Below are 57,671 nucleotides of genomic sequence, written 5' to 3' on the forward strand. Positions count from 1 at the left end.
CCGCGGACGTACATCGCCTGGCCGGCGTGCTGGATGTCGTCGTCGAGGACGCTGACGAGGCGCACGCCCAGCGACACCGGCGGGTCCCAGGCCTCGTCGACGATCCGGTCGAGGGAGCCGGCGTCGAGACCGGCGACGAACCGGACGCTCTGCTCGTGCACGGCGTCGTAGTAGCCGGTGAGCAGGTCCGGTTCGTCGACCCGGAGCGCTTCGACGTCGGCCGGACGGTGGCCGTAGCCGGTGTCGCCCGCCGGGAACGGGAGGCCGAACCGCGAAAGCCAGTCCTGGCCGGTCCACACCTGCTCGGTCCCGGCCACGTCGGCGACGTGGTCGTCCTGGACCCGGGTCAGGTGCCACACCAGCCAGGCGATCGAGTTGGCCCCGTCGGCCGGCCGGGTCCCGAGCTGCTCGGCGGTGAGTCCGTCCACCGCCGCGTGCACTGTGCCCTGGACCCGGCCGAACCCGTCGACGAGCAGATCGGCCACGTTCATTCGGCTGCCTCCCGTTGCTGACACCGTTCCCCGGCGTGCTACCCGATCATGCCCGCCGGCAAACGGCGTCCGCTAGCGCGGCAGCAGCTGGTCGAAGAACGAGCGGTAGCGGCGCAGCGCGATCCGCAGCTCCTCGGTGGCCGGTTCGCCCTGCTGCCACTGGGATTCGAGCTCGCTCTTGTGCTCGGCGAAGGTGGTGGCCAGTGCGCTGATCACCCCGGCGACCAGCTCGTCGGCCTGCCGGACCGCCTGCTTCGGGTCGTCGACGAAGCCGACCTGGACGTTCTGCCAACGGTCGCGGAACCCGGAGACCTTCTCCTCGTCGATCAACGCCTGCGTTTCCACGTCCTCGTCCGACCGGGCGGGCGTTTCCACGTCCCCGCCCGACGCGGCGGGCGTCTCGACGTCGCCACCGGACCCGGCGGGCGCCTCCACGTCCCCGCCCGACTCGGCAGGCGTCTCCACGTCGCCGCCCGATCCGGCGAGAGTGGTGTCGTCGGCGTCGTGCCGCCCGGCGGAAGCCAGGTCGGCGGTGCTCAGGTTGTGGTCGGCACCCTGGTCGGCGTTGTGGTCGGCGTGGTAGTCGTCGCCGGTGCCAGGCTCACGGAAGTCGGCCTGGTCCTGGCCGGGGACTTCGGCGGCGTCGTCGTCCCGGAAACCGCCGGTCTCGTGAGTGTCGTGCCGGGTGTAGTCCTGGTCGTCCTCGGCGTTGTGCCGCGTCAGGTGATCGGTCATGGTCAACGTCCTCCATTCCACTCGGTCCGCGGGTTCGCGGACGCCTGGCGCTCGGTCTCGTGACGGTCGGTGTCACGGCCGTCGGTGGCGCGCTGCTCGGCGCGGTCTCGGTCGTGGTCGTGACCGTTGTGGTCCTGCTTGGTGTGGTCCTGGTTGCCGTGGTCCAGGCTGCTGTGGTCGTGACCGTTCCGGCGGTCGTGGTGCTCGTCGTCGTCGGCACCGTCGGTCAGCAGGTCCTCGAACACGGTGCGGTATCGGACCATCGCGTCCCGGAGGTCCTCAGTGGACGCTCCGTCACGCTTCTGTTGCGTGGCGTGCGCGGCCCGGTAGTGCTCCAGGGTCTTGGCGTGCCGCACCGAAAGGTCGGCCACCTGCTGCTCGTAGCCTTCGGTGGGGTAACCGCGTTCGGCCATCAGCGAGACCAGGGTCTGGTCGGCCTCGGCGACCGCTTCGGCGGGCTGATCGACGAACTTTTCCTGCACCTGCGCCCATTCCCGGGCGTAGCGCTCGCGCGCCGACGCCGAAAGCGGCCGGATGTCGAGCTCCTTGTGCCGGCGTTCCCGCTCGGCGAGTTCACGTTGTGCGGCCCGAGGGCTGTCCTTTTCCGCGACTGTGCGGTCGTACTCCGGCCCGAACCGCTGCTGCAGCCGTTTTCGTTGCATCTCCTGCGTCACCAGCCAAATCACGGCGCCGAGCACCGCGACGGCCACGACGACGATCAAGACGATCAGCCATGTGGGCATCGCTCAAACTCCTTCAAGGATGTCAAGCCCCCGATGAGTTCGGTGTTCCCGGATTACCTCGGCCGAAAACGGGCACGTCCGCCCTGGCCCTGGGATTCGGCCGACCGGCGGCGGAGATACCGCCGGATGCCGCGTCCCGCCCGTGATGGCACGACGGAAACAGCGGCTTGCTAGCGACGTTAACGTATGAGTGATATCGTCGGTAACGCATCCAGTGGAGCGGCGGTGCGGACGTCGCCCGGAGCGGAAGAAGGAATCGATGAGCACCCCCGACACCCGCGTCGCGATCGTGACCGGCGGCTCCCGCGGCATCGGCCGCCAGGTCGCCGAGCGCCTGGCCGCCGACGGCATGGCGGTCGTCGTCAACTACGCCGGCAACGAAAAGGAGGCCGCCGCCACCGTCGAGACCATCACCGCGCACGGTGGCCGGGCGATCGCCGTCCGCGCCGACGTGGCCGACCCGGCCGCGGTCGCGGAGCTGTTCGACACCGCGGAACGCACCTACGGCGGCGTCGACGTCGTCGCCCACCTGGCCGGGGTGATGAACCCGCCGACGCCGATCGCCGACACCGACTTCGAGGTCCTCGACCGGGTGCACCGCACCAACATCCGCGGCACGTTCGCGGTGGCCCAGCAGGCCGCGCGCCGGGTGCGCGAGGGCGGCGCCGTGATCACCACCTCGACGTCGGTGCTCGGGCTGAACCTGCCCGGTTACGGCATCTACAACGCGACGAAGGGCGCGGTCGAAGCGATCACGATGATCCTGGCGCGCGAGCTGCGCGGCCGCGACATCACCGTGAACACCGTCGCGCCCGGCCCGACCGCGACCGCGTTGTTCCTCGACGGCAAGGACGGGGAGACCATCGCCCGGATGGCCGCGCAGCCGCCGCTCGAGCGGCTGGGGCAGCCCGAGGACATCGCCGAGGTCGTCGCGTTCCTCGCCGGGCCGGCGCGCTGGGTGAACGGCCAGGTGCTGCGCGCCAACGGCGGCATCGTCTAGCGGGTGAACCGGCCGACGATGACGTGGTCCTTCGCCGGGCCGCGCACCGTCCACTCCTGCCGCCACCGCGCGGCGCCGAGCACGCGGTACTCCCCGCGGTAGTGGTCGGCGCGGCAGGGGTGGTCCGCCGTCCAGTGGCCTTCGCGCAGGTCGAGGTCGTGGAAGAAGCCGCCGTGGTCGAAGTGCACCGACGCGCGGCCGGAGCCCGCCGGGCGGTAGTGCAGGGTCCGCGTGACCGGCCCGGTGTGGCCGCCGAGCCGCAGCTCGCCCTCTTCGTGGTAGACGAGGACGCCCGCGGCCTCGGTGAAGGTGGCGATCCCGGTGACCTTGCCCGCGGGATCGCCGTCCGCGGTGCGGATCTCCCGGTCCAAGCGCCATTCCCCGCCGAAATACGCGGCGAGGTCGGGCACCGGCGTGTACTCCACCCGGCCAGTCTGCCACCCCCCGGTGGGGCGGCCCGGAACTGTCGGACCCCCGCTCTATAGTCGGGCGGGTGGCAGAGACCGACCTCGCACCCGCGTCCGACGCGCTGGACACCCTCCGGCGCGTGTTCGGCTACGACAGCTTCCGCGGCGACCAGGCGGCGATCGTCGAGCACGTGATCGCCGGGGGCGACGCGCTGGTGCTGATGCCCACCGGCGGCGGCAAGTCGTTGTGCTACCAGATTCCCGCGCTGGTGCGGCCCGGTGTGGGCGTGGTGGTCTCGCCGCTGATCGCGCTGATGCAGGACCAGGTCGACGCCCTGCGCAACGCCGGCGTCCGCGCCGGGTTCCTCAACTCCACCCAGGACTACGCGGCGCGGCAGGAGGTGGAGACGGCGTTCCTGAACGGCGACCTCGACCTGCTCTACCTGGCACCGGAACGGCTTTCGGTCGAATCCACCGTGCGGCTGCTCGACCGCGGGAAGATTTCGCTGTTCGCGATCGACGAAGCGCACTGCGTCGCCCAGTGGGGCCACGACTTCCGGCCCGACTACCTCCAGCTCTCCGCGCTGCACGAGCGCTGGCCGGACGTGCCGCGGATCGCGCTGACCGCCACCGCGACCGAAGCCACGCACAAGGAGATCGCGACCCGGCTGAAGCTCGACGAGGCCCGGCACTTCGTCGCGAGCTTCGACCGGCCGAACATCCAGTACCGGATCGTCGGCAAGAACTCGCCGCAGCGCCAGCTCCTGGAGCTGCTGCGCACCGAGCACCAGGGTGACGCGGGGATCGTCTACTGCCTGTCCCGGAACTCGGTGGAGAAGACCGCGGAGTTCCTGGTGCAGAACGGGATCCCGGCGGTGCCCTACCACGCGGGGCTCGACGCGCGCACCCGCGCGAAGCACCAGTCGCGGTTCCTGCGCGAGGACGGGCTGATCGTGGTCGCGACCATCGCGTTCGGGATGGGCATCGACAAACCGGACGTGCGGTTCGTCGCGCACTTGGACCTGCCGAAGTCGGTCGAGGGCTACTACCAGGAGACCGGCCGGGCCGGGCGTGACGGGCTGCCGTCGACAGCCTGGCTGGCGTACGGGCTGCAGGACGTGGTGCAGCAACGCAAGATGATCGACACTTCCGAGGGCGACGAAGCGCATCGCCGCCGGTTGGGCGCGCACCTGAACGCCATGCTCGCCCTGTGCGAGACGGTGGAATGCCGCCGGGTGCAGATCCTCAACTACTTCGGGCAGCCGGCCGGCCCCTGCGGCAACTGCGACACGTGCCTGAGCCCGCCGGAGACGTGGGACGGCACGATCCCGGCGCAGAAACTGCTGTCGACCATCGTGCGGCTGCGCAACGAACGGCGCCAGAAGTTCGGCGCCGGCCAGGTCGTCGACATCCTGCTCGGCAAGTCCACGCCCAAGGTCACGCAGTTCCAGCACGACACGCTGAAGACGTTCGGCATCGGCACCGAGCTGCGCGAGCCGGAATGGCGGGCGGTGGTGCGGCAGCTGCTCGCCCAGGGCCTGCTCGCCGTCGAAGGCGATTACGGCTCGCTCGTGCTCACCGAAGCCAGCGCGGAAGTGCTGGGCGGCGATCGTCAGGTCCTGCTGCGCCGCGAACCGGAACGGGCCGCCGCCGCGAAGGTCCGCACCGCCAAGAAGACGACCGCCGCGGTGGACATGCCCGCGGAGGCGGGCCCGCTGTTCGAACGCCTGCGTGCCTGGCGCGCCGGCGTCGCAAAGGAACAGGGCGTCCCCGCGTACGTCGTCTTCCACGACGCGACCCTGCGCCAGATCGCCACGCAACGGCCCTCGTCGCTGGCGGATCTGGGCACGGTCAGCGGGGTCGGCGAGAACAAGCTCGCCAAGTACGGCGAGGGGCTCCTCGAGGTCCTGACCGCCGGGTGAGCTACCGGCCGGCCACCGGCCCCGCCTGGCCCGGCTGCCCGGTCACCGAGTTGACCTTGCGCACCGCGCCGGCGATGTGCTGGTGGTACTTGCCCTTGGTCTTGTCGTCGACGAACTTCGCGGCCTTGCCGACGACCTGGTTCACCTTCTCGGGGTTCTTCTTGGCGTAGGCACGGGCCGCGCCGGCGGCGCCGGCCAGCATGGTCAGCTTCTTCATCAAAGGCACGGTGGGTCCTCCCTCATCGGTTCCGGTCATCCTGACAACGTGGACGAACCACCCGGAGGTTCCCCGTGTGACGAGGGCCAAAACCTGAGCCCGCCGCGGCCGGAGCCGGAACCCGGCGTGATCAGAGCCGGACCTCACGTGATCAGGCCCGTAACTCGCGTGATCAGAGCCGGAACTCACCAGTTACGGGTTCGATCACGTGAGTTACGGCTTCGATCACGTGAGTTACGGGTTGGATCACGTGAGTTACGGCGGAAATTGGTGCGCGGGCGGGGGGCCTGCGGGCCTAGGCTTGGGGTCGTGCGTGACTTGGCCGCTCTGCCGAAGGCTCACTTGCACGTCCACTTGGAGAGCACGATCCGGCCGGACACGCTCCGTGAGCTGGGCGATGCGAACGGCGTCGAGGTCCCCGCCGAGCCTCCGGTGTTCGACGGGTTCCGTGCCTTCGCCGACTACAACGCGCTCGTCCGGTCGTGCCTCCGGCACCCCGGGGACTTCGAACGCATCGCGCGTGAATACGCCGAAGACGAAGCCGCTCAAGGCACGCGCTACGCCGAAGTCACCTTCACCGCGGCCTCGCACGGGGAACGGCTGGGCGACCTCGAAATGCCGCTCGCGGCCGTCCTGAAAGGACTCTCGCAGAGCACGGACCTCGAATGGCGGCTGGTGCTCGACCACTCCCGGCGCCGGTCGGTCGAACGCGCCGAGCGCACCCTGGCCCTCGCGCTGAAGTACGACGACGTCTTCGCGATCGGGATGGCGGGCGAGGAGAACCACTCGCTGCGGCCGTTCGCGACGCTCTTCGAGAAGGCCCGCGCAGCCGGAATCCGCCTGCTGCACCACACGGGCGAAGACGCCGGGCCCGACAGCATCCGCGAGGCGCTCGAAGTGGGCCGGACCGAACGGCTCGGCCACGGCATCCGCGTCCTCGACGACCCCGCGCTCGTCGCCGAGGTCCGCGAGCGGGGCCTCGCCCTGGAGGTGTGCCCGTCGTCGAACGTGACGCTGGGTCTGGTGCCGTCGCTGTCCGGGCACCCGCTCCCCCGGCTGCTCGAGGCGGGCCTGACCGTCACGCTCAACACCGACGTCCCCTCGGTCACCGGCGCGGCTCTCGCCGAGGAGTACGCCCGCGTACAGCGAGCCTTCGGCTACGACGACACGGCGATGGCGGACTTCGCCCGCGCGAGCGTCACGGCGTCCTTCGCGCCGGAAACGACCAAGAAAGCCATCCTGCGAGACATCGACGCGTGGCTCACACCGGCAGCAGCCGGGTGACCAGGGTGCCGAGCTGCTGCACCGTGCGGCACTCGTGCATCTCCACGACCTCGGCGTAGGCCAGCGCGGCCGAGTCCCCGGTGGACCACAGCGACCGCCGCTCCGGGTTGAGCCAGTGGACGTGCCGGGCGCGGGCCTTGATCTCGCGGACGGCGTCGAGGTTCGGGTCGCCGCCGTTGGTGCGGGCGTCGCCGAGGATCAGCACCGACGTCCGCGGGCCGACCGCGTCGAGCCAGTTCGCCGTGAACTGGCGCAGGGAGCCGCCGTAGTCGCTGTGGCCGTCCCAGCGCACCAAGGCGGCTTCGCTCAGCATGCGCGCACCCAGGTGCTCGGGGTCGGCCGCGCCGGCGGTGACCAGGTGGGTGACCTCGTCGGTGCTGTCGACGAAGGCGAACACGCGGATCTTGCTGAACTGGTCGCGCAGGGCCTGCACCAGCAGCATGGTGAAGTTCGCGAACCCCGCCACGGAGCCGGAAAGGTCGCACAGCAGCACGATTTCCGGCCGCCCGGGACGGCGGTGGCGGTAGGCCGGGCGCAGTGGTACCCCACCGGTGGACAGCGACCGCCGCAGCGTGCGGCGCAGGTCGATCTGTCCCCGCGTCGTCCGGCGGCGCCGCGCGGCCAGGCGCGTGGCCAGCTTGCGGGACAACGGCTGGATGGTGCGCCGCAGCTCGGCGAGCTGGGTGCGGCTGGCGATGAGGAAGTCGACCCGGTCGGGCGCCGGCGCGATGGCGTGCTTGGCGACGCGCTCGCGGCCGCGGACCTCGGCCGCGCGGCGGCGTGCCTCGGTGCGGATCTGCCCGCGGAAGCCTTCGACGCGGCGGCGGATCTCGTCGCGGTCGAGCCGGTCGGTGAACTCGCCGCGCGCACCGCCGCCGCGGACCGCGGCCAGCACGCGCGCGATCAACGTCTGCGGCTGGAGCCGCTCGAGGGTCTGGTGGGCGGAGAAGCCGCCACCCGGGCCGGTCGCCGAGCCGTACTGGCCCAGCATGTCCACCGCGAGCCCGGCCAGCTGGGAGAGGGCCTGCCGGTCGCCGTCGGCGAGCGCGGCGGCCAGCTCCTCGCGCAGTTCCTCCAGCGTCGACGGCGGGTCTTCGCGGGCCCGCTCGGGCGCCCCGATCCCGGCCGGGAAGTACAGGTCGAACGCGGCGTCGAAGACCGCGCGCTGTCCGCCGCGGCGGACGAGGGCCGCGGCCAGCCCCTCACGCACGAGCGACCGGTCGTCGAGGCCGAGCACTTCCAGCGCCGCGGCGGCGTCCACCGTCTCGCTCGGGCCCGCCGGGATGCCCTGGGCCCGCAGTGCCTTGACGAACGCCGCGAGCCGCTCCGGCACGCCGCCGGTCACGACGCGTCCAGGACCTGTTCGAGCTTCAGGCCGGCACTCGCCTTGACGATGTCGTCCTGGTGTTTGAGCACGACACCGAGGCTCTCCCGCACGACCTGCTCGTCCAGCGTCGACGCCCCGAGCGCGAGCAGGGTGCGTGCCCAGTCGATGGTCTCCGCGACCGACGGCAGCTTGCGCAGGTCCATCGCGCGCAGCGCGGCGATCACCCGGACCACCGAGTCGGCCAGCGCCGCGTCGATGCCGGGGACCTTGAGCCGGACGATGGCGCGTTCGAGGTCCTCGTCCGGGAAGTCGATGTGCAGGAACAGGCACCGGCGGCGCAGCGCCTCCGACAGCTCGCGCGTCGCGTTGGAGGTCAATACGGCGAACGGCGCCCGTGTGGCGGTGATGGTGCCGAGCTCGGGCACGGTCACCTGGAAGTCGCCGAGCACCTCCAGCAGGAGGCCTTCGACCTCCATGTCGGCCTTGTCGGTCTCGTCGATCAGCAGCACGGTCGGCTCGTCGGACGAGATCGCGGTGAGCAGCGGGCGGCGCAGCAGGAACTCCTCGCCGAAGATGTCGGTGCGAGCCTGTTCCCACGTCTCGTCGCGGCCGGCGGTGATCCGCAGCAGCTGCTTCGCGTGGTTCCACTCGTACAGCGCGCGGGCTTCGTCGATGCCTTCGTAGCACTGCAGGCGCACCAGCCGCGAGCCGCTGACCTGGGCGACGGCCTTGGCGAGCTCGGTCTTGCCGACGCCGGCGGGGCCCTCCACCAGCAGGGGCTTGCCGAGCTGGTCGGCGAGGAACACGGTGGTCGCCACGGCGGTGGACGCCAGGTAGCCGGCGCCGGCCAGCTGGGCCGACACGTCGTCGACGGAGGTGAAGAATCCGGTGCCCACCACGTGCCTCCTAAGCGATCGCTCACCCGGACTGTACCGGACAAGCGGGTTAGCATCGGCCCCGTGACCTACCTTGCCGCTCCCGGCCGTTACGACTCGATCCCCTACCGGCGCTGCGGGCGTTCCGGGCTGAAGCTGCCGGCGATCTCGCTCGGGCTGTGGCACAACTTCGGCCACGACCGGCCGCTGGAAACCCAGCGCGCGATCACCCGCCGCGCGTTCGACCTGGGCATCACCCACTTCGACCTGGCCAACAACTACGGCCCGCCCTACGGCTCCGCGGAGGAGAACTTCGGCAGGCTGCTGGCCGGCGACTTCAGGCCGTACCGCGACGAGCTGGTGATTTCCACCAAGGCCGGGTACGACATGTGGCCCGGGCCGTACGGTGAGTGGGGCTCCCGCAAGTACCTGCTGTCCTCATTGGACCAATCGCTCGGCCGGCTGGGCCTGGACTACGTCGACATCTTCTACTCGCACCGCTTCGACCCCGAGACGCCGCTGGAGGAGACCGTCGGGGCGCTCGACGCCGCCGTCCGCGCCGGGAAGGCGCTCTACGTCGGGATTTCGTCGTACAGCTCGGAACGGACGGCCGAAGCGGCGCGGCTCCTGCGGGAGCTCGGCACGCCGTTGCTCATCCACCAGCCGTCGTACTCGATGCTCAACCGGTGGATCGAGGAGGACGGCCTCCTGGACACCCTGGAGCAGGCGGGCGCGGGCTGCATCGCGTTCTCCCCGCTGGCGCAGGGGCTGCTGACGGACAAGTACCTGACGGGCGTCCCGGCGGATTCGCGCGCGGCGCAGGGCAAGTCCCTCGACCCGGGCACCCTGGACGACGACCGGCTGGGCCGCGTTCGCGCCCTGAACGCCATCGCCGCCCGCCGTGGGCAGTCGCTGGCGCAGCTGGCCCTGGCCTGGGCCCTGCGCGACAGCCGGGTGACGTCGGTGCTGATCGGCGCGAGCAGCGTCCGGCAGCTGGAGGACAACGTCGGTGCACTGGGCAACCTCGGCTTCTCTTCGGAGGAGCTGACCGAGATCGACGGCCACGCGACCGACGCGGACATCAACCTCTGGAAGCTTTCCTCGGACGGCTGAGACCCGACCGGCGGCGGGGCGCGCCGCGACGAGGCCTTCGTCGAGTACCTGGAACTGCCGGCGGCGAACGACCTGCTCCGCACCGACCGGCCGGTCCGCGAACTCGCCGTCGCCTACCAGGCCGTGCTCCACGTCTTCCTCGGCCGCACTCCGCCCCCCGAACCGGCTCTGATCGCCGACACCGTCGCGCACGCCTTCGAGCCGCTCGCCGGGTCGGCGAGGCAGCTGCGCGCGGTGGCCCCCGGGCGCTGGCTGGGCGTCGGCTTCGACGGCATGACCGCACAAGCGGCTGACCGGGATGGCCGAGCGGTACGGGCCCGGTGTCCGCCGCCGGCGCCAGCGGATCAGGCCGTCCGGTAACGCGTCGCGAGTTCGGGGCGCTGACCGCCGAAAGCCGCGAGATCGGCCCGGAAGACCGCCTCGAGCAGGCTCGCGTCTTCGACCCCGGGAGCGCAGACGACCTCACCGAGCTCCAGACCGCGCAGGGACGCGGAGACGACGTCGGCCGCGCTCATCCGGGGGACCGCGCTCAGGTCAAGGCCTTGGCGCTCGTGGAACTCCGTCGCGACGACGCCGGGGCACACGACCTGGACCCAGACACCGGTGCCGTCCAGTTCCGCGCTCAGGGTCTGCGACAGGGTGACCAGGTGAGCGAGCGTGCCGGCGTAGACGGCGCGGCGGGGCAGCTGGGCCTGCGGTGCGGGCCCGCTGAAGGCGATCATGCCGGCGACGTTGACGATGGTGCCCCGGCCGCGCTCCCGCATGCCCGCGACGGCGGCGCGGGTGAGCAGGGTGGGCGCCAGCACCTTGACGTTGACGAGCTCGCGGGCCTGGTCGGCGGGCAGGTCGGCCAGCGGCATGTAGTGCGCGACGCCGGCGTTGTTCACCAGCAGGTCCAGGGGCTCGCCGGCGCAGATCCGCGCGACCGTGTCGATGCCCTCGTCGGTGGCGAGGTCGGCGGGCACGGCGCGGACCTGCACCTCGGGGTGGGCGGCGGCGAAGTCGTCGAGCCGGTCCTTCCGCCGGCCGACGAGCACCAGGTCGTGGCCGTCGGCGGCCAGGCGTTCGGCGAACGCCCGGCCGATTCCGGAAGTGGCGCCGGTGACCAGGGCGAGCTTGCTCATGCGTGGTGTTCCTTCGGTCGGGGCTCGACGGGAGCCGTGGTGGCGGAGCCGAGGAGGGCCAGCTTGTCCGCGGCGTCGGTGCCGGGGTCGGGGTGGTAGACGGCGAGCACGAGGCCGGGCGCCTCGCTGACGAGGAGCTTCTCCCGGTTCAGGACCAGTTCGCCGACCAGCGGGTGGTCGAACCGCACGGTCGCGCCCCGCCGGTTGGCGACGTCGTGGCGGGCCCACAGTTCCCGGAACCGCGGGCTCGCCAGCGAAAGCTCGCCGACGAGCTCGATGAACCGGGGGTCGTCGGTCTCGGTGCCGACGGACTGCCGGAAGCCCGCGACCAGCGCCCGCGTAGCGAGGTCCCAGTCCGGGAAGAGCGCCCGCTCGGCCGGGTCGAGGAACACGTCCCGCAAGCGATTGGCTCCCGGGACGAGCCGCGGCGAAATCGCGGCGGCGAGCGGGTTGGCCGCCAGCACGTCGAGGTAGCGTCCCTCGACGAACGCGGGGAGGGAAAGCGCCGCCAGGAACTTGACGATCCCGGGCGGGACCGTCTCCTTCCGGCGACGCCGCCGCCGTCGCACGGGCCGCGGCTCGGCGAGGCCGGACAGGTACGCCGTGGTGTCGTCGTCGAGCTGCAGCACCCGGGCCAGGGACTCGAGGACCTGCCTCGACGGGTTGCGGTCGCGCCCCTGCTCCAGCCGCAGGTAGTAGTCGGCGCTGATCCCGGCCAGCATCGCGACCTCTTCGCGGCGCAGGCCCGGCACCCGTCGCGGGCCGAGCACCGGGATGCCGGCCTGCTCCGGGGTGAGCAGCTCACGGCGAGCGCGGAGGAGCTCGCCCAGGAGATTCGGTTCGCCGGTCACACCGCCACGGTAAGCGGCGCCACCGGCCCGTGCCTGGTCCTGTCACTCCCAGGACCGCGAGGGCACCCGGACGCGCTCAGCGTGGTGCCGGGAGGTGGGCCGCCTCCGGGAAGAGGTTCAGCGCCCGCAGCGCCGCGCCGAGCTCGGCGATGTCCGCCGGGTCCGTCAGCGACCGGCCCAGTTCCTCGGTTACCCGCTTCAGGCGGTGCCGGATCGTGTTGGGGTGGCAGAACATCCGCTCCGACGTCAGCTTCGTCGAACCCTGGCAGTCGAACCACGCGCGCAACGTCAGCAGCAGCACGTTGCGGTCGTCGGCGGGGAGGTCCATGACGGGCTGGAGCACGTGGTGGGCCAGCTGCACCGACGCCTCCGGCGAGCTGGCCACCAGCCCGGCCAGCGGCGACTCGGTGAACTGCACCAGCCCCGCCGTTCCCGGCGTCATGCTCGACAGCGCCACCCGCGCGAGGTGGAGTGCACGGGCGGTGTTGCCGAGGCCGGTGAACACCGGGCTGATCCCGACCCGGCCCACCGGCTGCTCCCGCACCAGGTGCACGATCGCCTTCGACGCGCTCGGGTCGCGCAGGGACACGACGCCGACCTGCAGGTCCGGGGTCAGCCGCCACGCCGACGCGTGCTGCATCGAGCGCAGCCGGGCCTCGATCCGGGGCAGCGGTTCCCGGCCCAGCAGCGGGGTTTCCGCCGCGACGACGACGAACGTGCCGTCCAGGGACAGGTCGAGCACGCGGGCGATGTCCCACAGCGTGCCCTCGGTCGCGGCGCCGCCCGCGAACAGCGCTTCGACCAACGCCGAACGCCGGTTCTGGTGCGCCACCATGATTTCCGCGGTCGTGTCGCGGTAGGACGTCGTGAGGGCCTCGGCGAGGTCGTCGATGAGGGCCCAGATCGCCGTCGTCGCGGCGACCAGCGCGGCGAGGTCCTGCTGCCGGGCGGTCAGCTCCACGAACCGGTGCCACACCTCGGTGAGCCCGATCCGGTAGGCCCGCAGCAGTTCCGGCAGCGGCGCGCCCTGCAGCGCCCGGGCCCGGCCGGTCGCGCGGGCCTGGGACAGGTCCGGGACGTCCGGGCCACGCAGGGTCCGCAGCACGTGGTCGAGGTTGTCGCGCACCGAGTTCCGGAGTTCGGCGTGCGAGACGAACCGCGCGTCGGCGTAGACGGGCACCTCGGCGAGGATCTGGCGGACGGTGCTGTCGATCAGCTCGGGCAGCTTCCGCTCGACCTCGGCGGCCAGCGAAGCGATCCGGGGTGCGCGCTCGTCGGACAGAAGCGCCTGGTAGTGCATGGTGCCCTCCGGTCCCCGACCTCCTCGTCGAGGCCCGAGACCGACATCTAACCCGAACGAGGTCGCCACGTTCGGGTGAACTTGCTACAAGAACCGCGAATGCGGAGGTTCTTTTGTTGAACCTCCGCATTCGCGTCAGGCCATCCGGGCGGCCGCGCTCTTGATCGCCTCCCGGATCCGGAAGTAGGTCCCGCAGCGGCACACGTTCTGGATGGCGTCGATGTCGGCGTCCGTCGGGTTCTTCGTCTTCTTCAGCAACGCGACCGCCGCCATGATCTGGCCAGGCTGGCAGTAACCGCACTGCGCCACGTCCTGCTCGAGCCACGCTTCCTGGACCGGGTGCAGCTCGTCGCCGTCAGCCAGCCCCTCGATCGTGGTGACCTCGCGCCCGGCGCACTCCGACACCGGCGTGACGCAGGGGTTGAACGCCTCGCCGTCGAGGTGGCTGGTGCAGGCCTTGCAGACGTTGATGCCGCAGCCGTACTTCGGCCCGCGGACCTTGAGCTTGTCGCGCAGCGCCCACAGCATCGGCAGGTCGGCGGGCGCGTCGACGGTGACGGTCTTCCCGTTCACCACGAAGGTGTAGTTCGGCATGGGGCTCTCCTCAGCGCGGGAACGGGTCGAAGTCGACCGGGAAGGTGATCGGGAAGCTGCGCGGCTTGATCCCGGTCGCGCGGGCGTAGGCGTTGGCGATCGCGCCGACCGGCGCCGGCACGCCGAGCTCGCCCGCCCCGCCGATGTCGTCGCCGGTCGCGGGCATGACGTGCACGGTGACGTCCACCGGCGAGTTTTTCTGCCGCGCGTAGTGGAACTGCGAGTAGCTGCCTTCCAGCGGCAGGCCCTTGTCGATGTGCAGGCCCGCGGTGAGCGTCGTCGAGATCGCGTCGGTCAGGCCGCCGAGCATCTGTGCCTGGATCCCCCGCGGGTTCACCGGCTTGCCGACGTCGACCGCGATGGTCGCCTTGGTGACCCGCGGGTGCTTCGGGTCCCGCGCGTCCAGTTCGACCAGGCAGGCGGTGTAGGACTTGTACTCGCCGTGCACCGCGATCCCCTGCGCGAACCCGGCGGGCAGCTTCTTGCCCCACTCGCCGAGTTCGGCGACCTTGTCGAGCACCGCGCGCTGGCGTTCCGCCTTGATGAACTCGCGGCGGAAGGCCACCGGGTCCTTGCCGAGCTTCGCGGCGATCTCGTCGACCATGATCTCTTCGGCCCCGCGGGTGTTCGCCGAGTAGACCGACCGCCACGCCGAGGTGTGGAACTTCAGCGGCACCTCGTTGAGCAGCTGCGTGGTGACACCGAAGTTGTACGGCGACTTCACGGTCAGCAGGAACACCGTCTGCGCGAAGCTCAGGTTGCCGCCGACGGGCAGCTTCGCCGCGTACGCGGTCAGGATCTCGCCGAGTCCGTGGCTCCAGTCGGTTTCGACGCTCGCGACGCGGTGTTCGAACGTCAGCACCTGACCAAGTGCGAAGGTCGCGCGGATCCGGTGGTAGCTCGCCGCGCGGCCGCGCCCGTGGCGCATGTCGTCGATCCGGCTCCACATCAGCCGGACGGGCTTCTTCATCGCCTGGGAGATGAGCGCGGCTTCCAGGGCGGCGTCGAAGAACAGCCGCCGCCCGAAGGACCCGCCGCCCTGCTGGACGTGCACGGTGACCTTGTTCTCCGGCAGCCCCAGCTCCTGCGCGATGGTCTGCTTCGCCACGATCGGCGACTTCAGCCCGGCCCAGATGGTCGCGCTGTCCTCGCGGACGTCGGCCACCGCGGAGTTCGACTCCATCGGCGCGTGGCTGGCGAAGGCGAAGTCGAACTCACCGTCGACGTACTGGGTGAGCAGCGGCGGGACCACGAACGGCAGCGCGGCGGCCCGCAGCTTCTTCTTGATCGTCTCGTCGTTCTCGCCGTCGACGGTGCCCGGCCCCCAGGTGACGTCTAGGGCGTTCTTGCCGTCGAGGGCCTGGCCGAACGTCTCGGCCATCACCGCGACCCCGGTCTTCACGACCGCGATGTCGATGATCCCGGGCATGGCACGGACGGCGGCCTCGTTGGTGACCTTCCGCACCGTGCCGTTGATCGTCGGCGGCCGCCGCACCATCACCGGGTTCGCACCGGGGATGTCGAGGTCGAGCGTGTAGACCTGCTTCCCGGTGACCATCGCGCGGGCGTCCTGGCGCGGGGTCGGCGTCCCGACGAGCGTGTGCGCCGACTCGGCCTTCGGCTGGATCGCGCCGACACTCAGGCCGGAGCGCGACGCCGGCCCGGCGAGGACGCCGTACGAGGCACTGCGGCCGTCGGGGGCCCGCACCGCACCGTCGCGTGTGGACAGTCGCGCAGCGTCGGTCCCCCACTGCGCCCCGGCCGCGGCGACCAGCCGGGCACGCGCGGTCGCCGCGGTGGCGCGGACCGGGTCGTATAGCGAACGCATCGTGTTGGAGCCGCCGGTGAGCTGGTTGAACAGCAGCTCGGTGCGGGCGTCCGAAAGCACGACGTCGACCCGGTCGAGCGGCAGGTCCAGCTCTTCGGCGACGAGCATGGCGGTCGCCGTGGTGATGCCCTGGCCGACCTCGGCCCGCGGCAGCTGCAGCCGCGCCCGGCCGTCGGACGTCAGTTCGAGCACGAGCATCCCGGCGGTGGGCGCGCACGACAGCGTCAGCACGTCACCGAGGTCGAGGATTTCCGCCGGCTGCGGCAGGGTGGGGATGACGGCTTCGGCGCGGGCCGGGGCGAGGCCGTCGGCGGTGAGTTTCGTGGCGACGGTGAGCGTGGGCGCGGCGACCAGGTAGGTCAGGAAGCGGCGGCGGCCGACCTGCCCGGGCTCGGCAGGGTCGGTGGTGGGACTGGCCATGGGGAATCCCTTGCTGGGAGCGGCGGGGTGCGCGCCACGCTAAGGAGACCCGGCGGGTACGTCAACGCGGAGTAGTCGAGTTCGCCCATTCCTGTGACGAGATGACAGTGGAGGCCGCCGAAAGTGTGTGCCGCCACAGTGCCGGACGGCGTAACGGGCTGGTTCCGTCGGCGGCGCGACCAGCTCACGGCGCCCTGCGGCTTGAACGGCACGCCGTATAGACCGTTATACGCGGATCACTCGATCTGCTTGACCGCCCACTCCGCCCACTCGCGTTGCATGGCCGAGAAGCGCTTCCCCCATTCCAGCACCAGGCGGCCGTACAGCGACTGGTTGTCGTCGTCCCAGTCGATCGCCGACTCCAGCTCCCCGAGCCGCCGCTCGCGCTCCTGACCCGCCTTCCCCATCGTCGCGAGGTAGCCGCGCGCCTGGCCGGGGTCGACCGAGCCGAGGAAGTACACGCGCAACAGGCCGGCGCTGCGCGGCGGGCCGGCGGGCTCGACCTCGATCAGCCAGTGCCGCAGCTCCTCGAGCCCGGCTTCGGTGATCTCGTACTCCTTGCGCCCGCGTGGCCCCTCGGCCAGGACGCGGATCATGCCCGCGGTCTCCAGCTTGCCGAGCTCGCCGTAGAGCTGGCTCTGCGTTGCGGGCCAGACGTTGGCCATCGCCCTCTCGAACCGTTTCAGCAGGTCATAGCCGCTTCCGGGCTCGTCGGCCAGCATCCCGAGTACCGCGTGTCGAAGGCTCATGCCCCTCATCTTGACATTCCACTATTGACATGTCGAATCATGACGTTCTAACTTTGACATGTCAAAGTTGGAATGTCGGGAAGGACCCGTCGTGAACTACCTGAAGAGCCTGCTTCCGTGGATCGCGTTCGCCGTGGTCGCGACCCAGTTCGACTGGCGGTGGTCCGGACTCGCCGGCCTGGTGATCTCGGCCGCGCTGCTCCTGCTCGCCCGCCGCCACGGCCGCACCGCGGACACGCTGATCCTCGAGTGGAGCGGGTTCGTCTTCTTCACCCTGCTCACCGCCGTCGCGTTCAGCTTCCCGGCGTCGCCGCTGAAGACCTACACCGGTGCCCTCACCGACGCCTGGCTCGCGCTCACCGCCTGGGGTTCGCTCGCCATCGGGAAGCCGTTCACCCTCGGGATCGCCCGCACGTCGACCCCGGCGGAGCTCTGGGACAACCCGATCTTCAAGCGCGTCAACGTGCTCATCACGCTGGTGTGGGCGGCGAGCTTCACCGTCGGCGGGATCGCGGGCATCGCCCTGCTGCACTTCGCGCCGCACGCCACCTTCGCGCTGATCGCGATCAAGGTCCTCTGCTTCGCGGTCCCCGTCGCCTTCACCATCCGCTACCCGCGCATCGTCCGGGCCCGGGCCGCCGCGTGACCACCACCGGCTTCCACCTCACCGGCGCCTACGCGCCCGTCCACGACGAGCTGACCGCGTTCGACCTCCCGGTGACCGGCGCCCTGCCGCCCGAGCTGACCGGCTGGTACCTGCGCAACGGCCCGAACCCGCGCGGGGACAACAAGCACTGGTTCACCGGCGACGGCATGGTCCACGGCGTCCGCCTCGAGCACGGCCGCGCCGCCTGGTACCGCAACCGCTGGGTGCGGACCGAGAGCTTCGCCGACCCGGACCTGAAGCTGTACAACGAAGACGGCACGCGGAACCTGCACAGCAGCGTCGCGAACACGCACGTCGTGAACCACGCCGGCCGCACGCTCGCGCTCGTCGAGTCGTCGCTGCCGTACGAGATCACGACGGACCTCGAAACCGTGGGCGTGTACGACTTCGGCGGCGAACTGGCCGACGCGATGACCGCGCACCCGAAGATCTGCCCGGTGACCGGGGAGCTGCACTTCTTCGGCTACGGCAGCATCACCGCACCGCACGTGGGCTACTACCGCGCCGACGCGGCCGGGAAGCTCGTCGTCAAGCAGCCGATCGACGTGCCCGGGCTGACGATGATGCACGACTTCGCGCTCACCGGGGAGCACGTCGTGTTCTACGACCTGCCCGTCGTGTTCGACCGGGCGTCGGTCGGCCAGGGCATGCCCTACCGCTGGGACGCCGGCTACGGCGCGCGGCTCGGCGTGCTGCGCCGCGACCGGCCCGAGGCCGGGGTTCGCTGGCTGGAGATCGAACCCTGCTACGTCTTCCACACGCTCAACGCGTTCGACACCCCGGACAGCCGGATCGTCGTGCACGTCATGCGCTACGACCACCAGTGGTGGGTGGGGCACGAGGACCCGCCGGCGTCGCTGTGGCGCTGGACGATCGACCTCGCGGCCGGGACGGTGACCGAGGACCGGCTCGACGACCGGCCGGGCGAGTTCCCCCGCATCGACGACCGGCTCACCGGGGCCGACGCGCGCTTCGGGCACGTCACCGGCCACGACGTCCTGCGCCGCTACGACCTGCACACGGGCACGGCCACGGAGCACGTCTTCGCGCCTGGGCGCGTTCCCGGCGAGGCGGTGTTCGTCCCCGCCGAGCACGGCGAAGGCTGGCTGCTCACCTACGTCCACGACGCGGCGGAGGATCGCAGCGACCTGGTCGTGCTCGACGCCGGGAACCTCGCCGCGGCGCCCGTGGCGACCGTCCACCTCCCGCAGCGGGTGCCCGCGGGCTTCCACGGGAACTGGCTGCCGGACGCGTGAAGGCTCAGGCGAACTTGGTCTTCGGGCGCTCCTGGCGGAGGTCGTCGACGTAGACGTCCACCTTTTCGTCGAGGAACGCGACCAGGCCGGCCACGCGGGTGCTCTCGGGCAGCGGCGTCGGGTAGCTCCAGGCGAGGTCTTCGTGCCCGGCCACGTCGAAGTGCCCGGCGGCGCCCTTGTACGGGCAGTGCGTCACGACGTCGATCTTTTCCAGCAGGTCCATCCGGACGTCGACGCGGGGCAGGTAGTAGCGGGTCGGCAGGCCGGTCTCGAACAGCAGGTGCGGCCGCACCGAGTCGGCGACCGTGACGCCGTCGACCTCGATCCGGACGTGCCGCGAGCTCGGCAGGACGTCGACGCGGACGCCGGGGTCGCGCGGGTGCGTGAAGATCTGTTCGTCCTCTTCGAACCAGTCGAACGCGCCGAACTCGAACCGGACGTGGCCGCGGAGCTCTTCGATCGGCGAATTCGGGTACTCCAGCGCGCCGTCCACCGCCTCGGCTCCGCCACCCTTTATCGTCGACAGAACAGCTTCTCCGCGGCTCGGCGAGTGCGCCGTCCGGCCGGAGGGGGTGAGAACGCCGCTCACGACGTCCGCGCGCGGGATGTAGTACGTGGGGTAGTACGGAACTTCCCACACCAGGAGGGGGTGCACCGTGTCCGCGACGACCTGCCCGCCGAGGAACACCCGTACCCGCTTCGCGCCTTGTGCCACGCGGACGCGCCCGCGTACCGGAGTGCTCATACTGCGGTCAACCGGCCCCGGAGTGGGCCTATTCCGGCGGGCGCCGGGGCGGGACGGCTAGCGTGGCAGGCAGCACGAAGACGACAGGAGGCGGGCACGGGTGGCCGGCGTAGAAATCCCCACGGTCGGTACCCCCGCCGGGATGCGCAAGATCAACCAGCGGGCGGTGCTCGACCTGCTGCGCCGCGGCGGACCGGCGACCCGGCCGCAGGTGGCGAAGGACACCGGGCTGTCGAAGCCGACGGTCAGCCAGGCACTGCTGGCGCTGGAAGCCGCCGGACTGGCGCGGCCGACCGGGCAGACGTCCACCGGCACCGGGCGCTCGGCCGTGCTGTACGAGGCTGATCCCACCGCGGGGTACGTGCTCGGCGTCGACATCGGCCGCGAGCACCTCCGGGTCGCGGTGTCGGACCTCGGCCGCACGCTCGTGGCGCGCCGCGACGAACGCAACACCGCACGCTCCGGCGCGGCGCTGGTGACCGCGGTGGGGAAGATCGCCGCCGACGCCGTCGCCGAAGCGGGCCTGACCGCCGCCGACATCGTTGTCCGCGTGGTCGGCTCCCCCGGCGTCGCCGATCCGGACAAGCGGTGCTTCCGGCACGCGCCGAACCTGCCCGGCTGGGGCCGGGCCGGGCTGATCGACGACCTCGAAGCCGCGCTCGGCCCGGATCTGATGGTCGAGAACGACGCCAACCTCACCGCCGTCGGCGAGTGGGAGAGCGGGGCCGCGCGCGGCGCGTCGGTGTTCGGCTGCATCACGATCGGCACCGGGGTCGGCATGGGCCTGATGGTCGACGGCCGGGTGTTCCGCGGCGCGACCGGCGCGGCGGGCGAGATCGGCTACCTGCCCTACGGCCGCACGCGCGCGGCCGACGAGCCCGGCACCCCGCCCGCGCGCGGCCACCTCGAAGAGGCGACGGCGGCCCAGTCGGTCGTCCGCGGCGCCCGGGAACTCGGGCTGGGCACGGCGAAATCGGCCCGCGAAGTCTTCCGGCTGGCCCGCGAAGGCGACGAACTCGCCCGGCGCGCGGTGGAGACGGAAGCCGACCGGCTCGCCTACACGGTGGCCTCGGTGGCGGCGGTGATCGACCCCGAGCTGATCGTCCTGGGCGGCGGCATGGGCACGGCCGCGGACCTGCTGCTGGAGCCGATCGACCGCGCACTGCGCGCGTTCACGCCGCTGGTGCCGAAGGTCGTGCAGGGCGAACTGGGCGAGGACGCGGTACTGACCGGCGCGATCAGCGTCGGGCTGCGGGCGGCCCAGGGGCTGGTCTTCGACCGCCGGGTGGGTGCGGCCTGAGCGCACGGGGACCTAAGTGGTTTCCGACGGTGACCACTAAGCCGCCCGCCAGGCCTCGCTCCCGGTCGAGATCCGCCAGGGCGTCAAGCGCAGCACCGTGATCTTCGGGTCGCGGTGGTCCTCGCCGCCGAGGATCTTCGGGTCGTAGCCCAGCGGCTCGGGCGTGGCCGCGAACAGGTCCCAGAGGTCCTTGCGCGCTGCCTCGCCGTCCTCGAACTCCGCCCGGCACTCCGCCACCGCCACCTCGTGCTGCGGGTCCCAGTACGAGCACGAGACGTACGGCGTCGCCGCCAGGTGGGCGAGCTTCAGCGGCGTCGGCCGGGTGAACAGCCGGCCGGTCAGTCCGTCCGGCGTCCGTTCCCAGATCGGGTGGACGATCCGGGAGCGCGGGCGGCCGCGCTTCAACGACGGCGTCGTGATCCAGCACGTCCTGGCCGCGCCGCTGTCCATCACCGCGCTGGCCGAGCGGATGGGCGTGACCCAGCAGGCGTCGTCGAAGGCCGTCGCCGACCTCGAACGCCGGGGGCTGGTGCGCCGCGAGCCCGGCCCGGCGGACGCCCGGACCAAGCTCCTGCACCTCACCGGGCACGCGATCGCCGCCGTCGAGGCGACCCGAGCGCTGCGCGCGGAGCTTCAGGACGAACTGGTCGCGGAGTACGGCGCCGGCCGCGTCGACGACGCCCAAGCCCTGCTGGCGTCGGTCATCGACCGCTTCGGCGGCGGGGACGCGATTCGCGCCCGGCGGGTCCGGCCCCGCGCTGAATTACCTCCGGCGTAATCGACGCCGCCACCCGGAAGGCCGATGATCGGCGGCATGAGCGAATCCGCGAAGAACCGGACGATCGTCGTCGGCTGCCTGCAAACCTGTTCGTGCACCAGGACTTCGAGGCCGCGAAGGCCGCGCTGCACCCGGATTTCGTCACCCACAGCCCCGGGCTGCCCTCCGGCCGCGAGGCGTTCACCGACGCCGTGAAGAACTCGCCGGTGGCCGGCGCGACCGCGGTGCTCGAGCACGTCGTCGCCGAGGGCGACCTCGTCGTGGTGCACCTGCACGTGGCCGGCCTCGCCGTCGTCGACATCCTGCGTGTCGAGGACGGGTTGATCGTCGAGCACTGGGACGTCAAACAGGCCGTCTAGCGCGTGATGACGCAGGTGCCCGACGCCGTGGCCAGCAGCTTCCCTTCGGCGTCGCGGATCTCCCCTTCGGCGAAGGCGATCCGCGAACCCTCCTTCACCACCCGGCCCGTGGCGCGGATTTCGCCGCGGCCCGCGTGGATCGCGCGCAGGTAGCTCACCTTCAGCTCCACCGACGCGTAGCCGACGCCGGCCGGGAGCGTCGTGTGGACCGCGCAGCCGACCACCGAATCCAGCATCGTGGCCGCCACCCCGCCGTGGACCATGCCGATCGGGTTGTACAGCGACTCGTCCGGCTCCGCGACCGCGACGACCTCGCCGGGTTCGATGCGCTCCCAGCGCATCCCGAAGTGCGCGGCGATCGGCGCCGGCGGGACACGGCCCTCGGCGATCGCCCGCAAGTACTCCAGACCGGACATCGTGGCGCCGAGCCGGGCGGTCTCCAGCGGGTCCTGCCAGGTGATGGTCTTCGAACGGACCTGCGCTTCGACGTCGGTCATCCCGGCTCCTCGACTTGTGACACCCGCGATTATGACAACTGTCTTAACGCCCAGCCTCGCCCGCGGGACCGGCGCGCGTCAAGCACGGCGTGACCCAGACCACCGGTGGTCCGCCCGCACCACGGGTGGAATCATCCGGGGGTGAGCACCGACCGCAAGCTGATCGACCCGGAACGCGTCGCAGCGGCGGTCGACGGGCTCGGCGACCGCGCCGTCATCGAAGAATGGGCCCGGCGCTTCTCCGTGGTCGCCGACCCGTCCCGGCTGGCGCTGCTGGTCTCCATCCACTACGCCCGCGAGATCAGCGTCACCGACCTCGCCGCGGCCACCGGCATGACCGACACCGCGGTCTCGCAGGCCCTGCGGCTGCTGCGGGCGCACGGGCTGGTCACGCCGCAACGCAGCGGCCGGGTGGTGCGCTACCGGCTCGCGGACGCGGCCGTGCACGAGCTCATCCACCGGGTGCGCCCACACACCGCGACAACCGGAGCTTCGCCCCGAGCCGGGGGCTCCGCCACCCAGACCCCCGAACAACCCGCTGAAACAACCGGAGCTTCGCCCCGAGCCGGGGGCTCCGCCACCCAGACCCCCGAACAACCCGCGGGCGAACCCGAAGACCGGTAGCGTGCGGGCATGACGGGATTGCCCGAGACCATCACTGCCTGCTTGTTCGACCTCGACGGAGTGCTGACCGGCACGGCGATCCTCCACCGCGAGGCCTGGAAGCGGACGTTCGACGAATTCCTCCGCGCCCGCGACGGCGCCGGGTTCGCGGAGTTCACCGACCACGACTACGCAGCCTTTGTGGACGGCCGCCCGCGTGCCGACGGCGTGCGGGAGTTCCTGCGCTCACGGGGGATCGTGCTGCCCGAGGGCGAGCCGGACGACCCGGTGGACGCCCCGACCGTGAACGGCGTCGGCAACCGCAAGAACGAACTGGTCCTCAAGATCATCGACGAACGCGGCGTGAATCCCTACCCGGGTTCGGTGCGCTACCTCGAAGCGGCCAAGGCCGCCGGGCTGCGGATCGCGGTCGTGACGTCGTCGGCCAACGGCGCCAAGGTGCTCGACGGCGCGGACCTGAGCAAGTACGTCGAGGCGCGCATCGACGGCATCGTGATCCGCGAACAGCACCTGAAGGGCAAGCCGGCGCCGGACTCGTTCCTGGCCGGCGCCGCGGCGCTCGGCGTCGAGCCCGCGCACGCGGCCGTGTTCGAGGACGCCCAGTCCGGCGTCCAGGCCGGCAAAGCCGGGGGCTTCGGGTACGTCGTGGGCGTGAACCGGGCCGACCAGGCCGACGCACTGCGGGCCCACGGCGCCGACATCGTCGTCGACGACCTCGCCGACCTCCTGGGGGACCGATGACCGAACGGCACGGCTACGAATGCGCGCCGTGGGAACTGCGGTGGCGTGGCATGGACGTCGACGCCCTGCAGCGCACCGAATCGGCCTTCGCGGTGTCCAACGGCCACATCGGGCTGCGCGGCACCCTCGAGGAGGCCGAGCCGCGCGGGCTGCCCGGCACGTACCTCAACGGGTTCTACGAGCAGCACGAACTTCCCTACGCCGAAGCGGGCTACGGCTACCCCGAAGAGGGCCAGACCGTCGTCAACGTGACCGACGGCAAGATCATCCGGCTGCTGGTCGAGGACGAACCGCTCGACATGCGCTACGGCGCGGCCACCGCGCACGACCGGGTGCTCGACTTCCGCAAGGGCACGCTGTGCCGGACCACCGAGTGGTCGTCGCCGACCGGGCGGCGGGTCCGCGTGCGCACCGAACGGCTCGTGTCCTTCACCCAGCGCGCGATCGCCGCGATCCGGTACGAGGTCGAGCCGCTCGACGAGGACCTGCAGCTGGTCGTCCAGTCCGACCTGCTGGCCAACGAGCCGATCGAGTCCGACACCAGCGACCCGCGGGTGGCCGCCGCACTGGAATCCCCGCTGGTCGGCGAGTTCCACCGCGCATCGGAGTACAACGGCGTGCTGGTGCACCGGACCCGCCGGTCCGGGCTGCGGATGGCCGCGGCGATGGACCACAAGATCGAGGTGGACGACGGGATCCGCGCCCGGATCCACTCGGAGGAAGACCTCGCGCGGCTGACCGTCGCGGTCGACGTGCCCAAGGGCGGCCGGCTGCGGATCACCAAGTTCCTCGCCTACGGGTGGTCCGCGCAGCGCTCGGTGCCCGCGCTGCGGTCACAGGTCGAGGCGGCGCTGGCCGGCGCCCGCCAGACGGGCTGGAAGGGCCTGCTCACCGAGCAGCGCAAGTTCCTCGACGACTACTGGACCACTTCGGACATCGAGATCGAGGGCGATCCCGAACTGCAGCAAGCTGTCCGCTTCGCCCTGTTCCACATCCTGCAGGCCGGGGCCCGCGGCGAGAGCCGCGCGATCGCCGGCAAGGGACTGACCGGCCCCGGTTACGACGGGCACGCCTTCTGGGACACCGAATCCTTCGTGCTGCCGGTGCTCACCTACACCATCCCGGACGCCGCGCGCGACGCACTCCGCTGGCGTCACTCCACAATGGACAAAGCGCGGGAACGCGCCCACCAGCTGGGGTTGCGCGGCGCGGCGTTCCCGTGGCGGTCGATCAACGGCGCCGAGTGCTCGGCGTACTGGCCGGCGGGCACGGCCGCGTTCCACGTCAGCGCGGACATCGCCGACGCCGTCCTGCGCTACCTCAACGCGACCGGCGACGAGCAGTTCGAGCGCGACTACGGCACCGAGCTGCTGCTGGAAACCGCGCGGCTGTGGGCGTCGCTGGGCCACCACGACCGGCACGGCGCGTTCCGCATCGACGGCGTCACCGGCCCGGACGAGTACTCGGCGGTGGCGGACAACAACGTCTACACGAACCTGATGGCGCGGCGGAACCTGCAGGCGGCGGCGGAGTCGTGCGAGCGGCACCCGGACGTCGCGGCGCGGTTCGGCGTCGACACCGTCGAGCTGGATTCCTGGCGCGCGGCCGCGGCGGCGATGTACCTGCCCTACGACGAAGAACTGGGAGTGCACCCGCAGTCGGAGGGGTTCCTCGACCACGACGAGTGGGACTACGCGGGCACCGATTCGTCGCACTACCCGCTGCTGCTGCACTTCCCGTACTTCGACCTGTACCGCAAGCAAGTCGTGAAGCAGGCCGATCTGGTGCTGGCGCTGCACCTGTGCGGCGACTCGTTCAGCCCGGAGGAGAAGGCCCGCGACTTCGCGTACTACGAGGCGAGGACCGTGCGCGACTCCTCGCTGTCGGCGGGGACGCAGGCGGTCGTCGCCGCCGAGGTCGGTCACCTGGAGCTGGCCTACGACTACCTCGCCGAAGCCGCGCTGACCGACCTGCACGACGTCCACAACAACGTGCGCAACGGCCTGCACATGGCGTCGCTGGCCGGGGCGTGGCAGGGCGCGGTGGCCGGGTTCGGCGGCCTGCGCGACCACGGCGGCACGCTGGCGTTCGCGCCGCGGCTGCCGCCGCAGCTGGGGCGGATCACCTTCCGCCTGATGTTCCGCGGCACCCGGTTCCAGGTGGAGATCGACACCGATCAGGCCACCTACCACGTGGTGGCCGGAGCGCCCCTGGAAGTGCTGCACCACGGGGAGCGCATCACGATCACCGAGGAACCGCAGCGGTTCGCGATCCCGAAGATCGACGCCGGCACCCCGCCGAAGCAGCCGGCCGGCCGGGCTCCGATGCGGCGCGACTCCGAAGAGGTGCGTCAGTACGCGGAGCCGGCGAACCCGATCACCGAGGAAGGTCGCTGACCGGGTCGTCGTGTCCGGGCGGGGCCGGGATTTCTTCGGTCCCGCCCGGGCTCACGTCCGGGTCGGGGGCGGTGGGCACGTCGTGGGTCAGCTTGCCGGGGGTCGGCAGCTCGGGGAGCTCGTCGTCTTCGTCGTCGCGGCCGTGGATGCGCTGCTGCTCGCTCATGCTTTCCGGAATACCCGGTTTTCCCGGACGTGGCCAGCGCGGTCAGGCCGCGTGCGTCCCCGCGGCCGCCCGGGCCTTGTCCTGCAGGGTGAGCAGCAGGCCGTCGCGGGTGGACCACGGACAGATCGTCACCGGGCCGCCGGCGACCGTCAGCAGCGCTTCCGCCACGATCGCGCCGGCGAGGGCCTGGTGGGCCCGGCTGCGGGAGATGCCCGGCAGCTCCGCCCGCCGCGACGGCGGCAACGCGGCGAGGCGCGGGATCCAGGCCCGCAGGTCCTCGATCCGCAGTTCCTTGCACTGCCCGGGGCGGGCGCCGGCCAGCCGCGCGAGCTGCTGCAGCACCTTCGAGCAGCCGACGACCCGCGGGTCGTCGACGTCGGCGGCGCCCAGCGTGGTGGCCACGACGTCGAGTGCGTGCGCGCGCAGCGCCTTGACCTGCTTGTTCGACACGCGCTCGGACGGCAGCCAGTCCCGCGTCATCGACCGGGCACCCAGCGGCAACGAGCGCGCGAACGTGGCTTTCTCGCCGCGGCCGGCGGCCAGCTCGACCGTCCCGCCGCCGATGTCGAGCACCAGCATCGGCCCGGGTTCCGCGGCGTACCAGCGGCGGGCGGCCAGGTAGGTCAGCTCCGCCTCGCAGCGGCCGGACAGGAACCGCAGTTCGACCCCGGTTTCGCCGGCGACGTGCCGGACGACGTCCGCGGCGTTGGCCGCGTCCCGGATCGAGGAGGTGGCGAGCGGGTAGACGTCGCTCACGCCGTGGCGGTACGCAGTGGTCATGCCCGCCGCGACGGCGGCCGTCACGGCGTCGATGCCGCGGGAGCTGAGCCGGCCGCGGCCGTCGAGCTCACGGTCCAGGCGCAGGCGCGTCTGGTGGTTCACCAGCGGCTCCCGTGGTGAGCCGTCCACCGGCACCACCACGAGCCGGGCGCTGAACGAACCGACGTCCAGCACGCCCACCGCGGGCTCTCGTCTTTTCCGCACAGTCCGGCCCACCTCACTTCCGCTCTGGTGAATATCCCCAGTTCGACGGCTCGAAACCAGCAATGATGTCCGATGTCACCACCTGCCGCAGGCTATTCCCGCCATTGAGGCCCTCCGGACGTGCCTTTCTGGCGCGAAGGTAACAGTGAGATAACCCGATTGAGTGAACAGTGGTGAGACCGGACACGATTCGGTAACGCCCGCGCGGCTGTTGCGACTAACCGGACATCGGAACCGGCGTGGAGCAGGGGAAAGAGATGGAACGGCCCGAGCGGCGAGCCGCGCTCGTGCGGCCGGCCGCCGTCGTGCTCGCGGTCGTGGCCGGGCTCGGCTGCGTGTTGCTGGGCGTCACTTCGGTGCTCGCGCCCGTGCCGGCGGTCGCCCCGGCCGCGGACCGGCCCCGGCCGGCCGGGGCCGGCGCCCCGCCGTCGGCCCTGCTGATCCCCGACCTCGGCCTGACGCTGCAGCACCTGGTCGGCCTCGGCCACCTCGCCGGCCGCCGCGAGCAGCCCGGCACGGCCCTCGGCGTCGGCTGGTTCGCCGACGGCCCGGTGCCGGGCGCCCCCGGCGTCGCGGTGCTGTCAGGGCACGCGGGCTTCGGCTACTCCCCCGGCGCGTTCGTCCGCCTGGGCAAGCTCAAGCCGGGCGCGACGATCACGGTCCGCAACGACCAGGGTCACGAGTCCCGGTTCACCGTCCGCAGGACGGCGGTGTTCCCGCCGGACGAGCCGGACGGCACGCTGGTGGTCCCGCAAGGCCCGGGCCCGGAGCTGCGGCTCATCACCAGCGACGGCACGTACGACGGCGCCGGGCTCGGCAATCCGCGGGTCGCGGTCTACGCCACCCCGGCCTGACGCGCGGCCGCCCGCCTGGCGCGAATGACTCCTCCGGGACGTCGGACGTCTCGAACGAGTCGTTCGCGGCCGTGCGGTGGGCGAGAGCCAGCGGTCAGCCGAGCAGCTCGCGCAGGTGCGACACCGCCGCCACGCGGGCCTCGCGGCCCGGCTGCAGGGGGTTGACCACCAGCGTCGTCGCGCCTGCCTCGGCGAACGCCGCCAGCCGCTCCTTCACGTACCCCGCCGGCCCGACCAGGGAGATCGCGCGCAGCAACTCGACCGGGACCGCCGCGGCAGCTTCTTCCTTCTTGCCGTCGAGGTACAGGTCCTGGATCAGTTTCGCCTCGGCGTCGTAGCCGTAACGGCGGGCCAGGTCGTTGTAGAAGTTCTTGCCCCGGGCGCCCATCCCGCCGATGTAGAGGGCGAGGACCGGCCGCAGGTGGTCGAGCAGCGGCTCGACGTCGTCGCCGATGGCCAGCGCCACGGTCACGAACGTGTCCAGCTCACCCAAGGCCGCGTCACGCTTCGCCTTGCCCTCGGCCAGGGACGCGCCCCAGACGTCGCCGGCCTTCTCCGGGTGGAAGAAGATCGGCTGCCAGCCCTCGGCGATCTCGGCCGTGAGCGCGACGTTCTTCGGGCCGATCGAGGCCAGCAGCACCGGGATCCGCTCGCGCACCGGGTGGTTGATCAGCTTGAGCGGCTTGCCGAGCCCGGTGCCCTGCTCGGGCGGCAGCGGAATCGTGTAGTGCTTGCCCTCGTGCACCACGCGCTCGCGGCGCCACACCTGCCGGCAGACCTCGACGATCTCGCGGGTGCGGCCCAGCGGCGCGTCGTACTTCACGCCGTGGAAGCCCTCGATGACCTGCGGGCCGGACGCCCCGAGCCCGAGGATGAACCGCCCGTCGGAGACGAAGTCGAGGCCGGCCGCGGTCATCGCGGTCAGCGTCGGCGTGCGGGTGTAGATCTGGAAGATGCCGGACGCCAGCTGGACGCGTTCGGTCTTCGCCGCCAGGTAGCCGAGCTGGCTGACCGCGTCGAACGAGTACGCCTCCGGCACGAAGACGACGTCAAGGCCGGCCTTTTCCAGTTCGACGACGTCGGCGACGCTTTCGGCGAAGCCTCCGGAGTAGCTGATCCCGGTCCCGATCCTCATGACATCCTCCCGTGCTAAGCGTGCGCTTAGGCTAGCCGGGAACCACCGTACCCCGCACGTCGCCGAAGCCGATGCGCGTGCCGCGCGGGCCGGGCGCGGTCGCGCTGATGACCACCTCGTCACCGTCCTCCAGGAACGTGCGCGTCACGCCGCCGGGCAGCTCCAGCGGCTCCTGACCGCCCCAGGACAGCTCCAGGAACGAGCCCCGCTGGTCGCGCTCGGGGCCGGTGACCGTGCCCGACGCGAACAGGTCGCCCGTGCGCAGGCTCGCGCCGTTGACCGTCAGGTGCGCCAGCTGCTGCGGAGCCGTCCAGTACTGCGTCGCGAACGGCGGGCTCGACACCAGGTGACCGTTGAGCCGGACCTCCAGCGCCAGGTCCAGGCTCCACTTCTCGCCGGTCCGGAGGTATTCGAACGGCTCGGGGTCCTGCGGCGGGCCGTCGACGCGCGCGTGGTCCAGCGCGGCCAGCGGCACGATCCACGGCGAAACCGACGTCGCGAACGACTTGCCGAGGAACGGCCCCAGCGGCTGGTACTCCCAGGCCTGGATGTCACGCGCCGACCAGTCGTTGACGAGGCAGACGCCGAACACGTGGTCCGCGAAGTCCGCTGTGGACACCCGGCTGCCCAAAGTGGACGGAGTGCCGACGACGAACCCGACCTCCGCCTCGATGTCCAGCCGCTGCGACGGCCCGAACGACGGGGCGTCGGCGTTGCGGGGCTTGCGCTGCCCGTGCGGCCGGACGACCGGCGTGCCGGACGCCACGACGGTGCCGGCCCGGCCGTGGTAACCGATCGGCAGGTGCTTCCAGTTGGGCGGGAGCTCGGTCGCGTCCGGCCGGAAGATCTTGCCGGCGTTGAGGGCGTGGTGCTCGCTGGAGTAGAAGTCGACGTAGTCGGCGACCTCGAAGGCGAGGTGCGTGGTGACCTCGGTGACGGGCACGAGGTGCGGCCGGAGCTGATCGGCGTAGCGGGGGGCGGTCAGCCATTCGGCGACGCTTTCGCGGACCTCCCGCCAGGTGGCGGCCCCGGCGGCGAGGAGCGGGTTGAGCACCCCGGCGGTGAGCAGCGGGGCGAACGCCGCCGCGGTCTCGGCGGCCGCCGAGGTCAGGTCGAGCACCCGGTCGCCGACCGGCACGCCGACCCGCCGCTCGGGCGCCCCGCCCACCGAGAAGACCCCGTAGGGCAGGTTGTCCAGGCCGAACGTCGTGTCGTCGGCGAGCTCGAGCCAGGTCACGTGCACTCCTCATCCCGGGCGGCGCGCGCCGCCGTTCGACCGGCCGCCACGGCCGCACCGGCTCCATCCCAGCAGACCACGATCACTCCCCGCCCCGAGCGGCCCGGATGGTCCACGCCGCCACCCTGCCACCGGCGAAAGCGACCACACCGCCGCTGGTCCCCCGCGCTCCAGCCGCCCGCGCCAACGCGCCACGGGCCACCGCCGCCCGGCCGGCCACCTCAACCCCGGCCACCATCACTCCACACTCCAGCCGCCCGCACCACCGGCCACCACCGCCTCGCGCGGCCCGCGCCGCCACCGTCACTTGCCGTCACCCGGGGCGCGTGCCGCCACCCAGGCGGCCACCACGTCCGCCAGTACCGGGAGCGGCAGGGTTCCGCTGCCCAGCACCGTGTCGTGGAACTCGCGGATGTCGAACCGCTCGCCCAGCTGCCGCTCGGCTTCGGCGCGGAGCCGTTCGATCTCCAGGCGGCCCACCATGTAGCCGAGCGCCTGGCCCGGGAGGCCGGCGTAGCGGTCGATCTCCGCGTCGATCTCGAGCTGGGCCATCGGTGTGTTGTCGCGCAGGTAGTCGACGGCCCGTTGCCGGCTCCAGCCCAGCGCGTGCAGGCCCGTGTCGACCACCAGCCGCGCCGCCCGCATCGAATCCTGGGTCAGCAGGCCGAGCCGGGCGGTGTTGTCCGAGTACAACCCCATCTCGTCCGCGAGGCGCTCGGCGTACAGGCCCCACCCCTCGGCGTAGGCGTTGAACATGCCGATCCGGCGCAGCAGCGGCACGCCGGTCAGCTGCTGGGCGAGCGTGAGCTGGAAGTGGTGCCCCGGCACGGCTTCGTGGAACGCGACAGCCTCACTCAGCGTCCGCTGCCGCTGGTCCGCATCGCGGGTGTTGGTGTAGTACGTGCCCGGCCGCGAACCGTCGAGCGACGGCTCGATGTAGTAGGCGATCGACCCGCTTTCGGCCTCCGCCTCGGGTACCGGGGCGACCTCGCACCGCTGCTCCGGAACACGCGAGAACCATTGGGGCGCCACGGCTTCCGCCCGCGCGATGGTCGCCCGGGCGACTTCCAGCTGCTCGTCGCCGTCCCGCCAGCGCAGCGCCGGGTCCGTGCGGATCCGGTCGAAGATCTCCGCGAGGTCGGTCGTGCCGAACACCGCGGCGCCCAGCTCGCGGTACTCCGCCGCCAGCCGCTCGATGATCGCCAGACCGGTGTCGTGCAGGTCCTGCGCCGTGTGCTCGGTCGTCGTCTCCGCCCGGATCAGGGCCGCGTACCGCTCCGGCCCGCCCGGCAGGTCGCCGATGCCGGGCGACGTCTCGGGCCTGCCCACCGGGACCACCTCGTCGGCCAGGAAGTCCCGGTACCGGGCATACGCCGGGCGGACCACCTCCGCGAGCAACCGGTCGCGCTCGGCCTCGAGCCCGTGGACCGGCACCTTCAGCGGGTCGTTCTCCGGTGCGGCGAGGTAGCGCTCGACGTAGCCGACGCCGAGGCGCGCCAGGAACGCCGGCGGTGTCAGGCCCTCGGCCAGCGCGGCCCGCTGCCGCTCGATCAACTGGTCCAGGTACGTGCCGACCGCGGCGAGCCTGCTCAGGTAGCCGCGGGCCTTGGCCTCGTCGTCGACGATCGTCTGCGGCAGCTCCATCAGCAGATTGAGGGCCGGTGCGTCCAGCCCGTCGCTCACCGCGATGTCGGCCCGGCCGGAGTCGAGTACGTCGATCTGCGTGCGAGCCTGCCAGATCACGACGTCACGGGTGACGCGCTCGGCCTGCTTCAGCGCCGCCGTGTCGATCGCCTCGGCCCGCGCGATGATCCCGGCGAGCCCGGCGCGGTACCGGGCGGCGGCTTCGGCGGTCTGGTCGGCGAGCTTGTCGTGCGTGCCCGGCAGGCCGTACAGCGACGGGATGAGTGGCTGGGCCTCGACCATCAGCTCCAGGCACTCGTCGGCGAGCCTGTCGGGCGTGTCGCGACGCCGCGACACCCAGTCGGCGACGACGCCGGACAGCACGGGCAGCGGCAGGGTTCCGCTGCCGAGGACGACGTCGTGGAACTCGCGGACGTCGAACGCCTCGCCCAGGGCTTGCTCGGCCTCGGCGCGCAGCCGCTGGATCTCCAGCCGCCCCACCATGTAGCCGAGCGCCTGGCCCGGGTCGGCGGCGTACCGGTCGATCTCCGCCTCGATCTCCAGCCGCGCCATCGGCGTGTGCTCGGCGAGGTAGTCGATCGCCTGCCGGCGGCTCCACCCGAGGGCGTGCAGGCCCGTGTCGACGACCAGCCGCCCCGCTCGCATCGAGTCCTGGGTCAGCATGCCCAGCCGCGCCACGTCGTCGGAGTACAGGCCCATCTCGTCGGCCAGCCGCTCGGCGTACAGGCCCCAGCCCTCGGCGTAGGCGTTGACGTGCGCGATCCGGCGCAGCAGCGGCAGGCCGGTGAGGTCCTGCGCGAGGCACAGCTGGAAGTGGTGCCCCGGCACGGCTTCGTGGAACGCGACGGCCTCGCTGGTGAACCGCGGCCGCTTCTCCGCTTCATGGGTGTTGGCGTAGTAGACACCCGGGCGGGTGCCGTCGAGCGACGGCTGCAGGTAGTACGCGATCGTGCCGCTGGTGGCCTCGGCCGCCGGCACCGGCTGCACCTGGCACTGCTGCTCCGGCACCCGCGAAAACCACTGCGGCGCCACGGCTTCCGCCCGCGTGATGGCGGCCCGGGCCCCGGCCAGCAGCTCCTCGCCGTCCCGCCAGCGCAGCGCCGGATCGGTCCGGATCCGGTCGAAGATCTCGCCGAGGTCGGTGGTGCCGAACAGCTTCCCGCCCAGCTCGCGGTACTCCCCGGCGAGCTTTTCGATCAGCGCCAGCCCGGTTTCGTGCAATTCCTGCGCCGGGCGCTCGGTGGTCGTCTCCGCCCGGATCAGCGCGGCGTACCGCTCCGCGCCGCCCGGAAGGGCACCGATGCCCGGCGACGTCTCGGGCCGGGCCACCGGCGCGACCTCGTCGGCCAGGAAGGCGCGATAACGCGCGTACGCGGGCCGGACGACCTCCGCGAGCAAGCGGTCGCGTTCGGCTTCGAAGCCGGCCGGCGCATACGGCGGTGTCACCCGCAGCGGGTCGCTCTCGGGTGCGCCGAGGTAGCGGTCGACGTAGTCGATCCCGATGCGCACCAGGAAGTCCGGCGGCACCAGCCCTTCGCCCACCGCCGCGCGCTGCCGGCCGATCAGCGCGTCGAGGTAGTCGCCGACGCCCGCCAGCCGGCTGAGGTAACCGCGGACCTTCCGCTCGTCGTCCAGCACCGTCTGCGGCAGGTAGAGGAGCAGCTGCAGTGCGGGCGCGCCGAGCCCGTCGCTGACCGAGATTTCGGCGCGGCCGGAGTCGATCTCATCGATTGCGGCCTTCGCCTGGGAGACCACGACTTCCCGGGTGACCCGCTCGGCGGCGGGCAGCCCGGTGCAGTCGAGCGCTTCGGCGCGCGCGGCGATCGCCGCGTAACCGGCGCGGAACCGGGCTTCGGCGGCCGCACCGGGATCGGGCAGCCGGTCGTGGTCGCCGGGCAGGCCGAACACCGACGGGTACAGCGGCTGCCGCTCGAAGTTCAGCGCGACCAGCTCGTCGGCCAGCCGGTCGGGGGTGTCGAGCCTGCCCGCCACCCAGCCGGTGACCACCTTGGCCAGCGCGGACAGCGGCAGCATGCCGTGGCCGAGCACGACTTCGTGGAATCCGCGGATGTCGAACGCCTCGCCGAGCGCCTGCTCGGCTTCCGCCCGCAGCCGCTGGATCTCCAGCCGCCCCACCATGTACCCGAGCGCCTGCCCCGGCCAGGCGACGTACCGGTCGATCTCCGCCTCGATCTCCAGCGGCGCCATCGGCGTGTTTTCGACCAGGAAGTCGATCGCCTGCCGGCGGCTCCACCCGAGGGCGTGCAAGCCCGTGTCGACCACCAGCCGGCCCGCCCGCATCGAATCCTGGGTCAGCATCCCCAGCCGCGCCACGTCATCGGAATACAGGCCCATCTCGTCCGCCAGCCGCTCGGCGTACAGGCCCCAGCCCTCGGCGTAGGCGTTGAACATGCCGATCCGCCGCAGCAGCGGCAGGTCCCGCAGTTCCTGGGCCAGGCTGAGCTGGAAGTGGTGCCCCGGCACCGCTTCGTGGAACGCGATCGCTTCGCTGGTGAACCGCGGCCGCTTCGCCGCCTCGTGGGTGTTCGCGTAGTACGTGCCCGGGCGGGTGCCGTCGAGCGACGGCTGGAGGTAGTACGCGATCGTGCCGCTCGCCGCGTCGGCTTCGGGCACCGGCGCGACCTCGCACTTCTCCGCCGGAATGCGCGAAAACCACCTCGGCGCGACGGCTTCGGCGCGGGCGATGGCGTCCCGGGCCGCGGCCAGCAGCTCCTCGCCGTCCCGCCAGCGCAGCGCCGGGTCGGTGCGCAGGCGCTCGAAGATCTCGGTGAGCTCGGTGGTGCCGAACACCTTCGCGCCCAGCTCGCGGTACTCCCCCGCGAGCTTTTCGATCAGCGCCAGCCCGGTTTCGTGCAATTCCTGCGCCGTGCGCTCGGTGGTCGTCTCCGCCCGGATCAGCGCGGCGTACCGCTCCGCGCCGCCCGGCACGTGGGAGATCCCCGGTGCGGTCTCGGGGCGCCCGGCCGGCTCGACCTCCGCGCGGAGGAAGTCGCGGTACCGCGCATACGCCGGGTGGACCACCTCCGCGAGCAGCCGGTCGCGCTCGGCGTCGAACCCCTCGACGGCCGCCGTCGTGCCGACCTTCAGCGGGTCGGTGTCCGGCGCGGCGAGGTAGCGGTCGATGTACTCGATGCCGACGCGGGCGAGGTACGCCGGCGGTACCAGCCCCTCGGCCAGGCTCTCGCGCTGCCGCTCGGTCAGCTCGGCGAGGAACGGCTCGATCGCGCCGAGCCGGGCCAGGTAGCCGCGCGCCTTCTTCTCGTCGTCCAGCCGGTAGTACGGCAGGTACATCAGCAGCCCGAGCGCGGGCGACGTCAGCCCGTCGCTGACCGCGAAATCGGCGGCCCGCGCGCCGAGCCGGTCGGCCTCGACCTCGGCGGCGGCGATCACGACCTCGCGCGTCACGGCGTCTTCCGGCGTCAGGTCTTCGGTGGCCAGCGCCCGCGCACGGGTGGCGAGGCCCGTGTACGCGGCGCGGAAGCGCTCCTGCGCCTCCCGGGTCTGCTCGGCGAGCCTGTCGTGGCCGCCGGGCAGGCCGAGGACCGACGGGTGCAGCGGCTCCTGCTCGAACGACAGCTCGACGAGCTCGCTCGCCAGGCCGTCGACGGTGTCGCCGTGCCCGGCCACCCATTCGTCGACGACGTCGGCCAGCACCGAAAGCGGCAGCGCGCCGCCGGCCAGGACGAGGTCGTGGAACGCGCGGACGTCGAACCGCGAGCCGAGCCGCTGCGCGGCGCGGGCGCGGATCCGCTGGATCTCCAGGCGCCCCACCAGGTACCCGAGCGCCTGGCCGGGCCACGCGATGTAGCGGTCCACCTCGGACTCGACCTCGGCGCGCGCCGTCGGCGTGTGCTCCAGCAGGTAGTCGATCGCCTGCTGCCGGCTCCACCCGAGCGCGTGCAGCCCGGTGTCGGCCACCAGCCGGGCCGCCCGCAGCGAGTCGCCGGCCAGCATGCCGAGGCGGGCGACGTCGTCGGAGTAGAGCCCCATTTCGTCGGCGAGGCGCTCGCTGTAGAGGCCCCAGCCCTCGGTGTAGGCGTTGAACATGCCGATGCGGCGCAGCAGCGGCAGTTCGGTGCGCCCCTGCGCGATGCTGAGCTGGAAGTGGTGGCCCGGCACGGCTTCGTGGAACGCGGTCGTTTCGGCCATGTGCCGGAACCGCTCGGTGGCTTCGTGGGTGTTCGCGAAGTAGATGCCGGGCCGCGAACCGTCGGCGGCCGGGCGCAGGTAGTACGCCGCGGGCGCGCCGGGCGCGACCTCCGACGGCACCGCTTCGACCGTGCACTGCTGCTCCGGCACCCGGCCGAACCACTTCGGGGCTTCGGCGGCCGCCCGGTCGATGGCGGTGCGCGCGGTCTCCAGGATCTCGTCACCGCCGGTCCAGCGCAGGGCCGGGTCGGTGCGCAGACGCCGGAAGATCTCGGCCAGGTCGCCGGTGCCGAACACCCTCGGCCCCACCTCGCGGTACTCGGCGGCGAGCGAGTCGATGACGTCGAGGCCGATCCGGTGCAGCTCCTGCGGGGTGAGCTCGGTGGTCGTGTGCATCCGCGCGAGCCGGGCGTACGTCTCGCCGCCACCGGGCAGCCACGAAACACCGGGCCGGTCCGCGGGGCGCCCGTGCGGCTGCACCTCGGTGACCAGGAACTCGCGGTACTCGGCGAAGGCCGGGCGGACGACACCGCCGAGCAGCTCTTCGCGCCGCCGCTCGAACTCCTCGTCCGGCGCCGGCTGGCGGCGCAGCGGGTCGGCGGCCGGGTCCGCGAGGTAGCGGTCGAGGTGCGCGACCGCGGCGTCCACCAGGTGGGCCACCGGGAGGAGCCCGCCGTCGATGCCCTCGGCGTGCCGCCGCGCGACCTGGCGCAGGTATTCCGGGACCGCGGCCAGCCGCCCGAGCTGGGCCTCCGCGGCCTCGCCCGCGGTCACGGTCGTCATCGGCAGGGCCATCAGCAGGCCGGCCGCGGGCCCGATGGACAGGTCGGTGACCGTGAACTCGGTCATCCGGCTGTCGAGCGCCGCGATGTGGTTTTCGGCCGTGGTGATCAGGACCTCGCGGGTGACCCGGTCCTCGGCCGGGAGGCCCTCGGTGTCCAGCGCGCGGGCCCGCTCGAGGAACGCCGTGAGCTGGTCCCGGAACGCCCGCTCGGCCTCGGCGGACACGTCCGGCAGGCCCGGCTCCGCCGGGCGCACGCCCAGCAGCGCGGGCGTCAGCGGGTCAGCGGCGAACAACGCTTCGACGAACTCGTCCGCGAGTTCGGTGACCGCGGCCATGGCAGGACCCCCAGCTTCGACTGATGTGCTCCCGGCCGACCCTAACGGAGATCACCGACAGGAACGGTCGGTCGTTCGCCGGGGGCGGACGGCCTTCGGTGCCGGCGATCGGCGAGCGGTAGCGTTCCCGGGGTGGCCGTGACCGATCCCGTGGATGCCCGCCTGCTCGCCGCGCTCGCCGACCTCGGCAAGGCGGCCGTGCACGAGCTGGCGGCGAAGGTCGGCATGGATCCCCGCGAGGTCGCCTACCGGCTGGTGGCCCTCTCCGGCAGCGGGCTCCCCCTGCTCGTCGGCGTCGAAAGCGACCCGAACGGCCTCCGCGCGGCCATCGCCGGCACACCGCCGTCGTGGGCGAACCGGCCGCCGCAGCAGTTCCCGCCGCCGTCCCAGCCGGTGCCGTCCCAGCCGGTGCCGTCCCAGCCGGTGCCGTCCCAGCCGGTGCCGCAGCAGCCGGTGCCGCCGATGCCGCCGCCGGTTCAGGGGACGCCCTCGGGGCCGTACACCGTCCAAGGCGCGCCGTCCGGGCCGTACACCGTCCAAGGCGCGCTTTCGGGGCCGTACACCGTCCAGGGCACGCCGTCCGGGCGGTACCCGGGTCCGCCGCCCCGGCACCCGCAGCCCCCGCGCCCGCCTCAGCAGTTCCCGCCGCCGGTACCGCTCGACCCGGCCGTGAGCACGTGGGGCGTGCCGCAGACGGCGTCCTGGGCCCGCGGCGACGAACCCGCCCGGCCGAGCGCGCCCGCCACCGGCAAGAAGGGCAGGCTCGGCGAGGTCATGGAGACCCAGGGCCTGGAGGGCGAGCGGCTGTCGGTGCAGCTGCTGGAGGTGCAGGACCCGGCCGACTACCTGTTCGGCGCGGCCGGGTACCGCCTGGAGGACGGCGAACGCTCGGTGGTGGTGCACACCGAGATCACCAACCGCGGGCCGATCCCGTTCGCGTCCCTGCCGGACAACTACCTCGAACTGCTCGCCGCCGACGGCACGGCGATCGGCAAGGCGCCGGTGTCGCTGACTTCGCGGCCGCCGCACAAGATCGGCGTCGCCCCTGGCGAGACCCTGGGCGGCCACACGGTGTACGTCCTGCCGGACACCACGCGCGTGGTCTCGGTCCGCTGGAGCCCGCGACCGGAGCCGGACGAGCGCACGCTGACCTGGGCGATCGAGGACTAGTAGCTTTCCTCGCGCAGGGTTTCCAGTGCCTTCGCCAGGTCGTCGGGGTACTCCGACTCGAACTCGACCCAGCGGCCGTCCGCGGGGTGCGCGAACGCCAGCGTCTTCGCGTGCAGCCACTGGCGGCTGAGGCCGAGGTGGCGGGCCAGCACCGGGTCGGCGCCGTAGGTCAGGTCGCCGACGCACGGGTGCCGCAGCGCCGAGAAGTGGACGCGGATCTGGTGCGTCCGCCCGGTCTCGAGCTTGATGTGCGTGAGCGACGCCGCGCGGAACGCCTCGACCACTTCGTAGTGCGTCACGCTCGGGCGGCCGCCCTGGACCACCGCGAACTTGTAGTCGTGGCGCGGGTGGCGGTCGATGGGGGCGTCGATCGTGCCGCGCATCGGGTCCGGGTGACCCTGGACGATCGCGTGGTAGCCCTTGTCGACCGTGCGTTCCTTGAACGCGCGCTTGAGCACGGTGTACGCGTGCTCGCTCTTGGCCACCACCATCACGCCGGTGGTGCCCGCGTCGAGCCGGTGGACCACGCCCTGGCGCTCGGCCGCGCCCGACGTGGCGATCCGCAGGCCGGCCGCGGCGAGACCGCCGACGACCGTCGGGCCCGTCCAGCCCGGGCTCGGGTGCACCGCGACGCCGACCGGCTTCGAGATCACGACGATGTCGTCGTCGTCGTGGAGGATGCGCATGCCCGCGACGGGCTCGGCGACGACCTCCACCGGGTTCGCCGGCGCCGGCAGCGTGATCTCCAGCAGCCCACCGCCGGAGAGCCGGTCGGACTTGCCGGCCGGACGGCCGTCGAGCAGCACGTCCCCGGCTTCGGCGAGTTCGGCGACGACCGTGCGGGACAGCCCGAGCAGCTTGGCGAGACCGGCGTCGACCCGCATCCCGTCGAGCCCGTCGGGCACCGGGAGCATCCTCGACGTCACGCCTGCTCCTCCTGTGCCTTGTCGATCGTCTTCTCGAGCTTCTTGTCCTTGGTCGACGTGCCGTCGTAGTCCTTGCCCAGCAGGGAAAGCAGCACGATCAGGGCACCGCCGACGCAGATCGCCGAGTCGGCGATGTTGAAGATCGCGAAGCCCTTGCCGTTGGGCGCGAACGCCGAGATGAAGTCGACGACGTGGCCCTGCAGGCCGCCGGGCGCGCGGAAGATGCGGTCGGTCAGGTTGCCGGTGGCGCCGGCGAGCACGAGGCCGAGGCCGATCGCCCAGCCGATCGAGCGCAGCCGCCGCGACAGCCAGATGATCGCGATGATCACGGCCAGCGCGACCAGGGCGAGCACCCACGTCATGCCGGTGGCCATCGAGAACGCGGCACCGGGATTGCGGATCACCTGCAGGTAGATCAGCCCGCCGAGGATCCGGACCGGCTCCTTGCCCTCCAGGTTGGCGGTGACCAGGTTCTTCGTCACCAGGTCGATCGCCCAGAACACGACGGCGACGGCGAACACCCAGCCGACCCGCCGCTTCGGCAGCAGCGGCTTCGCCGGGACCTCCGGGTTCTCGGGCGCGTCGGCCTCGGGATCGGGCACGGCCTCGGCGGGGACGTCGATGTCGGTGTCGGGTTCGGAGTGGCTGGGCTCGGTGCTCACCGGTCCATTGTCCACGGCGCTGGTCAGGCCGTGTCGGGCCCGTCCGGCCGAGGGCCCAGGAGCACGGCGAACGCGGCCGCGAACAGCACGCCCGCCGCGGCGAGCGCCCCCGTCGACGGCGGCTGGAAAACGAGCGTGACCAGCACGAACACCGCGGCGACGGCCACCAGGAACCGGCTGCGCTCGTATCCGGCCAGCAGCAGGAGACCCAGCGCCGCCAGCAGCGGGCCGCGCAGGTCGCCGCCCAGCCGGAACTGGAGGGCGCCGACCAGGTCGAGCAGCGGGACGGCGGCCAGCGCCCCGAGGGTGCCGAGCAGGAACCGCCCGGGACGCGGGGGCGTGCCCGCCCTGCGCAGCTCTCGCCAGTACCAGGCGGCCACGGCGAGCACCACGCCGGCGAGACCGGCGAGCCAGCCGAGCGTCGCCGAGGGCACCACGTCCACCGCGACCGCGGTCATCGAACCCGGCCCGCCACCGACCCCGCCGGTGCCGAAGCCGGACAGGCTCTGGGAAAGCTGGTAGCCCGTCGCGAACTGCCCGATCGGCGCGGGCTCGTCCGGCATCAGGTCGACGACCACCATCACCAGCTGCGCGAACCCCAGCGCGGCCAGCGGGAACCAGTACCGCCGTGCACTCCCCATCGCCTCAGGCTATCGGGTGCGGGTTTCCGCGCAGCAGGGGCGATGAAGGCCGCGAGCAGCGCGCCGACGGTGCCGAGGACGAACCGCCCGGTGCGTGAACCCCGGCAGGACCAACGAAACCCATCGGCCCGGGCGGGCGCTCAGCAGAAGGGCGGCAGCTCCCGCGGGTCGCCCACCGGGGCCCAGCGGCCGTCCACCTTCGCGTACTCCCAGCGGGCTCCGCGCGCGACGATCTGCCGCAGCGCCAGCACCACGCGGTCGACGTGTTCTTCCGTGCTGCCCAGGCCGAGGCTGACGCGGACCGCCTGCTGCCCGGCGCCGCCGGTGACGGCGATCAGCCGCCGCGCCGCGACGTGGGCGCAGAACGCGCCGTCGCGGACGCCGATGCCGTACTCGGCCGACAGCACCGCGGCGAGCCAGCCGGGGTCGAAGCCGTCGACGACGAAGCTCACCGTGGCGACCCGGTCGACCGGCGCGTCGAACAGCCGCAGTTCGGCGCAGCCCGGGATGCCCTCGAGTCCCTTGCGCAGCCGGGCGAGCAGGGCCTGCTCGTGCGCCTCGACGGCGGCCCAGTTCCGGCTCAGGGTTTCGCACGCGACGCCGAGCGCGTACACGCCGACAGTGTTGGGCGAACCGGCTTCGTGGCGCTCCGGCCCGCTGTTCCAGACGACGGCGTCCTCGGTGACGAGCTTGGTCGCACCGCCGCCGGCGAGGTACGGCCGGGCCGCGCGCAGCCAGTCGGCGCGGCCGATCAGCGCGCCCGCACCGAAGGGGGCGTACAGCTTGTGGCCGGACAGCGCGACGTAGTCGACGTCCAGTTCCTTGATCGAGATCCGGCGGTGCGGGGCCAGCTGGGCGGCGTCGAGCGCGACGCGGGCGCCGTGCCTGCGCGCCACGGCGGCGATCTCCGCCACCGGGAGCAGCTCACCGGTCACGTTGGACGCTCCGGTGACGACCACGAGCCGCGGTCCCTGCGGGGAATCCGCGAGCGCTTCGTCCACAGCGGACACCGCGGCCAGCCGGGTGCGCGGGGTCGGCAGCCGCCGGACGTTCGGGCCCGCCCACGGCAGCAGCGCGGCGTGGTGCTCGGTGTCGAACACGACCACCGTGGTGTGCCGCGGCAGGCTGCGGGCGAGCAGGTTGAACGAGTCGGTGGTGTTGCGGGTGAAGACGACGGTGTCGGCCTGCCGGGCACCGGTGAACCGGCGCAGGGTGTCGCGGGTCCGCTCGTAGAGCCGGGTGGAGACCTGCGACGCGAAGCCCGCGCCGCGGTGGACGCTGGCGTACCAAGGCAGGAACTCGTCGACGGCGCTGCGGACGGCGTCGAGGCACGGGGCGCTCGCGGCGTGGTCGAGGTTGGCGTAGCCGATGTCGCCGCCGGTGACGAGCGGCACCCGCAGCGACGCGCCGGCGACGGCGGGGATGTCTTGGGAGACCACGGTTTCGAGCTGGGTGCGATCGATGGCGAGAGTCATCGGGGTGCCTCCTCGGCAGTCCGGGGGACCCCCGGCGAGGGGCCCGCGCTTGCCCGTCGCACGGCGCGACCGGCCCGGTCTTCACCCGGGGCACCCCACCGCGGTAGGAGGGTTGCCGGCCAGCAAGCCGGGGCTTCGCGCTGGCACTCATGACCTGGCTCCGAAGGTAACCGAGAGTGTGTCCGGTGGCCAACCCCGCTTCACGATGTGAGACGCCGATCACAAGCGCCCGCTTCACGCGCGGAGCTGCGTCAGGCCCTCGCGCGGAAGCGGCCCGGCAGCGGGACGACGGTGTCGTCCGCGACGTGCGTCGCGGTGCCCGAGTACTGCTCGGTCCCCGCGGCGAAACGCCAGCCGCCGAGGGTCTTGCCGTCGACCGGCTCACCCGCGGCCGCCGCGACCGTCGTCGAAATCCGGGCGAAGGCGACGTTGTCCCAGTCGCCCGCGGCCGCGTCCGGGAGCGTCCAGAGCGTGAAGTGCACGTGGGCGCCGGTGCTGCTGCCACCGCACGGGAGCGCGTTGCCGGTCGAGCCGAGCACTGCACCGGCCTCGACGTGCTCACCGTCGGTGACCTGGATGCCTTCCAAGTGGTAGTAGCCGGTCCGCCAGCTGCCCGCGTGATCGACGGTCACCCAGTCGCCGCCCGAACAGTGCTGCAGGTGGACGGTGCCGGCCAGCGCCGCCCGCACCGTGCCGTCGGCGGGGCTGAAGTCGATGGCGTTCTTCACGCCGGCGTTGCCGTCGTCGGAGTGGATGCCCGCCGAGTAGACCTGCTGGCCGGCTTCGAACGGCAGGGCGAAGGCCGGGAAGGGCCCCGCGGCGGCGGCTACAGGGGCGGAGAGGAGCCCCACGGCCGCGACGACCGCTGCGGCCAGGCTCGTCCCCCGCACGGAAAGTTTCGTCACCGTGTGCACTCCTTCGGCGCCATGTTCACTCGATCGAGCGCACATTAAGCCAAAAGAGGGACTACTGGGAAGCCTGTTCGTGAATTTCCGTTATTGGCCGGACTCGCCCTTCCAGCGAGCCAGGCGGCCGGCCCGGTCGACGGCCCGGAGCCGGCGTTCGGCCGTGTCGCGGACGGCCGTCGTCGTGACGACCAGCAGCTGGTCGTGCTCCTGCAGCCGGCTGGTCTTCTGCGGCGTGAAGCTGGCGCCTTGACGCACGACCAGGCTGATCGTCGCCCCGACGGGCAGCCGCAGCTCGGACAGGTAGACGCCGTGCAGTTTCGACCCGGGCTGGATCCGGACCTGCAGCAGCTCGGCCCCCAGCTCGTCCAGCGGCGCGGAGTCGACCTCGATCTCGTGCGCCTCGGACTTCCTGGCCAGCCCGAGCCGGCGCGCGAGCGGGCCGAGCGTCGCCCCCTGCACCAACGTCAGCACGACGACCAGCACGAACACCGCGTCGACCAGCCGCTGCGCGCCCGGCAGTCCCTGCGACAGCGGGATCATGGCGAGCACGATCGGCACGGCGCCGCGGAGCCCGGCCCACGACAGGAACGCCTGTTCCCGCCACGGCAGCCGGAACGGCAGCATCGACAGCACGACCGAGACCGGCCGCGCCAGCAGCAGCACGACAGCGCCCGCGACCAGGCCCGGCACGATCGCGTCGAGCAGCCGCCCCGGCGAGGCGAACAGGCCGAGCAGCACGAACAGCCCGATCTGCGCCAGCCAGCCCAGGCCCTCGGCGAACGACAGCGTGTCCGACCGGTGCGGCAGCCGCGAATTGCCGAGCACCAGCGCGGCGACGTAGGTGGCGAGCAGCCCGGACGCGTGCAGCAGCTGCCCGGACGAGTACGCCACGACGCACACGGCGACCGTGGCGAGCGGGTAGAGCCCGGTCGCCGGCAGCGCGGCCCGGCGCAGCGCGAACCCGCCGAGCCAGCCGAAGGCGAGCCCGATGACCAGGCCCGCCGTCAGCTCGTAGACCACCAGCAGCGGCAGCGTCCAGTCCACAGTGGTGCCTTCGGCCAGCACCACGACGGCGATGTAGGCCGGCGCGTCGTTGATGCCCGACTCGAGCTCGAGCGCGCCGGTGAGCCGTTTGCCGATCCCCGCTGTGCGGAGCACCGAAAACACCGCGGCCGCGTCGGTGGAGGCGAGCACCGCGCCCCACAGCAGCGCCAGCCGCCAGTCGAGGCCCAGCAGCCAGTGCAGGGCCGCACCGGTGACCGCGACGCTCACCACCACCGCCACTGTGGACAGTGCGATTCCGATGCCCAGCGAGGGTTTCACCGCGGACCATCGCGTGGTCAGCCCGCCCTCGGCGAGGATCATGACGAGGGCGGCGAGGCCGAGCGACTGGGTCAGCTCGGGGTTGTCGAACCGGATGCCGAAGCCGGCTTCGCCCAGCACCACGCCGATCCCCAGGTACAGCAGCAGCGAGGGGAGACCGAGCCGGATCGACACGCGCACGGCCAGCACGGACGCGAGGAGCACAACGCCGCCGACGCCGAGCAGCACGGGAAGCTGGTCCATGCCGCCTCCCTCCCGAGTGCCGTGGGGCCCTCAGAATAGTGAGGCGCGGACGTTAACTCGTTCGTGTACCGCTGCCCGGCGCCGGACACCCGGTGTGTTAGGGCCCCGCCCCGGCACCGAGCGCGTCGAGATCGACGCCGAGCACCGCGAACGGCTCCCCCGCCGCCGGCAGCACCTTGACCGCGCGGTGCCCGTCCCTGGCCACCCAGCCGGCGTCGACCGCCCGGTCGAGCAACGCCGCCGGCAGGGCGCCGGCGAGGTGGTCGCGGCGTTCCGTCCAATCCAGACAGTCGCGCAGCAGCGACCGCCGCCCGGCCGCGACCGGCACGCCGAGGGTCGCCAGCGCCTCGCGGCCACGCGGGGTCAGCGCCAGCCCGCCGGCCACGTCGACCAGCCCGGCCGCGAGCATGCCGTCGCGGAGGGCGACGCCGAGCCGGCCGGCGAGGTGGTCGTAGCAGGTCCGCGCGAACCCGAGCCGCCGCACCCGCAGCGACGGCTTCAGGCCGGTCACCGGCCGGTGCTCGGCGTGCTGGGCCAGGTGCTCGATCAGCTCGGCCACGCGCGGATCGGCGATCCGGACGTAGCTGGCGCGCCCCTGCTTCACCCGGGCGACGAACCCGGCACCGGCCAGCCGGGTGACGTGCTCGCTCGCCGTCGAGAGCGCGATCCCGGCCGCTTTCGCGAGTTCACCGACCGTCCAGGCCCGCCCGTCCAGCAGCACGAGGCACATGGTGGCCCGGCTCGGGTCGGCGAGCACGGCGGCCACCTCGGCCAGTGCGATCGTCTCCATGCGCCCACGGTACGGCCCGCACCCTTCGGCCCCCACCGAAGCAAAGCGTAGCTTTCACGTGAAAGCTACGCTTTGGGCCGGGGTCAGAGGGCCTTGAGGAACTTGGCGGCCAAGCTGACTGCCGGGCCCGAGTCGTTCGAGTTCTCCAGGACCACCGCGAAAGCGACGTTTCCGCGGTAGCCGACGAACCAGCCGGTGGCCTGCTTGCCGTCACCGAACTGGGCGGTGCCGGTCTTGCCGAAGACGCTCCCGGCGGACGCGGCGGCGCGGCCGGTGCCGCTGGTGACCACCGCGCGCATCATCTTCCGCACCTCGCCGAGCGCCGACGACGGCGGCGGCGAGTAGCCCTTGACCACCGTGGTGTCGAGGTCGTGCCACAGCCTCGGCGTGATCGCCTTGCCGGTGGCGACCGTGGCGGCCATCAGCGTGCCGCCGAGGGCGCTGACCTGGATCCGGCCCTGGCCGAAGCCGTCCTCGACCTGCTCGTCCTTGCTCGCCGCGGGCTCGACCTTCCCCAGTTCGGTCTTCAGCCCGGGGATCTCGTAGTCGGCGTTGAGGCCCAGCTCGTCGGCCGCCTTCTTCAGCCCGTCCGCGGGCAGGGCGAGCGCGAGCTGCCCGAACGTCGTGTTGCAGGAGCGCGCGAACGCCGTCTGCAGGTTCGTCGCGCCCAGCTCGAAGCCTTCGTTCTTGACGGTCCGCGTGCCGATCGTCGCGACGCCGGGGCAGTCGACCGGCGAAGCCGCGGAGAGCCCGCTCTGCTGGACCGCGGCGACCGACGTCGCGATCTTGAACGACGATCCCGGCTCGTACAGGCCGTTGAGCGCCTTCGGCGAGTTCCCGGCGGCGGCGTTCTGCGCGACGGCGAGGATGTCGCCCGACCCCGTGTCGAGGGCGACGAGCATCGCCGACCCCTGGTAACCGTCCACCGCGGCCTGCGCGGCGTTCTGCGTGGCCAGGCTCAGGCTCGACACGAGCGGCTTCGCCCCTTCGGCCGACGTCTTCCCGAACAGCGTCTCGACGCTCTTGCCGCCGGTGTCGACGCGCTCGACGGCGAAGCCGCCGCCGGCCGCCGCCGTGACCTGCCCGACGAGCGCCGAGCGCAGCAGCGGGGCCGGGTTGCCGTCGGCCGGCCGCACGCCGCCGGAGCCGGTGATGACGAGGGGCTTGCCGTCGCGGTCGGCGACCGCGGTGGTGTCCTGCGCCGCCGTGCTGATCACCAGCCGCTGGCCCGCCTCCAGCTTCGGGTGCAGCAGCGACGGCGCCCAGTGCACGAGCCACTTGCCGCCGGCCAGCGCGAGCTGGAACGGCACGTCGTAGGTCCAGACTTTGCCCGGCTTCAGCGTCCACGCCAGGCTGAAGGTCCCGTCCGTCTGCTTCGCCCCGGCCGCGGTCGGCTGCAGCTCGGTCAGCTTGGCGCTCACCGACGCCGGGTTCAGCGTGTTCCGGGTGCTCCGCAGGGCCACCGCGGCGGCCGTGGCGTCGTCGGTCAGCCGGCTCGCCGCGTCGGGATCGTTCTCGGACAGGTCCTGCAGGTACTCGCTGATCGCCGACTTCGGGTCGATGGCGCCGGGTTTCTCCACCGCTGTCGCGCCGGCGGCCGCTTCCGGTGTCGAACCCCCGCCGTTCAGCAGGAAGAACGCCGCCACCACGACCACGACAACCAGCAGCGCACCGCCGATCAGGATCCCTCGTCTTTTGGCCGGACTCATTCCCGCGTACCCCTCCCCCAAGGTGCCGCCCCGCTCGGGGTGGCCGGTCGAGTCTGCACCCTACCGGCCACCCCCGGCAATCAGGCCTTCGCCACCGCCACGGTCACCTTCGTGCCGTCGCCGACCGTGCCGGCGAAGCCTTCGGTGGCCGGGCCGTGGGTCACCGACGTCGCCAGCGTCTCCGACGCGAGGAACTCCTGGTGCGTCCGAGCCGCTTCGACGACCTCGGCAGGAGCGTCGACCGTCAGCGCGATCCGGTCGGCGACGTCGAGCCCGGCGTCCCGGCGCGCCTGCTGCACGACCCGGACCAGGTCGCGGACCAGGCCCTCGGCCGCCAGCTCCGGCGTCACCTCGGTGTCGATCAGCACCAGTCCCGAGCCGCCGGGCAGCTCCGCCGCCGCGCCGCCGCCCTTGGCGACCAGCCGCCGTTCGAACTCGCCGTCCCGCAGCGCGATGCCCGCCGCGACCACGGCGCCGCCCTGGAACGCCCAGTCACCCGCCTTGACCGCCTTGATCACCGTCTGGACGTCCTTGCCGAGGCGCGGGCCGGCGGCGCGGGCGTTCACCGCGACCTCGAACCCGCCGTGCGCGGCGACGTCGGTGGTCAGCTCGACCTCCTTGACGTTCACCTCGTCCCGCAGGATGTCGGAGAACGGCGCCATCGAATCGGCGTCGCCGGCCGCCACGACCAGCGAAGCCAGCGGCAGCCGCACGCGCAGCTTGTTCGCCTTCCGCAGCGACAGCGCCGACGACGCCACCTGCCGCACCCGGTCCATCGCGGTGACCAGCGCCGCGTCCGCGGGCAGGTCGTTCGCGTTCGGCCAGTCGGTCAGGTGCACCGAGCGGCCGCCGGTGAGGCCGCGCCAGACGACCTCGGTGGTCAGCGGCAGCAGCGGCGCCGTCACCCGCGAAGTCACCTCCAGCACCGTGTGGAGCGTGTCGATCGCGTCCGCCTCGCCCGCCCAGAAGCGGTCGCGCGAGCGGCGCACGTACCAGTTCGTCAGTACCTCGAGGAAGTCACGGACGGTCTGGCACGCGCCCGCGACGTCGTAGCTGTCCATCGCGTACTCGACGTCGGTGACCAGCTCGTGCGTCTTCGCCAGGACGTACCGGTCGAGCACGTTCGGCGAGTCCGTGCGCCACTTCCCGTCCACGCCTTCCGCGTTCGCGTACAGCGCGAGGAAGTAGTACGAGTTCCACAGCGGCAGCACCGCCTGGCGGACGGCGTCGCGGATGCCCTTGTCGGTGACGACGAGGTTGCCGCCGCGCAGGATCGGGCTCGCCATCAGGTACCAGCGCATGGCGTCGGAGCCGTCGCGCTCGAAGACCTCGTTGACGTCCGGGTAGTTGCGCAGCGACTTCGACATCTTCGCGCCGTCCGAGCCCAGCACGATGCCGTGCGAGACGCAGGTGCGGAACGCCGGCCGGTCGAACAGCGCCGTCGCCAGGACGTGCAGCAGGTAGAACCAGCCGCGGGTCTGCCCGATGTACTCGACGATGAAGTCGCTCGGGTAGTGGTGCTCGAACCACTCGGCGTTCTCGAACGGGTAGTGCACCTGGGCGTACGGCATCGAGCCCGAGTCGAACCAGACGTCGAGGACGTCCGTGACGCGGCGCATCGTGGACTTCCCGGTCGGGTCGTCCGGGTTCGGCCGGGTCAGCTCGTCGATGTAGGGCCGGTGCAGGTTGTCCAGCCGCACGCCGAAGTCGGCCTCCAGCTCGTCGAGCGAGCCGTAGACGTCGGTGCGCGGGTAGGCCGGGTCGTCGGACTGCCACACGGGGATCGGCGTGCCGAAGTACCGGTTGCGGGAGATCGACCAGTCGATCGCGTTCTCCAGCCACTTCCCGAACTGGCCGTCCTTGACGTTCTCGGGGTACCAGGTGATCTGCTGGTTCAGCTCGACCATCCGGTCCTTGAACTGCGTCACCGCGACGAACCACGACGAGACCGCGCGGTAGATCAGCGGGTTCCGGCAGCGCCAGCAGTGCGGGTAGGAGTGGTCGTAGGTTTCGTGCCGCAGCAGCAAAGCGCCCTGCTGCGCGGCCGCTCCCGTGCCGTTCTTGAGGTCGCGCACGATGTTCGGGTTGGCGTCGAACACCTGCTGGCCTTCGTAGTCCGGCACGGTCGCGTCGAACTTGCCGTGCGCGTCGACCGGCGTGACCGGCGGGATGCCGGCGGCGTCGGTGACGAGCTTGTCGTCGGCGCCGTACGCGGGGGCGATGTGGACGATCCCGGTGCCGTCGTCGGTGGTGACGTAGTCGGCGGCCAGCACCTGGTGCGCGTTCTCGGTGCCGGTGAAGTACGGGAACGGCGGTGCGTACCGGGTGCCGAGCAGCTGCGCGCCGGTGTAGTGCGCGCGGATCGTGGGTTCCTCGCCGAGTTCACGCGCGTACGCGGCGACCCGCGCTTCGGCGAGCAGGAACCGCTTGCCGGGGAAGTTTTCGCTCTCCACGACGACGTACTGCACCTCGGGGTGCACGGCGGTGGCGAGGTTCGACGGCAGCGTCCACGGCGTCGTCGTCCAGATCAGCAGGTAGGTGCCGTCGAGGTCGGTCCCGTTGCCCTCCAGCCGGAAGCCGACCGTGACGGCCGGGTCCTGCCGGTTGCGGTAGACGTCGGCGTCCATGCCCAGTTCGTGGTTGGACAGCGGGGTCTCGTCGCGCCAGCAGTACGGCAGGACGCGGTAGCCCTCGTAGACGAGTCCCTTGTCCCACAGGCGCTTGAACGCCCAGAGCACCGACTCCATGTACGTGACGTCGAGGGTCTTGTAGTCGTTGTCGAAGTCGACCCAGCGCGCCTGGCGGGTGACGTACTCGCGCCACTCGTCGGTGTAGCGCAGCACGGACTCGCGCGAAGCCTCGTTGAACTTCGCGATGCCCATCTCTTCGATCTCGGCCTTCTCCGTGATCCCGAGCTGGCGCATGGCTTCGAGCTCGGCGGGCAGGCCGTGGGTGTCCCAGCCGAACCGGCGCTCGACCTTGCGGCCCTTCATCGTCTGGTAGCGCGGCACCAGGTCCTTGACGTACCCGGTGAGCAGGTGGCCGTAGTGCGGCAGGCCGTTGGCGAAGGGCGGGCCGTCGTAGAAGACGTACTCGTTGTCGCCGTGCTGGCCCGCGGGGCGCGCGTCGATGCTCGCCTGGAACGTCCGGTCCGTCTCCCAGTAGGCGAGGACCTGCTTCTCCAGTGCGGGGAACGACGGCTGCGACGGGACTCCGGCGCCGTCGTCGAGCTGGGCCTGGGGGTACATCCGGGTGCTCCTCGGTTCGTCGCTCGCGTACGGACGACCGGCGCTGCACCGGTCACCCACACGGGGACGAGACGCCTCGGCGTTCCGCGGTACCACCCCGCTTGCCCGGCGGTGGAACTGCCGGGCCTCTCGTTCGACGGCTGTCACGGGCCGCACCCGTCCGGTTCTACTGAGGGCTCGCGCCCGGTTCTTCCGGAGGCTCCCCGGTGATGGCCGGATCGACGCCTGTTGTGTACCAGGTTAACCGGCCCGGGCAACCGGGTTGTCACGAGGGGCGCACCGGAAACGATCGCGACCGTCGCGGCGATCCCCCATTAGCATGACGAAGCGCCGCAGAGATCCTCCGCGGCGGGGAAACCACGGGGGAACATTCACGGTGAACCACACTTTCCAGGTGGATCTTCGCGGGGTCGTCGACCTGCTGAGCCGCCACCTCTATTCGAGCCCGCGCGTGTACGTGCGCGAGCTGCTGCAGAACGCCGTCGACGCGGTGACCGCGCGCCGTGCGCAGGATCCGGACGCGCCGGCGTCGATCGAAGTCGTGCCCGGCGACGGCGTCCTGCGCGTCGCCGACAGCGGCATCGGGCTGACCGAGACCCAGGTGCACGAACTGCTCGCGACGATCGGCCGCAGCTCCAAACGGGACGAACTGGGCTTCCAGCGGCACGAGTTCCTCGGCCAGTTCGGCATCGGGCTGCTGTCGGCGTTCCTGGTCGCCGACGAGGTCCGCCTCGTCACGCGTCCCGCGGCAGGCGGCCCGGCTGTCGCGTGGACCGGCCGGTCCGACGGCACCTACACGATCGAACCCGGCGAACGGGACACCCCGGGCACCACGGTCACGCTCCACGCGCGGCCCGGCGCCGAGCAGTGGTTCGTGCCGGAGACGGTCCGCGACCTGGCCACCCTGTACGGCTCGATGCTGCCCTACGACGTCACCGTCGGCGGCCACGCGATCAGCGGCGGCGGCCCGCCGTGGACGCGCGACGACCGCACGCCCGGGCAGCGGCAGGCCGACCTGGTCGGCTACGCGCAGGACACCCTGGGCTTCACCCCCTTCGACGTCGTGGACCTCGACGCCCCGTCCGCCGGGCTGACCGGCGTCGCCTACGTGCTGCCGTTCCCGGCCAGCCCGGCCGACCACGGCGGGCACCGCGTCTACCTCAAGCGGATGCTGCTGGCGGAGAACGCGCCGGGGCTGCTGCCGGACTGGGCGTTCTTCGCCCGCTGCGTCGTCGACGCCGGCGAGCTGCGGCCGACGGCGAGCCGGGAGGCGCTCTACGACGACGGCGAGCTGGAGGCCGTCCGCGAGGCGCTCGGCGACCGGCTCCGCGGCTGGCTCACCGGGCTGGCGCGGACCGCGCCCGACCGGCTGAACCGCTTCCTCGGCATCCACCACCTCGGCGTCAAGGCGCTCGCCCTGCACGACGACGAGATGCTGCGGCTGGTCGACCAGTGGTGGCCGGTGGAGACCAACGTCGGCCGGATGACCATGGCCGAGTTCCGCGGCCGCTACGGGCTGCTGCGGTACTGCGCCACCGCCGACGAGTTCCAGCAGCTGGCCGGGGTGGCGGCCGCGCAGGACATCGCCGTGATCAACGGCGGGTACACCTACGACAGCGAGCTGGCCGAGCGGATGCGGGCGCTCGAACCGGACCTGCCGGTGACCCGGCTCGACCCGAGCGACCTCACCACCGCGTTCACCGCGCTCGACAGCGCCACGGCGCTGGCCACCCGCGCGTTCGTCGCGGCCGCGCAGCGGCACCTCGACCGGCTGGGCTGCGAGGTCGTGCTGCGCGAGTTCGAACCGGCGAGCCTGCCGGTGCTGTACCTGCTGGACCGGGCCGCCGCGTTCGCCGGCGAGCTGCGGAGCACCAAGAACCAGGTCGACGAGCTGTGGGCGGGCGTGCTTTCCGCGTTCGAAAAGCCCGCCGACGACCGTCCGCAGCTGGTGCTCAACCACCGCAACCCGCTGGTGCGGCGGATCTGCCTGCTCGAGGACGACACCCTGCGCGGGCTGGCGGTCGAATCCCTCTACGGCCAGGCCCTGCTGTTCGGCAGGCACCCGATCCGGCCGGCGGACGCCGCCCTGCTGAACCGTTCGTTCCTCGGCCTCCTCGAGCAGGCCGTTCCCGGTGAGGAGTCCCGATGACCACGCCCGTCCCCGAAGAGCAGGAAGTGTGGGACCGGCTGTGGGCCACCGACAAGCTGCCGCGGGGCCGCGGCCAGATCGCCGCCCTGGAAATCGTGCTCCGTGAAGCCGACGCCCTCGGCTCGCCCGCGCTGAGCTACGCCACCCGGATCTTCCTCACCAGCGCCTACCAGCAGGGCGGCGAGCCCGCGAAGGCGTTCGTGCCCTTCGCGTGGTGCTTGGCGGTGCACGACCGGGGCGAGGCCGATCCGCGCTGGAACCACAGCCTGCACTGGTTCTTCAAGTACATGGCCGGCTCGATGGCCACCTTCCCGGAGGTGCCGCTGGACCGGACCCGCGCCGTGCTGGACGACATGGAACGCCGGTACCGCGCGGCCGGCTACTCGATGAACCCGGTGCACCAGTACCGCGCCGTGCTGGCCCGCCACGTCGGCGACCGCGGGACCGCCGCCGAGGAGTACCGGCTGTGGTCGGCCGCGCCGCGCGGCGAGATGTCCGACTGCGTCGGCTGCGAGCCGAGCGACAAGGTCGCGCACCTGAGCTGGCTCGGCCGGTACGCCGAGGCGGTCGAAGTGGCCGAACCGGTGCTGGGCGGCACGTTCACCTGCACCGAGCAGCCGCACCTGATCCTGACCCAGCTGCTGCTCCCGTATGTCCACACCGGACGGTACGAGGAAGCGGCCGCGGCGCACCGCCAGGCGTACCGGGCGATCCGGCACGACCCGGCGCAGCTGGAGGAGGTCGCCACCCACATCGCGTTCTGCGCGCTGACCGGGAACCACGCCCGCGGGCTGGACCTCGTCGAGCGGCACCTCGGCTGGCTCGAGACGCCGCCGACGCCCTACGCCGAGCAGGAGTTCGCCGCCTCGGCCGCGCTGACGCTGCGGCTGGTGGCCGAGGCCGGGCACGGTGCCGCGCCGGTGCGCCGGGCCGGGGGCGCGACCACCGCGGCGGCCCTGCGCGACGAGCTGAGCGAACGCGCACTGGCCGTGGCCGCGCGGTTCGACGCGCGCAACGGCACGGCCGAACAGAGCGGCCGGGTCGGCGCGGTGCTCGCCGCCGAGCCGCTCATCGGCCACCTGCCGCTGTCCGGGACCGTGGCCGCCGCTCCGGTTCCCGCGCCTGCCGTTTCGGCGCCGGACTCCCCGGCGGAGCTGGCCGACCTGGCCGAGCACGAAGGACGGCTGGGCCGGCCGACGGCGGAGCTCTGGGCCCGGTTCGACGAGCTGTGCCCCGAGCCGTCGGGGACGCTGCGGGCGCGGCGGCTGTCCGCCGCGGCGGACACCGAGACGGCCACCGACCTCGAGGCCGCGAGCCGCGGCTTCGCGTCCGCGGCGGGGCTGTTCGACGAAGCCGGCGACGTCGTGGCGGCGGAAATCGCGCGGGGCAAGGCGATCCTGCTTTCGGCGGTGGCCGGGGACCGGGCGGACGCGGCCGAGGAGCTCGAAGCGTCGGCGACGCGGCTGGCGGCCATCGGCGAGACCGCCGACCACGGCCGGGCCCTGCTGCGGCTGGCGTCCTTCCACTTCGCCCGCCAAGACTTCGACGCGGCGCAGGAGGTCCTGGACCGCGCCGAGGTTCCCGCGAGCGACCCGCCCGAGCTGACCGGGACCTGGCTGGAGCGCCGGGCCCTGGTGCGGGCGAACCAGGGCGACCTGCCGGGCGCGATCGAGCTCGCCGCCGAAGCGGCGGCGCGGTACGCGCAAGCCGGTGCCGCCGAGCGGGCCGCGGGCGTCCGGTTGCTCGGCGCCCGGTTCCGCGCCGGTCTCGGCGAGCGGGAAGCGGCGCTCGCCGAAGCGGCCACCATCGACGCCGGGACCGACCTGGGCCTGCGGGCCCGCGTGCACCAGCTGCGCGGGCACCTGGCCGCGAGCCTGGGCCGGCTCGAGGACGGCGCCTCCGCCTTCCGGGCCGCGGTCGGCGACTTCGCCGCCCTCGGGTCCGAGGCCGACGCGGCGCTGACGCGGGTCGACCTGGCGGCCGCGTACCTCGACCTCGACCGGCCGGACGAGGCAGCCGAGGCCGTCGAGGACGCGGAAGCCGTGCTGGAGCGGATCGGGGCCGGCCACGAGCTGGCCCGGGGCCGGTACCTGCTCGCGCAGGCGTATCGCGTCCTGGACCGCCCGGTGCAGGCGGTGGCACTGTACGACGTGGTCGTCGGGCACTTCGCGGAGGCGGGCAACGAGCCCGCGGCGGGCCAGGCGGCCGAGTCCCGCGCGGAGGTCCTCGACCGGCTCGACCGCGACGCCGAAGCCGCGGCCGGCTTCACCTCCGCCGCGGAGCGGTTCCACGCGGCCGAGCTGCCCGCGGACGAGCTCCGCACCCGCCGTCGCGCGGCGCTGTCGTGGCTGTGGGCCGGCGAGTCCGAGCGGGCCGGGGAAGCACTGGCCGTGGCCGACGCGGTCACCGGCGACGGACCGGAGTTCGCATGGGAACGCGCGATGACGGGCTACGACGGCGCCCGGCTGCTGGCGAACCTGAGCCGTCCGGCGGAGGCGCTGGCGCGGGCTTCGGCGGCGGCCGAAGCGTTGCGGGGCATGGGAGCCGACGCCCCGGCCGTCGCCGCGGAAGTCCTTTGTGGACGCCTGCTGCGGGACCTCGGGAAGGTGGCGGAGGCGCGCGAGGTGCTCACCGCGGCCCTGTCCCGGCTGCCCGAAGAGGCGACCGGGCAGCGCGCCGACGTCGAGGCGCTGCTCGGGGAGCTCACGGACTGACGCTGTCGCGCGTCCGCACCGCCGTCACGGTCACGCCGAGCGCCACCAGCCAGAGCGCGGCCGCGACGACACCCGCGACGTGCAGCCCGGCCAGGAACTCCCCTGGCCGGGCCGGCTCGCCCACGATCGCGCCGAGCACGGCCACCCCGAGCGCGCCCCCGGCCTGACGGGCCGTGTTGTTGACGCCGCCGGCCACACCCGCGCGCTCGGGCGGGATGCCGCCGACCGCGGCCGTCACCACCGCCGTCGTCAGCAGGCCCATCCCGATCCCGAGCCCCAGCAGCGTCGGCAGCAGGGCCGCGTACCCGCTGGTTCCGTTCAGCAGCACCATATTCAGCATCCCGAGCGCCCCCAGCGCCAGCCCGGCCACCATCGGCGGCCGCGGCCCGAAGCGGCCGGTCAGCCGGCCCGCGACCGGCGCCAGCAGCGACAGCGGCCCGAACAAGGGCAGGACTTCGAGGCCGGCGGTCAGCGGCGAAGCGTGCCGGACACCTTGCAGGTACAGCGTCAGCACGAGGATCGCGCCGATGCCGGTGAAGTTCATCGCCACCGCGACGAAGTTGGCGGCCAGCGTCGGCCGGACGACGTCCGGGGGCAGCATCGGATCCGGCGACCGGTGCTCCACGGCCAGGAACCCGGCGAGCGCCACGACCGCGAGGATCCCGGCCGCGACGCTCCCGGCGATGACCGCGTAGACGCCGGCGCCGAGGGCGGGCGCCGCCGTCGCGACACCGGCGAAGTCGACCCGCCGCCCGGGCGCCCGCTCGCCGCGCGGCACGAGCCGCCGGGTCGCCCAGGCGGCCGCGAGCACCACCGGAACGTTGAGCCAGAACACCGGCCGCCAGCCCGCCGCCGCGACGACCGCGCCGCCCAGCACCGGCCCCGCCGCCAGGGCCAGCGCCGACACCCCGGCCCAGATCCCCAGCGCCCGCGCCCGCTCGGCTCGTCCCGGGTAGGCGTTCGTGATCACCGCGAGCGTGCCGGGCAGCAGCAACGCCGCGCCGAGGCCCTGCCCGGCGCGGGCGGCGACGAGCCACGGCGCCGCCCCGGCGAGCCCGCACGCGGCCGACGCCCCGCCGAACAGCGCGAAGCCCGCGAGAACGACCCGGCGGTGGCCGAAGACGTCGCCGAGAGCGCCGCCGGTGAGCAGGAACGCCGCCAGGACCACCGTGTAGCCGTCCACCACCCACTGCAGCGCGGCGAGCCCGCCGTGCAGGTCCGTGCCGATGGCGGGGAGGGCGACGTTGACGACCGTGACGTCCAGTTGCACCAGGAACATCCCGGCGCACATGGTGAGCAGGAGTGCGGACCGCATGGACCGAGTGAACCGCGCGGACACTTCCGTCGCGGTGGAAGCGTGCCGGAGGCATCCTGGGGGCATGGAAGGCGACGCCGACATCGCCCGCACGGCCGCGCTGTTCGCGGACCCGGCGCGGGTCCGCGTGCTGCTCGCGCTCGCCGACGGCCGGGCGCTGGCGGCGTCCGTCCTGGCCGCCGAAGCGCGGCTGTCGGCGCAGGGCGTCAGCGCGCACCTGGCGAAACTCCGGGCGGCGGGCCTGGTCGTCGCCGAGAAGTCGGGGCGGCACCGGTTCTACCGGCTGACCGGCCCGGACACCGCCGAGCTGCTGGAGACGCTGGCGCGGTCCTCGCCGTCCCAGCCGGTGACGTCGTTGCGCGAGGGCACGCGGGCGGCGGCGCTGCGCACGGCCCGGACGTGTTACGACCACCTCGCGGGCCGGCTCGGGGTGGCGGTCACGTCGGCGTTGCTCGCGCGGGGCGCGCTGGCCGGCGCGTCCGACACGCGCCGTCGTCCGGATGACCGCCTTTCGGCTCCGGTGCGCGAACACCCATACACGCTGGGTCCGGCGGCGGCACCGATGTTCGGGGCGCTGGGCGTGGACGTCGAAGCCGTCGCCGACGCGGCCGGGCGGCGTCCGCTGCTGAAGTTCTGCCTGGACTGGAGTGAGCAGCGCCACCACCTGGCGGGCGCGCTGGGCGCGGCGGTGGCGACGCGGTTCCTCGACGCGGGGTGGGTGGAGCGGCGTGCGCCGGCTCACCGCG

Annotated in this window: 47 protein-coding genes, 1 pseudogene and 1 riboswitch (2 of these 49 only partly in view); of the genes and pseudogenes, 17 read left to right on the forward strand and 31 right to left on the reverse strand. The window is 72.6% G+C overall.

The annotated features are described in order from the left end of the window. From AB0F15_RS20955 to AB0F15_RS20965, 3 genes are all read right to left on the reverse strand, one after another. On the reverse strand, positions 1-491 hold the 5' portion of the coding sequence (locus AB0F15_RS20955) for a DUF664 domain-containing protein (RefSeq protein WP_360272562.1). Its footprint begins 19 nt before the window's first position; the window shows 491 of its 510 coding nt (coding positions 1-491); the start codon lies at positions 489-491; its stop codon lies beyond the left edge, outside the window. Between the two features lie 72 nt (positions 492-563). Next, positions 564-1,226, reverse strand: coding sequence for a hypothetical protein (locus AB0F15_RS20960; protein ID WP_360272565.1), 663 nt, complete (start codon positions 1,224-1,226; stop codon positions 564-566). A 2-nt stretch (positions 1,227-1,228) separates the two neighbouring features. Next, entirely contained in the window at positions 1,229-1,969 is a 741-nt protein-coding gene (locus AB0F15_RS20965) for a hypothetical protein (protein WP_360272568.1), read from the reverse strand. Positions 1,970-2,228: 259 nt separating this feature from the next. On the opposite strand from AB0F15_RS20965, the gene AB0F15_RS20970 reads away from it, so the two are divergent. Then, positions 2,229-2,969 carry an SDR family oxidoreductase gene (locus AB0F15_RS20970; RefSeq protein ID WP_360272571.1) on the forward strand — a complete coding sequence of 247 codons (741 nt, stop codon included), beginning with the start codon at positions 2,229-2,231 and terminating at the stop codon, positions 2,967-2,969. Here AB0F15_RS20970 and AB0F15_RS20975 read toward each other — a convergent pair. Next, positions 2,966-3,394, reverse strand: a complete 429-nt coding sequence (locus AB0F15_RS20975; RefSeq protein WP_360272574.1) for a DUF6314 family protein — start codon at positions 3,392-3,394, stop codon at positions 2,966-2,968. The two genes, AB0F15_RS20970 and AB0F15_RS20975, sit on opposite strands and share 4 nt — an antisense overlap. Positions 3,395-3,462: 68 nt before the next feature. Here AB0F15_RS20975 and recQ point away from each other — a divergent pair, with 68 nt between their 5' ends. Then, positions 3,463-5,298 (forward strand): DNA helicase RecQ, encoded by a 1,836-nt coding sequence (gene recQ / locus AB0F15_RS20980; RefSeq protein WP_360272577.1) that lies wholly within the window; start codon positions 3,463-3,465, stop codon positions 5,296-5,298. Position 5,299: 1 nt separating this feature from the next. Here recQ and AB0F15_RS20985 read toward each other — a convergent pair whose 3' ends face one another. Further along, positions 5,300-5,524, reverse strand: a complete 225-nt coding sequence (locus tag AB0F15_RS20985; RefSeq protein WP_360272580.1) for an antitoxin — start codon at positions 5,522-5,524, stop codon at positions 5,300-5,302. 300 nt (positions 5,525-5,824) lie between these two features. Between AB0F15_RS20985 and add the strand changes: the two genes are divergently transcribed. Next, positions 5,825-6,799 carry an adenosine deaminase gene (gene add / locus AB0F15_RS20990; RefSeq protein ID WP_360272582.1) on the forward strand — a complete coding sequence of 325 codons (975 nt, stop codon included), beginning with the start codon at positions 5,825-5,827 and terminating at the stop codon, positions 6,797-6,799. Here the strand turns inward: add and AB0F15_RS20995 are convergent. Both AB0F15_RS20995 and AB0F15_RS21000 read right to left on the reverse strand, forming a co-directional pair. Continuing rightward, a complete protein-coding gene (locus tag AB0F15_RS20995) occupies positions 6,777-8,144 on the reverse strand; it encodes a VWA domain-containing protein (protein WP_360272585.1) in 1,368 nt (455 codons plus the stop codon). The genes add and AB0F15_RS20995 overlap by 23 nt on opposite strands. After that, a complete protein-coding gene (locus tag AB0F15_RS21000) occupies positions 8,141-9,022 on the reverse strand; it encodes a MoxR family ATPase (protein ID WP_360272588.1) in 882 nt (293 codons plus the stop codon). The genes AB0F15_RS20995 and AB0F15_RS21000 overlap by 4 nt, the downstream gene beginning before the upstream one ends. A 63-nt stretch (positions 9,023-9,085) precedes the next feature. Here AB0F15_RS21000 and mgrA point away from each other — a divergent pair, with 63 nt between their 5' ends. Next, positions 9,086-10,114, forward strand: coding sequence for an L-glyceraldehyde 3-phosphate reductase (gene mgrA, locus AB0F15_RS21005; RefSeq protein ID WP_360272590.1), 1,029 nt, complete (start codon positions 9,086-9,088; stop codon positions 10,112-10,114). Between the two features lie 344 nt (positions 10,115-10,458). Here mgrA and AB0F15_RS21010 read toward each other — a convergent pair whose 3' ends face one another. The 6 genes from AB0F15_RS21010 to AB0F15_RS21035 all read right to left on the reverse strand — a co-directional run bounded on the left by AB0F15_RS21010 (position 10,459) and on the right by AB0F15_RS21035 (position 16,980). Further along, positions 10,459-11,238, reverse strand: coding sequence for an SDR family NAD(P)-dependent oxidoreductase (locus tag AB0F15_RS21010; protein ID WP_360272593.1), 780 nt, complete (start codon positions 11,236-11,238; stop codon positions 10,459-10,461). Continuing rightward, positions 11,235-12,089, reverse strand: a complete 855-nt coding sequence (locus AB0F15_RS21015) for a helix-turn-helix transcriptional regulator (RefSeq protein WP_360272596.1) — start codon at positions 12,087-12,089, stop codon at positions 11,235-11,237. Before AB0F15_RS21015 ends, AB0F15_RS21010 begins: the two co-directional genes overlap by 4 nt. Before the next feature lie 76 nt (positions 12,090-12,165). Next, entirely contained in the window at positions 12,166-13,389 is a 1,224-nt protein-coding gene (locus AB0F15_RS21020; RefSeq protein ID WP_360272598.1) for a helix-turn-helix domain-containing protein, read from the reverse strand. Between the two features lie 135 nt (positions 13,390-13,524). Next, a complete protein-coding gene (locus tag AB0F15_RS21025; RefSeq protein ID WP_360272601.1) occupies positions 13,525-13,983 on the reverse strand; it encodes a (2Fe-2S)-binding protein in 459 nt (152 codons plus the stop codon). 10 nt (positions 13,984-13,993) lie between these two features. Further along, entirely contained in the window at positions 13,994-16,231 is a 2,238-nt protein-coding gene (locus AB0F15_RS21030) for a molybdopterin cofactor-binding domain-containing protein (RefSeq protein WP_360272604.1), read from the reverse strand. Positions 16,232-16,467: 236 nt separating this feature from the next. After that, positions 16,468-16,980, reverse strand: coding sequence for a PadR family transcriptional regulator (locus tag AB0F15_RS21035; RefSeq protein WP_360272607.1), 513 nt, complete (start codon positions 16,978-16,980; stop codon positions 16,468-16,470). Positions 16,981-17,071: 91 nt separating this feature from the next. On the opposite strand from AB0F15_RS21035, the gene AB0F15_RS21040 reads away from it, so the two are divergent. Both AB0F15_RS21040 and AB0F15_RS21045 read left to right on the forward strand, forming a co-directional pair. Beyond that, complete coding sequence (locus AB0F15_RS21040; RefSeq protein WP_360272609.1) at positions 17,072-17,626, forward strand: hypothetical protein; 555 nt, start codon at positions 17,072-17,074, stop codon at positions 17,624-17,626. Next, positions 17,623-18,903, forward strand: coding sequence for a carotenoid oxygenase family protein (locus AB0F15_RS21045; RefSeq protein ID WP_360272611.1), 1,281 nt, complete (start codon positions 17,623-17,625; stop codon positions 18,901-18,903). The genes AB0F15_RS21040 and AB0F15_RS21045 overlap by 4 nt, the downstream gene beginning before the upstream one ends. A gap of 4 nt (positions 18,904-18,907) precedes the next feature. Here the strand turns inward: AB0F15_RS21045 and AB0F15_RS21050 are convergent, their stop codons facing one another. Beyond that, positions 18,908-19,648 carry a DUF427 domain-containing protein gene (locus AB0F15_RS21050; protein WP_360272613.1) on the reverse strand — a complete coding sequence of 247 codons (741 nt, stop codon included), beginning with the start codon at positions 19,646-19,648 and terminating at the stop codon, positions 18,908-18,910. Positions 19,649-19,748: 100 nt separating this feature from the next. Here AB0F15_RS21050 and AB0F15_RS21055 point away from each other — a divergent pair, with 100 nt between their 5' ends. After that, positions 19,749-20,948: an ROK family protein gene (locus tag AB0F15_RS21055; RefSeq protein WP_360272615.1), complete on the forward strand. Its 1,200-nt coding sequence runs from the start codon at positions 19,749-19,751 to the stop codon at positions 20,946-20,948. A 36-nt stretch (positions 20,949-20,984) separates the two neighbouring features. On the opposite strand, the gene AB0F15_RS21060 is transcribed toward AB0F15_RS21055, so the two are convergent. Further along, a complete protein-coding gene (locus AB0F15_RS21060) occupies positions 20,985-21,353 on the reverse strand; it encodes a pyridoxamine 5'-phosphate oxidase (protein ID WP_360272618.1) in 369 nt (122 codons plus the stop codon). A 10-nt stretch (positions 21,354-21,363) separates the two neighbouring features. Here AB0F15_RS21060 and AB0F15_RS21065 point away from each other — a divergent pair, with 10 nt between their 5' ends. Both AB0F15_RS21065 and AB0F15_RS21070 read left to right on the forward strand, forming a co-directional pair. Next, entirely contained in the window at positions 21,364-21,726 is a 363-nt protein-coding gene (locus tag AB0F15_RS21065) for a MarR family transcriptional regulator (RefSeq protein WP_360272620.1), read from the forward strand. A 92-nt stretch (positions 21,727-21,818) separates the two neighbouring features. Continuing rightward, positions 21,819-22,085, forward strand: a complete 267-nt coding sequence (locus AB0F15_RS21070; protein ID WP_360272623.1) for a nuclear transport factor 2 family protein — start codon at positions 21,819-21,821, stop codon at positions 22,083-22,085. Here AB0F15_RS21070 and AB0F15_RS21075 read toward each other — a convergent pair. After that, positions 22,082-22,582: a PaaI family thioesterase gene (locus AB0F15_RS21075; RefSeq protein ID WP_360272625.1), complete on the reverse strand. Its 501-nt coding sequence runs from the start codon at positions 22,580-22,582 to the stop codon at positions 22,082-22,084. The two genes, AB0F15_RS21070 and AB0F15_RS21075, sit on opposite strands and share 4 nt — an antisense overlap. A 141-nt stretch (positions 22,583-22,723) precedes the next feature. Here AB0F15_RS21075 and AB0F15_RS21080 point away from each other — a divergent pair. The 3 genes and pseudogenes from AB0F15_RS21080 to AB0F15_RS21090 form a co-directional block, all read left to right on the forward strand. Then, positions 22,724-23,056: pseudogene (locus AB0F15_RS21080) on the forward strand (metalloregulator ArsR/SmtB family transcription factor); the annotation flags it as partial. 159 nt (positions 23,057-23,215) lie between these two features. After that, positions 23,216-23,947, forward strand: coding sequence for a beta-phosphoglucomutase family hydrolase (locus tag AB0F15_RS21085; protein ID WP_360272627.1), 732 nt, complete (start codon positions 23,216-23,218; stop codon positions 23,945-23,947). Further along, positions 23,944-26,343, forward strand: a complete 2,400-nt coding sequence (locus AB0F15_RS21090; protein WP_360272628.1) for a glycosyl hydrolase family 65 protein — start codon at positions 23,944-23,946, stop codon at positions 26,341-26,343. Before AB0F15_RS21085 ends, AB0F15_RS21090 begins: the two co-directional genes overlap by 4 nt. On the opposite strand, the gene AB0F15_RS21095 is transcribed toward AB0F15_RS21090, so the two are convergent. Next, positions 26,324-26,509: a hypothetical protein gene (locus AB0F15_RS21095; RefSeq protein ID WP_360272631.1), complete on the reverse strand. Its 186-nt coding sequence runs from the start codon at positions 26,507-26,509 to the stop codon at positions 26,324-26,326. The genes AB0F15_RS21090 and AB0F15_RS21095 overlap by 20 nt on opposite strands. A gap of 42 nt (positions 26,510-26,551) precedes the next feature. Then, entirely contained in the window at positions 26,552-27,493 is a 942-nt protein-coding gene (locus AB0F15_RS21100; RefSeq protein ID WP_360272634.1) for an exopolyphosphatase, read from the reverse strand. Between the two features lie 257 nt (positions 27,494-27,750). On the opposite strand from AB0F15_RS21100, the gene AB0F15_RS21105 reads away from it, so the two are divergent. Beyond that, complete coding sequence (locus AB0F15_RS21105) at positions 27,751-28,347, forward strand: class F sortase (RefSeq protein WP_360272637.1); 597 nt, start codon at positions 27,751-27,753, stop codon at positions 28,345-28,347. A gap of 94 nt (positions 28,348-28,441) precedes the next feature. Here the strand turns inward: AB0F15_RS21105 and AB0F15_RS21110 are convergent, their stop codons facing one another. The 3 genes from AB0F15_RS21110 to AB0F15_RS21120 form a co-directional block, all read right to left on the reverse strand. Then, positions 28,442-29,482 carry an LLM class F420-dependent oxidoreductase gene (locus tag AB0F15_RS21110; RefSeq protein ID WP_360272640.1) on the reverse strand — a complete coding sequence of 347 codons (1,041 nt, stop codon included), beginning with the start codon at positions 29,480-29,482 and terminating at the stop codon, positions 28,442-28,444. 31 nt (positions 29,483-29,513) lie between these two features. Beyond that, positions 29,514-30,725, reverse strand: a complete 1,212-nt coding sequence (gene fahA, locus AB0F15_RS21115) for a fumarylacetoacetase (protein WP_360272642.1) — start codon at positions 30,723-30,725, stop codon at positions 29,514-29,516. A gap of 297 nt (positions 30,726-31,022) precedes the next feature. Beyond that, complete coding sequence (locus AB0F15_RS21120; RefSeq protein WP_360272645.1) at positions 31,023-37,652, reverse strand: DUF885 domain-containing protein; 6,630 nt, start codon at positions 37,650-37,652, stop codon at positions 31,023-31,025. Positions 37,653-37,784: 132 nt separating this feature from the next. On the opposite strand from AB0F15_RS21120, the gene AB0F15_RS21125 reads away from it, so the two are divergent. Further along, a complete protein-coding gene (locus tag AB0F15_RS21125) occupies positions 37,785-38,822 on the forward strand; it encodes an AsnC family protein (protein WP_360272648.1) in 1,038 nt (345 codons plus the stop codon). On the opposite strand, the gene AB0F15_RS21130 is transcribed toward AB0F15_RS21125, so the two are convergent. From AB0F15_RS21130 to ileS, 9 genes are all read right to left on the reverse strand, one after another. After that, positions 38,819-39,748 (reverse strand): RluA family pseudouridine synthase, encoded by a 930-nt coding sequence (locus AB0F15_RS21130; protein ID WP_360272651.1) that lies wholly within the window; start codon positions 39,746-39,748, stop codon positions 38,819-38,821. The genes AB0F15_RS21125 and AB0F15_RS21130 overlap by 4 nt on opposite strands. Beyond that, positions 39,745-40,410, reverse strand: a complete 666-nt coding sequence (gene lspA / locus AB0F15_RS21135; RefSeq protein ID WP_360272654.1) for a signal peptidase II — start codon at positions 40,408-40,410, stop codon at positions 39,745-39,747. Before lspA ends, AB0F15_RS21130 begins: the two co-directional genes overlap by 4 nt. Before the next feature lie 23 nt (positions 40,411-40,433). Beyond that, on the reverse strand, positions 40,434-41,051 hold the full coding sequence (locus tag AB0F15_RS21140) for a hypothetical protein (RefSeq protein ID WP_360272656.1): 618 nt from the start codon (positions 41,049-41,051) through the stop codon (positions 40,434-40,436). Positions 41,052-41,191: 140 nt separating this feature from the next. After that, positions 41,192-42,526: an aminotransferase class V-fold PLP-dependent enzyme gene (locus AB0F15_RS21145; RefSeq protein WP_360272659.1), complete on the reverse strand. Its 1,335-nt coding sequence runs from the start codon at positions 42,524-42,526 to the stop codon at positions 41,192-41,194. A gap of 40 nt (positions 42,527-42,566) precedes the next feature. Next, positions 42,567-42,681, reverse strand: a riboswitch (SAM riboswitch). A 96-nt stretch (positions 42,682-42,777) separates the two neighbouring features. Continuing rightward, positions 42,778-43,431 carry a M23 family metallopeptidase gene (locus AB0F15_RS21150; RefSeq protein ID WP_360272662.1) on the reverse strand — a complete coding sequence of 218 codons (654 nt, stop codon included), beginning with the start codon at positions 43,429-43,431 and terminating at the stop codon, positions 42,778-42,780. 90 nt (positions 43,432-43,521) lie between these two features. Continuing rightward, positions 43,522-45,000: a potassium/proton antiporter gene (locus AB0F15_RS21155; RefSeq protein WP_360272664.1), complete on the reverse strand. Its 1,479-nt coding sequence runs from the start codon at positions 44,998-45,000 to the stop codon at positions 43,522-43,524. A gap of 97 nt (positions 45,001-45,097) precedes the next feature. Continuing rightward, on the reverse strand, positions 45,098-45,790 hold the full coding sequence (locus AB0F15_RS21160; RefSeq protein WP_360272666.1) for a metalloregulator ArsR/SmtB family transcription factor: 693 nt from the start codon (positions 45,788-45,790) through the stop codon (positions 45,098-45,100). An 83-nt stretch (positions 45,791-45,873) separates the two neighbouring features. After that, positions 45,874-47,499 (reverse strand): penicillin-binding transpeptidase domain-containing protein, encoded by a 1,626-nt coding sequence (locus AB0F15_RS21165; protein ID WP_360272669.1) that lies wholly within the window; start codon positions 47,497-47,499, stop codon positions 45,874-45,876. Between the two features lie 80 nt (positions 47,500-47,579). Next, entirely contained in the window at positions 47,580-50,747 is a 3,168-nt protein-coding gene (gene ileS / locus AB0F15_RS21170) for an isoleucine--tRNA ligase (RefSeq protein WP_360272672.1), read from the reverse strand. A 319-nt stretch (positions 50,748-51,066) separates the two neighbouring features. Between ileS and AB0F15_RS21175 the strand changes: the two genes are divergently transcribed. Both AB0F15_RS21175 and AB0F15_RS21180 read left to right on the forward strand, forming a co-directional pair. Further along, positions 51,067-52,896, forward strand: a complete 1,830-nt coding sequence (locus AB0F15_RS21175) for an HSP90 family protein (RefSeq protein WP_360272675.1) — start codon at positions 51,067-51,069, stop codon at positions 52,894-52,896. Next, positions 52,893-55,610: a hypothetical protein gene (locus AB0F15_RS21180; protein ID WP_360272678.1), complete on the forward strand. Its 2,718-nt coding sequence runs from the start codon at positions 52,893-52,895 to the stop codon at positions 55,608-55,610. The genes AB0F15_RS21175 and AB0F15_RS21180 overlap by 4 nt, the downstream gene beginning before the upstream one ends. Here the strand turns inward: AB0F15_RS21180 and AB0F15_RS21185 are convergent. Further along, positions 55,600-56,925 carry an MFS transporter gene (locus AB0F15_RS21185; protein WP_360272681.1) on the reverse strand — a complete coding sequence of 442 codons (1,326 nt, stop codon included), beginning with the start codon at positions 56,923-56,925 and terminating at the stop codon, positions 55,600-55,602. The two genes, AB0F15_RS21180 and AB0F15_RS21185, sit on opposite strands and share 11 nt — an antisense overlap. A 64-nt stretch (positions 56,926-56,989) precedes the next feature. Between AB0F15_RS21185 and AB0F15_RS21190 the strand changes: the two genes are divergently transcribed. Beyond that, a protein-coding gene (locus AB0F15_RS21190) for a metalloregulator ArsR/SmtB family transcription factor (RefSeq protein ID WP_360272684.1) crosses the window boundary here: on the forward strand, positions 56,990-57,671 show its 5' portion. The gene runs 71 nt beyond the window's last position; the window shows 682 of its 753 coding nt (coding positions 1-682); its start codon is at positions 56,990-56,992; the stop codon falls past the right edge of the window.

Source organism: Amycolatopsis sp. NPDC026612, from assembly GCF_040638285.1.
GTDB lineage: Bacteria > Actinomycetota > Actinomycetes > Mycobacteriales > Pseudonocardiaceae > Amycolatopsis.

Excerpts from the sequence above, each read along its gene's own strand:
- AB0F15_RS21075 (WP_360272625.1), bottom strand. The coding sequence starts at position 22,582 with ATGACCGACGTCGAAGCGCAGGTCCGTTCGAAGACCATCACCTGGCAG.
- AB0F15_RS21165 (WP_360272669.1), bottom strand. The coding sequence starts at position 47,499 with ATGAGTCCGGCCAAAAGACGAGGGATCCTGATCGGCGGTGCGCTGCTG.
- AB0F15_RS21010 (WP_360272593.1), bottom strand. The coding sequence starts at position 11,238 with ATGAGCAAGCTCGCCCTGGTCACCGGCGCCACTTCCGGAATCGGCCGG.
- AB0F15_RS21175 (WP_360272675.1), top strand. The coding sequence starts at position 51,067 with ATGACGAAGCGCCGCAGAGATCCTCCGCGGCGGGGAAACCACGGGGGA.
- ileS (WP_360272672.1), bottom strand. The coding sequence starts at position 50,747 with ATGTACCCCCAGGCCCAGCTCGACGACGGCGCCGGAGTCCCGTCGCAG.
- AB0F15_RS21120 (WP_360272645.1), bottom strand. The coding sequence starts at position 37,652 with ATGGCCGCGGTCACCGAACTCGCGGACGAGTTCGTCGAAGCGTTGTTC.
- AB0F15_RS21050 (WP_360272613.1), bottom strand. The coding sequence starts at position 19,648 with ATGAGCACTCCGGTACGCGGGCGCGTCCGCGTGGCACAAGGCGCGAAG.
- AB0F15_RS21085 (WP_360272627.1), top strand. The coding sequence starts at position 23,216 with ATGACGGGATTGCCCGAGACCATCACTGCCTGCTTGTTCGACCTCGAC.
- AB0F15_RS21185 (WP_360272681.1), bottom strand. The coding sequence starts at position 56,925 with ATGCGGTCCGCACTCCTGCTCACCATGTGCGCCGGGATGTTCCTGGTG.
- AB0F15_RS21110 (WP_360272640.1), bottom strand. The coding sequence starts at position 29,482 with ATGAGGATCGGGACCGGGATCAGCTACTCCGGAGGCTTCGCCGAAAGC.
- AB0F15_RS21180 (WP_360272678.1), top strand. The coding sequence starts at position 52,893 with ATGACCACGCCCGTCCCCGAAGAGCAGGAAGTGTGGGACCGGCTGTGG.
- AB0F15_RS21145 (WP_360272659.1), bottom strand. The coding sequence starts at position 42,526 with ATGACTCTCGCCATCGATCGCACCCAGCTCGAAACCGTGGTCTCCCAA.
- AB0F15_RS21140 (WP_360272656.1), bottom strand. The coding sequence starts at position 41,051 with ATGGGGAGTGCACGGCGGTACTGGTTCCCGCTGGCCGCGCTGGGGTTC.
- AB0F15_RS21160 (WP_360272666.1), bottom strand. The coding sequence starts at position 45,790 with ATGGAGACGATCGCACTGGCCGAGGTGGCCGCCGTGCTCGCCGACCCG.
- AB0F15_RS21105 (WP_360272637.1), top strand. The coding sequence starts at position 27,751 with ATGGAACGGCCCGAGCGGCGAGCCGCGCTCGTGCGGCCGGCCGCCGTC.
- AB0F15_RS21095 (WP_360272631.1), bottom strand. The coding sequence starts at position 26,509 with ATGAGCGAGCAGCAGCGCATCCACGGCCGCGACGACGAAGACGACGAG.
- AB0F15_RS21035 (WP_360272607.1), bottom strand. The coding sequence starts at position 16,980 with ATGAGCCTTCGACACGCGGTACTCGGGATGCTGGCCGACGAGCCCGGA.
- AB0F15_RS21020 (WP_360272598.1), bottom strand. The coding sequence starts at position 13,389 with ATGCACTACCAGGCGCTTCTGTCCGACGAGCGCGCACCCCGGATCGCT.
- AB0F15_RS21090 (WP_360272628.1), top strand. The coding sequence starts at position 23,944 with ATGACCGAACGGCACGGCTACGAATGCGCGCCGTGGGAACTGCGGTGG.
- AB0F15_RS20970 (WP_360272571.1), top strand. The coding sequence starts at position 2,229 with ATGAGCACCCCCGACACCCGCGTCGCGATCGTGACCGGCGGCTCCCGC.
- AB0F15_RS21025 (WP_360272601.1), bottom strand. The coding sequence starts at position 13,983 with ATGCCGAACTACACCTTCGTGGTGAACGGGAAGACCGTCACCGTCGAC.
- AB0F15_RS20960 (WP_360272565.1), bottom strand. The coding sequence starts at position 1,226 with ATGACCGATCACCTGACGCGGCACAACGCCGAGGACGACCAGGACTAC.
- AB0F15_RS21030 (WP_360272604.1), bottom strand. The coding sequence starts at position 16,231 with ATGGCCAGTCCCACCACCGACCCTGCCGAGCCCGGGCAGGTCGGCCGC.
- AB0F15_RS20965 (WP_360272568.1), bottom strand. The coding sequence starts at position 1,969 with ATGCCCACATGGCTGATCGTCTTGATCGTCGTCGTGGCCGTCGCGGTG.
- AB0F15_RS21155 (WP_360272664.1), bottom strand. The coding sequence starts at position 45,000 with ATGGACCAGCTTCCCGTGCTGCTCGGCGTCGGCGGCGTTGTGCTCCTC.